The sequence below is a fragment of the Proteiniphilum sp. UBA5384 genome, assembly GCF_002410825.1.
In the GTDB taxonomy this organism is placed as follows: Bacteria; Bacteroidota; Bacteroidia; order Bacteroidales; family Dysgonomonadaceae; genus Proteiniphilum.
The window spans coordinates 1,051-58,721 of record NZ_DHOS01000001.1 but is presented as its reverse complement, the minus strand read 5'-3'; the positions used below and the strand labels follow the sequence as shown (position 1 = coordinate 58,721).

Annotated in this window: 38 protein-coding genes, 1 tRNA gene and 1 pseudogene (1 of these 40 running past the window's edge); 19 read left to right on the top strand and 21 right to left on the bottom strand. The window is 44.9% G+C overall.

Translation table 11 applies throughout. The annotated features are described in order from the left end of the window. The 8 genes from B4G81_RS00210 to B4G81_RS00175 form a co-directional block, all read right to left on the bottom strand. Window positions 1-92, bottom strand: partial view of an SDR family NAD(P)-dependent oxidoreductase gene (locus B4G81_RS00210; RefSeq protein WP_294078761.1) — the start only. It extends 688 nt beyond the left edge of the window; only the first 92 of its 780 coding nucleotides appear in the window; the start codon lies at window positions 90-92; its stop codon lies beyond the left edge, outside the window. Between the two features lie 62 nt (window positions 93-154). After that, window positions 155-1,615, bottom strand: coding sequence for a rod shape-determining protein RodA (rodA, locus tag B4G81_RS00205; RefSeq protein ID WP_294078758.1), 1,461 nt, complete (start codon window positions 1,613-1,615; stop codon window positions 155-157). A gap of 15 nt (window positions 1,616-1,630) precedes the next feature. After that, window positions 1,631-3,529 (bottom strand): penicillin-binding protein 2, encoded by a 1,899-nt coding sequence (gene mrdA, locus B4G81_RS00200; protein ID WP_294078756.1) that lies wholly within the window; start codon window positions 3,527-3,529, stop codon window positions 1,631-1,633. Further along, window positions 3,519-4,034: a rod shape-determining protein MreD gene (gene mreD, locus B4G81_RS00195; protein WP_294078753.1), complete on the bottom strand. Its 516-nt coding sequence runs from the start codon at window positions 4,032-4,034 to the stop codon at window positions 3,519-3,521. Before mreD ends, mrdA begins: the two co-directional genes overlap by 11 nt. Continuing rightward, window positions 4,031-4,879 carry a rod shape-determining protein MreC gene (gene mreC / locus B4G81_RS00190; protein ID WP_294078751.1) on the bottom strand — a complete coding sequence of 283 codons (849 nt, stop codon included), beginning with the start codon at window positions 4,877-4,879 and terminating at the stop codon, window positions 4,031-4,033. The genes mreD and mreC overlap by 4 nt, the downstream gene beginning before the upstream one ends. A 56-nt stretch (window positions 4,880-4,935) precedes the next feature. Then, window positions 4,936-5,961 (bottom strand): rod shape-determining protein, encoded by a 1,026-nt coding sequence (locus tag B4G81_RS00185; protein ID WP_294078748.1) that lies wholly within the window; start codon window positions 5,959-5,961, stop codon window positions 4,936-4,938. A gap of 25 nt (window positions 5,962-5,986) precedes the next feature. Further along, window positions 5,987-7,510 (bottom strand): bifunctional phosphoribosylaminoimidazolecarboxamide formyltransferase/IMP cyclohydrolase, encoded by a 1,524-nt coding sequence (purH, locus tag B4G81_RS00180; RefSeq protein ID WP_294078745.1) that lies wholly within the window; start codon window positions 7,508-7,510, stop codon window positions 5,987-5,989. 163 nt (window positions 7,511-7,673) lie between these two features. Continuing rightward, a complete protein-coding gene (locus B4G81_RS00175) occupies window positions 7,674-8,639 on the bottom strand; it encodes an ROK family protein (protein WP_294078743.1) in 966 nt (321 codons plus the stop codon). A 283-nt stretch (window positions 8,640-8,922) separates the two neighbouring features. Between B4G81_RS00175 and B4G81_RS00170 the strand changes: the two genes are divergently transcribed. The 3 genes from B4G81_RS00170 to hemW all read left to right on the top strand — a co-directional run bounded on the left by B4G81_RS00170 (window position 8,923) and on the right by hemW (window position 12,460). Next, entirely contained in the window at window positions 8,923-10,371 is a 1,449-nt protein-coding gene (locus tag B4G81_RS00170; RefSeq protein WP_294078740.1) for a tryptophanase, read from the top strand. Between the two features lie 157 nt (window positions 10,372-10,528). Then, on the top strand, window positions 10,529-11,305 hold the full coding sequence (locus B4G81_RS00165; protein WP_294078737.1) for a glycerophosphodiester phosphodiesterase: 777 nt from the start codon (window positions 10,529-10,531) through the stop codon (window positions 11,303-11,305). Between the two features lie 27 nt (window positions 11,306-11,332). Continuing rightward, complete coding sequence (gene hemW, locus B4G81_RS00160) at window positions 11,333-12,460, top strand: radical SAM family heme chaperone HemW (protein ID WP_294078734.1); 1,128 nt, start codon at window positions 11,333-11,335, stop codon at window positions 12,458-12,460. Window positions 12,461-12,475: 15 nt separating this feature from the next. Here the strand turns inward: hemW and B4G81_RS00155 are convergent, their stop codons facing one another. The 3 genes from B4G81_RS00155 to B4G81_RS00145 all read right to left on the bottom strand — a co-directional run bounded on the left by B4G81_RS00155 (window position 12,476) and on the right by B4G81_RS00145 (window position 17,347). Further along, complete coding sequence (locus tag B4G81_RS00155; protein ID WP_294078731.1) at window positions 12,476-14,140, bottom strand: formate--tetrahydrofolate ligase; 1,665 nt, start codon at window positions 14,138-14,140, stop codon at window positions 12,476-12,478. Window positions 14,141-14,236: 96 nt separating this feature from the next. After that, a complete protein-coding gene (uvrB, locus tag B4G81_RS00150) occupies window positions 14,237-16,246 on the bottom strand; it encodes an excinuclease ABC subunit UvrB (protein ID WP_294078728.1) in 2,010 nt (669 codons plus the stop codon). 69 nt (window positions 16,247-16,315) lie between these two features. Beyond that, window positions 16,316-17,347 (bottom strand): tetratricopeptide repeat protein, encoded by a 1,032-nt coding sequence (locus B4G81_RS00145; RefSeq protein WP_294078725.1) that lies wholly within the window; start codon window positions 17,345-17,347, stop codon window positions 16,316-16,318. A 182-nt stretch (window positions 17,348-17,529) separates the two neighbouring features. Here B4G81_RS00145 and B4G81_RS00140 point away from each other — a divergent pair, with 182 nt between their 5' ends. The 4 genes from B4G81_RS00140 to B4G81_RS00125 all read left to right on the top strand — a co-directional run bounded on the left by B4G81_RS00140 (window position 17,530) and on the right by B4G81_RS00125 (window position 21,548). Then, on the top strand, window positions 17,530-17,889 hold the full coding sequence (locus tag B4G81_RS00140) for a diacylglycerol kinase family protein (RefSeq protein ID WP_294078723.1): 360 nt from the start codon (window positions 17,530-17,532) through the stop codon (window positions 17,887-17,889). Window positions 17,890-17,895: 6 nt separating this feature from the next. Beyond that, window positions 17,896-20,895 (top strand): AAA domain-containing protein, encoded by a 3,000-nt coding sequence (locus B4G81_RS00135; protein ID WP_294078720.1) that lies wholly within the window; start codon window positions 17,896-17,898, stop codon window positions 20,893-20,895. A 113-nt stretch (window positions 20,896-21,008) separates the two neighbouring features. Further along, a tRNA-Gln gene (locus tag B4G81_RS00130) sits at window positions 21,009-21,079 on the top strand. Window positions 21,080-21,272: 193 nt separating this feature from the next. Next, window positions 21,273-21,548 (top strand): hypothetical protein, encoded by a 276-nt coding sequence (locus tag B4G81_RS00125; RefSeq protein WP_294078717.1) that lies wholly within the window; start codon window positions 21,273-21,275, stop codon window positions 21,546-21,548. Window positions 21,549-21,790: 242 nt separating this feature from the next. Here the strand turns inward: B4G81_RS00125 and B4G81_RS00120 are convergent, their stop codons facing one another. The 3 genes from B4G81_RS00120 to B4G81_RS00110 all read right to left on the bottom strand — a co-directional run bounded on the left by B4G81_RS00120 (window position 21,791) and on the right by B4G81_RS00110 (window position 29,956). Next, window positions 21,791-24,085, bottom strand: coding sequence for a BamA/TamA family outer membrane protein (locus B4G81_RS00120; protein ID WP_294078714.1), 2,295 nt, complete (start codon window positions 24,083-24,085; stop codon window positions 21,791-21,793). Between the two features lie 78 nt (window positions 24,086-24,163). Beyond that, a complete protein-coding gene (locus tag B4G81_RS00115; RefSeq protein WP_294078712.1) occupies window positions 24,164-28,606 on the bottom strand; it encodes a translocation/assembly module TamB domain-containing protein in 4,443 nt (1,480 codons plus the stop codon). 123 nt (window positions 28,607-28,729) lie between these two features. Further along, on the bottom strand, window positions 28,730-29,956 hold the full coding sequence (locus tag B4G81_RS00110) for an S-adenosylmethionine:tRNA ribosyltransferase-isomerase (RefSeq protein WP_294078709.1): 1,227 nt from the start codon (window positions 29,954-29,956) through the stop codon (window positions 28,730-28,732). A 116-nt stretch (window positions 29,957-30,072) separates the two neighbouring features. Here B4G81_RS00110 and B4G81_RS00105 point away from each other — a divergent pair, with 116 nt between their 5' ends. Together B4G81_RS00105 and B4G81_RS00100 are read left to right on the top strand one after the other, a co-directional pair. Then, on the top strand, window positions 30,073-31,158 hold the full coding sequence (locus B4G81_RS00105) for a DUF2027 domain-containing protein (protein WP_294078707.1): 1,086 nt from the start codon (window positions 30,073-30,075) through the stop codon (window positions 31,156-31,158). Between the two features lie 15 nt (window positions 31,159-31,173). After that, a complete protein-coding gene (locus tag B4G81_RS00100; protein ID WP_294078704.1) occupies window positions 31,174-31,767 on the top strand; it encodes an LEA type 2 family protein in 594 nt (197 codons plus the stop codon). Between the two features lie 23 nt (window positions 31,768-31,790). Here the strand turns inward: B4G81_RS00100 and B4G81_RS00095 are convergent, their stop codons facing one another. Further along, window positions 31,791-32,525 (bottom strand): acyl-[acyl-carrier-protein] thioesterase, encoded by a 735-nt coding sequence (locus B4G81_RS00095; RefSeq protein WP_294078702.1) that lies wholly within the window; start codon window positions 32,523-32,525, stop codon window positions 31,791-31,793. 155 nt (window positions 32,526-32,680) lie between these two features. Here B4G81_RS00095 and B4G81_RS00090 point away from each other — a divergent pair, with 155 nt between their 5' ends. From B4G81_RS00090 to B4G81_RS00045, 10 genes and pseudogenes are all read left to right on the top strand, one after another. Next, on the top strand, window positions 32,681-33,895 hold the full coding sequence (locus tag B4G81_RS00090) for an L-serine ammonia-lyase (RefSeq protein WP_294078698.1): 1,215 nt from the start codon (window positions 32,681-32,683) through the stop codon (window positions 33,893-33,895). Between the two features lie 94 nt (window positions 33,896-33,989). Next, on the top strand, window positions 33,990-34,580 hold the full coding sequence (ruvA, locus tag B4G81_RS00085) for a Holliday junction branch migration protein RuvA (protein ID WP_294078695.1): 591 nt from the start codon (window positions 33,990-33,992) through the stop codon (window positions 34,578-34,580). Between the two features lie 138 nt (window positions 34,581-34,718). Next, window positions 34,719-41,864 (top strand): cell surface protein SprA, encoded by a 7,146-nt coding sequence (gene sprA, locus B4G81_RS00080; protein WP_294078692.1) that lies wholly within the window; start codon window positions 34,719-34,721, stop codon window positions 41,862-41,864. Window positions 41,865-42,101: 237 nt separating this feature from the next. Then, a complete protein-coding gene (locus B4G81_RS00075) occupies window positions 42,102-43,661 on the top strand; it encodes a sensor histidine kinase (protein ID WP_294078689.1) in 1,560 nt (519 codons plus the stop codon). A 1-nt stretch (window position 43,662) separates the two neighbouring features. Further along, a pseudogene (locus B4G81_RS00070) lies at window positions 43,663-44,380 on the top strand (response regulator transcription factor). 142 nt (window positions 44,381-44,522) lie between these two features. Continuing rightward, window positions 44,523-45,266 (top strand): CDP-alcohol phosphatidyltransferase family protein, encoded by a 744-nt coding sequence (locus B4G81_RS00065; protein WP_294078687.1) that lies wholly within the window; start codon window positions 44,523-44,525, stop codon window positions 45,264-45,266. A gap of 15 nt (window positions 45,267-45,281) precedes the next feature. Continuing rightward, window positions 45,282-46,154 carry a YicC/YloC family endoribonuclease gene (locus tag B4G81_RS00060; protein ID WP_294078685.1) on the top strand — a complete coding sequence of 291 codons (873 nt, stop codon included), beginning with the start codon at window positions 45,282-45,284 and terminating at the stop codon, window positions 46,152-46,154. A 45-nt stretch (window positions 46,155-46,199) separates the two neighbouring features. After that, on the top strand, window positions 46,200-46,763 hold the full coding sequence (gene gmk, locus B4G81_RS00055; RefSeq protein WP_294078683.1) for a guanylate kinase: 564 nt from the start codon (window positions 46,200-46,202) through the stop codon (window positions 46,761-46,763). A 26-nt stretch (window positions 46,764-46,789) separates the two neighbouring features. Continuing rightward, window positions 46,790-47,710 carry an alpha/beta hydrolase gene (locus B4G81_RS00050; protein ID WP_294078680.1) on the top strand — a complete coding sequence of 307 codons (921 nt, stop codon included), beginning with the start codon at window positions 46,790-46,792 and terminating at the stop codon, window positions 47,708-47,710. A 61-nt stretch (window positions 47,711-47,771) separates the two neighbouring features. After that, the gene (locus B4G81_RS00045) at window positions 47,772-48,665 is read left to right on the top strand and encodes a transporter (protein WP_294078677.1); all 894 of its coding nucleotides are present in this window, start codon (window positions 47,772-47,774) and stop codon (window positions 48,663-48,665) included. 409 nt (window positions 48,666-49,074) lie between these two features. Here B4G81_RS00045 and ccsA read toward each other — a convergent pair whose 3' ends face one another. The 6 genes from ccsA to B4G81_RS00015 all read right to left on the bottom strand — a co-directional run. Beyond that, window positions 49,075-51,519, bottom strand: coding sequence for a cytochrome c biogenesis protein CcsA (ccsA, locus tag B4G81_RS00040; protein ID WP_294078675.1), 2,445 nt, complete (start codon window positions 51,517-51,519; stop codon window positions 49,075-49,077). Further along, complete coding sequence (locus B4G81_RS00035) at window positions 51,504-52,424, bottom strand: TIM barrel protein (protein WP_294078673.1); 921 nt, start codon at window positions 52,422-52,424, stop codon at window positions 51,504-51,506. Before B4G81_RS00035 ends, ccsA begins: the two co-directional genes overlap by 16 nt. Window positions 52,425-52,435: 11 nt before the next feature. Further along, entirely contained in the window at window positions 52,436-53,812 is a 1,377-nt protein-coding gene (locus B4G81_RS00030) for a Gfo/Idh/MocA family oxidoreductase (RefSeq protein ID WP_294078670.1), read from the bottom strand. A gap of 73 nt (window positions 53,813-53,885) precedes the next feature. After that, complete coding sequence (locus B4G81_RS00025; protein ID WP_294078667.1) at window positions 53,886-55,451, bottom strand: SUMF1/EgtB/PvdO family nonheme iron enzyme; 1,566 nt, start codon at window positions 55,449-55,451, stop codon at window positions 53,886-53,888. Window positions 55,452-55,585: 134 nt separating this feature from the next. Continuing rightward, window positions 55,586-56,752: a Gfo/Idh/MocA family protein gene (locus tag B4G81_RS00020; RefSeq protein ID WP_294078665.1), complete on the bottom strand. Its 1,167-nt coding sequence runs from the start codon at window positions 56,750-56,752 to the stop codon at window positions 55,586-55,588. Between the two features lie 27 nt (window positions 56,753-56,779). Continuing rightward, a partial coding sequence (locus B4G81_RS00015) for an MFS transporter (RefSeq protein ID WP_294078661.1) occupies window positions 56,780-57,671 on the bottom strand: 892 nt, incomplete at its 5' end.

Sequence of the window (57,671 nt, the reverse complement as noted above, 5' to 3'; positions counted from 1 at the left end):
AGAATCAGATCGCATTGGTTCTCTGCAAAGATGAATGCCAACTCTTTTCCTATCCCCTTAGATGCCCCCGTAATTAATGCCGTTTTTCTCATACACCTATTCTATTTACAACTCCTATTTACCACAAAATTACATTTTTTTTGCCTGACTGCCCTCAGTTCCGCTTCCTCGATTTATCAATCCGGAGAAAGATAAAAAGCAAAATGGTAAATCCCCAAAGGGAAGAACCTCCATAACTGAAGAAAGGCAAAGGGATACCAATCACCGGCATAATACCGATTACCATACCGATGTTGACCATTATATGGAACAGGAAGACACTTGCCACTCCATATCCATAAGTGCGTCCAAACATTGTTGTCTGTCGCTCTGCCAAACGGAGCAACCGGAGTACAAAAAACATCATCAGGATCAAAACCAGGGTCGCCCCGATAAATCCATGCTCTTCGCCTATCGTGCAGAAAATAAAATCGGTATCCTGTTCGGGTACATATTTGAGTTTTGTCTGGGTCCCGTTCAAAAATCCTTTTCCGGTGAGTCCTCCCGATCCGATAGCTATTTTAGACTGTCCCACATGGTAACCGGCTCCACTCAGATCCTGTTCCATCCCCAAGGTCACCTTGATACGCATCTGCTGGTGGGGTTGGAGTACGTTATAGAATACATATTCCGCCGATTCTACAAAGGCAAAAGAACCTATCAAAAACAGGAAAATATAGAGATATGTCCTTTTCCTGTATCGGATAAAATAAAAAAGCAGGTAGAGTGCCGTAAAAGCCAGCGCTATGATAGCGACTATCCCCCAATCTATCTTCACCGAAAAGAGTGAAACCACAAAAGCCACCAGGAAGAGAGCTCCTACCGAGAAGAGAAGGATGAGCGATGTATTGAGGCGTTTGATATAATTCCATATCATGGCAGCCGAAAAGATAATGATAAGGATTACCGTGACAAACTCTCCTACTGACAATGCCCCCATTTGCGTATCTGAGAACCTGATCCCCAAAATAAAATAGATAATCGCAGCTATACCCATGAAAAGGAATCCTCCCGGCAATCCTTCCCGGTAAAGTACCAGTATAAAACTCAGGTAAACCAATGCGGTACCTGTCTCGCTCTGCGCAATGACCAAAAAGACCGGCAAAAGGATGATCGCACTGATCAGCAACAGGTTTTTCCGCTCCATCAGGCGGAAAGTATAGGAATTGAACACCTTGGCCAGTGCCAGGGCAATAATAAACTTCATGAATTCGGCCGGTTGAAGCCTCACCGGACCTATAATCAACCACGAGCGGGATCCGTTGATATCCTGGGCCACTATAAGCGTAACGATGAGCAATACAATACCTACCAGATAAAAGAGAAATGCATAGGTCTCATAAAATCCCGTATCAATCTTCAACAAGGCAAAAGCCAGCAGGAACGAAGTACCAATCCATACCAATTGCATACCTGCCCGAGTGGAGAGATCAAACAATCCGGTCGCATTTTCCAGGTCGAAGCTTGCCGCATATATATTGAGCCATCCAAGTAATACAAAAAGGATATAAAAGATAAGAGTCGGCTTATCCACCTTCCCCTTTTCCGATACTTCGTTATTTCCCTGATAGATCATATATTTTATACTCTATTATCGATTAGAGGGCTTATTGACCGGTAAGTTTCTGGTATAAACATGAGGCAGTATCGCACGATTTATGATGGAAGTCTCCAGCCATTGATCGCTCTCGGGAATCTCCCCCCTGAAAAACTTCTGCAGCATCAAACGGGCGATAGGCACTGCATTGGTGGCACCAAAACGACCGTTTTCCACCAGTACGGCGATAGCCACCTGCGGATCATCTTTCGGTGCAAAACCCATAAAGACCGAATGGTCATCGCCATGCGGATTTTGTGAGGTACCAGTTTTCCCGCATACCTCCACCAAGGGCGAGAGGTTAATTCCACGGCAAGTACCCATGGTCACCGCATCGGCCATCCCCTCCACAGTCAATTCGAAATATTCCCTATTGATACCCGAATCATGTCTTGTAGTATAAGTCGATTCCAGCGCTGCTCCTTTGCGTTCTTTCACCACATGGGGTGTATAATAGTATCCCCTGTTGGCGATCATAGCACCCATATTGGCAATCTGCAGGGGCGTAGCCAGAATCTCTCCCTGCCCGATAGCTATAGAAATAATCCTATGAGCATTCCATCTATCTGTCTTGAAGAAGTTCGTGTAGAACTTACTATTGGGGATAAATCTTCCTTTCTCGGAAGGGAGATCTACTCCCAATGGGTAACCGTATCCCAACTTTACCATGTAATCACGCCACACGTCAAAAGCAGCCGTTACCGACTCATATTTACTCCTGTTGTTCAACATAGCGTTGAGACCATAACAAAAGTAAGAATTACAAGAAGTCGCCAGTGCTGCCTGAAGCGCCAGCGGCGAACCGTGGGGATGACATGCGGGACGTCCTCCCAACGGTGGATATCCCCCATAACAGGAATAGAGTGTCTGGGGAGTGATAATGCCTTCCTGCAGGAAGACAAGTCCCTGTGCAGGTTTGAATGTGGATCCCGGAGGATATGTACCGGCAATCGCCCTGTTGATAAGCGGTTTAAAAGGGTTGTTCACGAGTTGACGGTAATTGTCACTGAAATCGGAACTCTTCCCGGTAAGCAAAACGGGATCGTAGGTAGGCGCCGAAACCATGCAGAGTATCTCCCCTGTTTTGGGATCGATCATCACGATTGCACCTACTTTGTTGTGCATCAATTGCTCACCGTAAGCCTGCAAATCGATATCGATTCCCAGGGTAAGGTCTTTCCCCGATACGGGAGCCTTGTCATGCGCTCCATCTTCATATTTCCCCTGCACTCTCCCGTGTGCATCCCGCAAGAGTATTTCTACTCCTTTTTCACCGCGAAGGTCTTCTTCATGTGATAATTCAATCCCCGATTTTCCTACATAGTCACCTCTCATATAATAGGGATCGGCGGCCATCTTATTCTTATCTACTTCAGCCACGTAACCGAGGATAAGCCCCATATTGGAATAATTATATTGCCGCTCGGTACGACCTTGGATATATATGCCGGGGAATTTATACAATTTTTCCTGCAACAACCCATATTCCTCCACATTGAGTTGCGACATAAACAATTGGGGTGTATAGGATGAATAACCGGGATTTTTGCGGCGGTCCCGCATATCAGCATTCAAGGCATGGAAGCGTTCCATATCAATATCGAGTGTACGACAGAAGTCAAGCGTATCGAACTGCTTCATTTCACGCACTACCATCATCACGTCATAGGTAGGCCTGTTATACACCAATAATTTTCCGTTCCGGTCATATATAGCTCCACGTGCCGGATAAAGGGTTCTCCGGAGAAAAGCATTACTATCCGCATAGTCGCGGTATTGAGGGCTCATCAACTGTAGCTTGAATAGCTGGCCCACATATACCAATATGATAATTACTATCACAGCAGCAATTACATATCGTCTCCTGGACAACGGATTAGAATTACTGTTCACCGGCTTTTCTCTTAAACATTAAACTATCCAACGCAAGAATCAAGGGAATTGTTACTACTGAAGAGGTAACAATCCGCAGCAGCGTATTCTTCAGATTGAAGAGAGTAAAAGACTCAATAAAGAATAGCAGCGTAATGTGCAGCACCACCATAAATATGGTAAATCTCACAAAAGGCCCGGCATCCATATTCATTCCGGGTATATATTCATCATGACCTTCTTCTTCAAAAAAGAGTCCTATGATATTTTTCCTGAATGCAGCAACAATAGTAATGGCTGCAGCATTCATCCCCGGGGTATTCAGGAAAATATCAATAATCAGTCCCATCAGGAAAGCGATTAGAATTACAGAATAGGGCGTTCTCCCTACTGGCAATTTCAACAGAAAATAGACATATAAAACCGGAGTAGCTACACCGAACAGGCTGATCCTATTCAGCAGCAATGTCTGAAGCAGTACCAAAAGTACAAAAAGTACTATTTCATATATATAATTCAGTTTCATCGCTGTAGCGTCTCTTCAAGTATTTTCTGTTCTTCGTGATAAGTGTCGTTGATCACCAGTACATCCTGTAACGTATAGAAGTTGGTCGACAACCGGATGTTGAATGTGTTGAAGTTATCATCCCTCGAATGACCTTCGCTACTCACAAAGCCAATAATAAGATTCCGGGGGAAGATGCGTGAAAAACTGGTCAGTACCGTATCTCCCTGATGGAATGCCTCATGCTTGGGCAACTCCCCCAATTGAACCTCTCCAATATTTGTACCATCCCATGAGACCGAACCGTAATTTTCGGAATTCTTCAATCGGGCACTTAGCCGGAACTTGGGATTAATCACAGGAATCACCACCGATAAGTTTCGGGATACATTGGAGACAACTCCTACTACCCCCTGTGTGGAAATCACGCCCATATCGGGTTTGATTCCGTGCTTGGCACCTTTATTCAGTGTAATAAAATTGTTGGCGCCTGCGAAACTCAGGTTAACTACCTCTGCCGGTATAAAATCAAACTGAGGTAAGGAGGCGGAATCTTTTACAAAAGCATTCATCTCCAGAGAATCACTCACCGTCAGTAAATCTATCCGGTCTTTGAGTGCCAGTATTTCTTTCTCCAACTCTGCGGTCTTTTCCAGTAATAATTGATTATTTTTCTTCAGGTGGAAAAATGAACCAATATCTTTTGAGACCGAAAAAAACCACCCGCTTATATTATTGGCTGAAGAGAGATAGACACTGCGCTGATAGGAATTATGGGTAAAAACGAGATAGAAACTAAACGCCACCAACAGAGCGGCAAGCAGCCAATGACTATTCCGAATGATAAAGTTAAAAAGATTGCGCATCTAAACCTATGCTTTATCCTATTTTATACCCTGTATTCTACATTCCAAGTTAAATTTCACCTCATTAAAAAGGTGAATTTATCAATATTTCGCAATGCAATACCGGTTCCCCTTGCTACCATATGCAGCGGATCATCTACCACCCTGAAAGGAATTCCTATCTTTTCAGTCAGCCTTTTGTCGAGTCCCCTCAGTAAAGCACCACCACCGGTCAGGTAAATGCCGTTACGCACAATATCGGCATACAATTCGGGGGGCGTCTGTTCCAGTGCGCTTAACACAGCAGAATCGACCTTTGACACCGATTTCTCAATGGCATGGGCAATTTCCTGGTAAGATACGGGTACGTCCATCGGCAACGAGGTCATCCTGTTGGGACCATGTACAACAAAATCTTCCGGTGGATTCTCCAGTTCGGTGACCACCGATCCCACCTGTATCTTGATCTGCTCCGCAGTACGGTCACCTACCTTGATATTATGCTGGCGCCCCATATAATCCTGGATATCTTCGGTAAAATCATCCCCTGCAATCTTGATTGACTTATTGGAAACGATACCGCCCAATGAGATCACTGCGATCTCGGTAGTACCGCCACCTATATCTACGATCATATTTCCTTCAGGAGCTTCCACATCAAGGCCAATCCCAAGAGCCGCCGCCATCGGCTCAAAAATCATATAGACATCCCGTCCGCCGGCATGTTCTGCCGAATCGCGTACGGCACGGATCTCCACCTCGGTACTGCCCGATGGAATACAGACAACGACACGCAATGAAGGAGAAAAAAGCCCTCCCCTGTTCTTGTTAGCCATCTTGATCATACCTCGGATCATCTGTTCTGCTGCATTGAAATCAGCAATCACACCATCCCTCAACGGTCTTACCGTGCGAATATTTTCATGCGTCTTACCATGCATCTGCCTGGCTTTCTCACCCAAAGCAATCATCTTCTCGGTCTTGCGGTCAAGCGCTACAATGGACGGTTCATCCAGTAATATCTTACCCGCGTTGTTCACAATAACAGAATTGGCGGTGCCAAGGTCCATTGCCAACTCCTGTGTAAATGAAAATAAGCCCATAATTATAATAGTAACTATGTTGTTTTTAATGTTTAAAGTGTCTTATACCGGTTTTCACCATCGAAAGACCGTTTTGATTGCAGTAGTCCACCGACTCCCCGTCACGAACGGAACCTCCGGGTTGAATAACTGCCGTAATACCTGCTTTGTGCGCAATTTCCACGCAATCCGGAAAAGGAAAAAACGCATCACTAGCCATCACTGCTCCCTGTAGATTGAAATGGAATGTGTCAGCTTTTTCAATAGCCTGATTCAGTGCATCCACCCTTGAAGTCTGTCCTGTACCGCTGGCGATAAGCTGTTTATCCTTTACCAAAACAATGGCATTCGACTTAGTATGCTTTACCAGAATATTGGCAAACAGCAGGTCTTCGGTCTCCTTATCTGTGGGTACTTTGGAGGTCATCACCTGCAGATCGGCAGCACTTTCAACACTTAGATCTTTGTCCTGCACTAAAGTACCGTTCAATACAGAGCGGTATTGCAAAGGCTGTGTAGCTTTGTTTCTCGATTTCAACACCAAAATTATACGATTTTTCTTTTGAAACAAAATATCCAGCGCCTCTTTATCATATTCGGGGGCAATAATCACTTCAAAAAAGATTTCGTTAATGGCTTCGGCTGCCTCTTTATCCACTTTTCGGTTAGTCACCACAATACCGCCAAAAGCTGATACAGGATCGGCAGCAAGCGCTGCGCCCCATGCCTCTTTCACTGTCGGACGACAAGCCATACCACAGGCATTGTTATGTTTAAGAATCGCCAATGCAGTCTCATTGAAATCGGATATCAGTGAAACTGCAGCATCAATATCAAGAAGATTATTATAGGAAATCTCCTTCCCATGAAGTTGTTCGAACACTTCATCGAAATTACCATAGAATGTTCCTTTTTGGTGAGGATTCTCCCCATAACGAAGTTGTTTCCTGTTATCAACAGCGATGCGAAAAGCTGACCGGTCATCACCACAAAAATAATCGAAGATGGCAGAATCATACCCCGATGAAACCATAAAAGCATCCTTGGCAAACCGACGGCGGTCTTCCGGACCGGAGACGCCTTCTTTCTCCTTCAACAAGTCGAGCAGCGGTTTGTACTGGTCTTTTGATGCTACAATAACCACGTCTTTATAATTTTTTGCAGCACCACGTATAAGCGATATACCGCCTATGTCTATCTTCTCGATGATTTCCTCTTCTGTACCGCCGGCAGCAACCGTTTCGCGGAAAGGATACAAATCAACAATAACCAGGTCGATGGAAGGAATATCGTACGATTTTATCTGCTTCTTATCTATCTCATTATCACGTCGGTAAAGAATACCACCAAAAATTTTGGGATGAAGTGTTTTTACTCTGCCTCCTAAAATTGAAGGATAGCCGCTGATATCCTCCACCGCTTCACATTCATATCCCAAAGACTGGATAAACTCCTGCGTGCCACCGGTAGAAATAAACTTAACTCGTAAATGATGTAGTTCCCGAAGTATTTCCTCCAACCCATCCTTGTGATACACTGAAATGAGGGCTGTTTGAATTTTTTTTGACATTCTGTTTCCGTTTAAGTCGTTATTTTTAAAATGAGTACAAAGGTAATAAAATCTATCGCTCTTTTTTGTCAATCTGCTCGTTAGTTTTGTATAAATTTGAAAAAACAGCTCCGGAAAAATCCGGAGCTGTACAGTATATTATCAAAAGGCTGGATATTTCCAATCAATCCCTGACTTCCCAACCCAGTGCGCTGGCACCTAATACGGCGGCATCACTCTCTTTCAGGTCGGAGAACATCAGTTTCACTTTATTCCTGAAAATAGGGAGCATATTTCTTTCCATACTTTCGCGGATAGGATCCATGATAAGGTTGCCCGCTTTGGAAAGTCCTCCAAAAAGGATGATAGCCTCGGGACTTGAAAAAGCCACAAAATCAGCAAATGCCTCACCCAACATCTCTCCGGTGAATTTAAATATCTCTTTCGCCAGTTCATCGCCGCCCATGGCTGCATCAAATACATCTTTCGATGTGATATCTTCTACCGGTATATTACGGAGACGAGTCTGTGTATCAGGCTTCAGTTCGAGATACTCACGAGCTGTACGCGCCACACCGGTTGCCGAAGAATAAGCCTCAAGACACCCTGTCCTTCCGCACCCACAAAGGCGGCCATTATGTCTGCGCATGATTACGTGCCCGAGTTCACCGGCAAAACCATCATGACCGTATACTAACTGTCCATTCACAACAATACCGCTACCAACACCGGTTCCCAGAGTAATCACGATAAAATCTTTCATGCCGCGGGCAGCACCGTAAGTCATTTCCCCAATAGCTGCCGCATTGGCATCGTTCGTAAGTGCAACAGGGATACCTACCCGGTCTTCCAGCATCTGTGCGAAAGGAATTACACCTTTCCATGGAAGATTGGGAGCAAATTCTATACTTCCCGAGAAATAATTACCGTTGGGTGTACCGGCACCAATCCCCTTGATCTGATCCTTGGTGGTTGTTCCCGCGATAAGATCTTCAATCAGGTCAGTCAACTCATCCAGGTAATCTTCCACCCGGGAATGTTTGGCTGTTTTGATACTGCCACTCTTTAAAATCTGTCCTCTTTTGTCCACGATGCCTACAACGGTATTCGTACCGCCCACATCAATACCTATTGCATAGGGTTTATCCATAAGATTTGTTTTATTAAAAATTAGTCAATGATGATTATTAGAATTTATAGCCACAAATATAGGGCTTTTTTGTTAATCGACAATTTTTTTTCTCTCCGGAACAATTCAATCGGTTAGACTTTTTGATGCGCCTCGGAAAAACTCAAGCAAGCTTAGTTTTTCTCTCGGCTTTCACTATATTTGCAGTTTTAATTAAAATTTATCAGGAAAAATCTGATATTAACGACAATCTTTAAGAAATATCAAATAATAACTAACTATAAGATAAAGACACACAGAGCTCATGAATGACGTTAAATTTTATAATGGTGAGAATATTCCGTTAGAATTACACAAAGTACGTGTAGTGCAGAAATTACATTTGGTACCTATCGAGAGAAGATTAGAAGCGTTGAAGGAGGGTGGATTTAACACTTTCCGACTCAGCACAAAAGATGTATTCCTTGACATGCTTACTGATAGCGGCACCAATGCGATGAGTGACAACCAGATGGCTGCCATGATGCAGGCAGATGACGCCTATGCCGGATCACAGAGTTTTTTCAGGCTCCAGAAAGCGGTGGAAGAGGTGCTGGGAAAGAAGTATTATCTTCCGGTACATCAGGGGCGGGCAGCAGAAAATATCCTGTCAAACGCCTACGTGCGTAAAGGCAATCTGGTGCCTATGAACTACCACTTCACCACTGCCATGGCACATATCACCCAGTACGGGGGAAAGATCGCTGAACTGTTATACGACGAAGCTTATGTGATCAATTCCACTCACCCTTTCAAGGGAAATATGAACCTTGAAAAACTGGAAGAGGTCATCAAAATACACGGTGCTAAAAATATCCCGTTTATCCGCATGGAAGCATCCACCAACCTTATCGGTGGACAACCTTTTTCAGTGCAGAACCTGAGGGATGTAAGGACTATTGCCGACAAATACAATATCCGGTTGGTGCTCGATGCCAGTTTGCTGGGGGAGAATGCATATCTGGTAATCCAACGGGAAGAAGAATTCAAAGGAAGCGCTATGGGTGAAGTGATAAAGATCATGACAGACCTTGCCGATATCGTCTATTTCTCCGCCAGGAAGCTAAGTTCTTCCCGGGGAGGAGGTATTTGCACGAACAATATGGATATTTATCGCGAATTAGAAGCATTGGTACCGCTGTTCGAAGGATTCCTGACTTACGGAGGTATTTCCGTGCGTGAAATAGAAGCGATGGCAGTAGGTCTGTATGAAACACTCGACGAGACAATGATCAGCCAGAGTCCCGATTTTATAGCTTACCTGGTGAATGCCCTTGATGCCAATGGCGTTCCGGTAGTAAAGCCTGCCGGAGTATTGGGTGCTCATGTGGATGCGATGAAAGTATGTGACCATATCCCCCAAAAGGAATATCCCGCCGGTGCTTTGGCAGCGGCATTATTCCTTATTTCGGGAATCCGTGGCATGGAAAGAGGCTCCATCTCCAACCAGCGTGACGAGTATGGCAATGAAACTTATGCTGATATGGAATTGGTGCGACTGGCAGTCCCCCGTCGGGTATTCACCCTGTCGCAGATCAAATATGTGGAGGACCGGATGACATGGCTATACGAAAACCGCACATTAATCGGTGGCCTTCGCTTTGTATACGAACCTCCGGTGCTCCGTTTCTTTATGGGTGGACTGGAGCCTGTGAGCGATTGGCCTCAGAAGCTGATCACCAAATTTAAAGAGGATTTCGGGGAAAGCCTGTAGGTGTTTTGCAAGATGTCTCTATTATCAAATGGAGACTCTTTGGTTCCGTCTTTTCAGAAAATTCAGTTTTTTTTCACTCATATAGTAACTGTATTAGCCGGTTTATAGATATAATAATGTATTTTTGTGCTAATAAACATTATAAATAATCATTAATATGGACAAAAAAATTTACTTAAGTTTCCTGTTTCTATTATTTGTTACTGCCTATGGCTGGTCACAGACGCAAGTTATTGCGCACCGCGGATTCTGGAAAACGGAGGGCTCAGCCCAGAACTCTATTGCCTCACTGATGAAAGCCGATTCTATCGGTGTATATGGTTCTGAAATGGATATGTGGATTACTCCCGACGGGATTCCCGTGGTGCACCATGATGCCGACGCCACTCTCAACGGGGAAAAGTTAATTATCCAGGACACACCTTTCGCCACCCTCAGAAAGGTAAAACTTGCCAATGGAGAACCAATCCCCACAGTAGAGGAATATCTGGACGCCTTTTCCAATTGCAAGCATGTGAAACTGATTATGGAATTTAAAACTCACCGTTCAAAAGAGAGAGAAGACGTGCTGGTTGAAAAAGTAATCAATATGGTACGCGAACGGGGTCTGGGGGACAGGGTGGAATATATCGCTTTTGGACTCAACTTTGTACAACAGGCCAGGAAACTCGCTCCCGACGCTCCTGTTTATTACCTGAATGGCGACTTATCCCCCAAAGTACTGGATACAATGAACCTAAGCGGATTTGACTACAATCTGAAAGTAGTGTATAACAAACCCGAGTGGGTGAAAGAAGCACACGCGCTGGGACAAAAAGTAAACGTGTGGACAGTGAATAAACCCGAAGATATCCAAAAGATTATCGATCTAGGAGTTGACTTTATTACCACCGACGAGCCAGTGCGGGTAAAGGAGATGCTCCAGGCCCAATAATCCGGAAACAGGTTATAAAAGAATAACGTGGCAGGTATATATATTCATATTCCTTTCTGCAAGACACGGTGTACTTATTGTGATTTCTATACCGGTACTAATGAAAAGGAAATGGATACTTTCGTCAATGCGTTATGCGACGAAGCCCGCATGAGAAAGAAGGAGTTCCCCGAACCGGTAAAGACCATTTACTTCGGTGGGGGAACTCCTTCCCGCCTCAGGCAGGAACACTTCGAAAAGGTATTCGAGACATTACACCGCCACTTCTCTATCGAATCTATGGCGGAAATTACCGTAGAAGCTAATCCAGACGACCTATCGGAGGCATATGTGGAGATGCTTTCCCGGTTGCCGGTCAACCGGCTCAGTATCGGCATACAAAGTTTCAATGACAAAGAATTGAAATTTCTGAGCCGCCGGCACTCCGCCCAAGAGGCGATTGATGCAGTGAAAAGATGCCAACGGTATGGCTTCGGGAATATCAGTATCGACCTGATGTACGGATTACCGGGACAAAACAGGGAGATATGGGATTACAATCTGACACGGGCTATTGCACTCGATGTTCCCCATATCTCTTCCTATCACCTTATCTATGAAGAAAAGACCCGGATGTACAGACTCTTACAAACCGGAAGAATAAAACCCGTGGGGGAAGAAGTCAGCACCGATATGTTTTCCTTGTTGATAGAACGTCTCACGGCGAAGGGGTATATCCATTACGAAATATCGGCATTCGGAAAGGAAGGTTACTTTTCTCTACATAACACTTCTTACTGGAAGAATGAGAAATATCTCGGCCTGGGACCTGCCGCACATTCATATGACGGCGATCATCGTTCTTTCAATATCCCTTCACTTGTTCGTTATATCAAAAGTGTGGAATCAGGCATATTAAACCGCGAGACGGAGCTTTTGAGCCGGGCAGAAAAATACAATGAGATGGTACTTACCGGATTGCGCACGATGTGGGGACTCGATCTCACGGATCTTACAACCCGTTTCGGCGATAAATTCTACCAGTATTGTCTGGAGAATGCACGGAAATATCTTGATCGCAACCTGCTCAAAACCGAAGGAGGCAAGTTAAAACTGACCCGTGACGGTATCTTTATCTCCGACGGCATCATGAGCGACCTGATGTGGATCGAATAAATTGGCAATAAACAATCAACTTAATCCTTCCACTTCACCATCAACAATATCAATCCTCGTGGCCTGAGGATCGGCGGGCAATCCGGGCATACGCATCATTTCACCGGCAATAGCTACTATAAATTCCGAACCCCGGTTAATCACCAGATCATTGATCTTGAAGCGGAAATCTTTTGCTACACCATACCATTTGGGATCGGCAGAGAAAGAATATTGTGTTTTAGCGATGCATACCGGCATTTTTTCGAGGGGCGAACCTTCTATCATTCTCAGTTTCTTCAATGCCTTCTCACCCATCACCACATCACGTGCACCATAAATTTTTGTGGCAATTTTGGATATTTTCGTCTCTATATCATCCTCATCATCGTAGGTAAATTTCAGTTCTCCCGACGGTTTGTTCTCAATGACTTCTATCACCGCTTCGGCCAAATTCACTGCTCCTACGCCCCCATCGGTAAACGCTTCGTTCACGGCAAAAGAAACACCTCTCGCCTGACAAAAAGCACGCACAGTATCAATTTCTTCCGGAGTATCGAAATCATATTTATTAAACGCCACTACTACCGACTGACCGAAACCGACAAGGTTATCAAGATGTTTTCCCAGATTTTCCAACCCCCTTCTCAGTCCCTCCATATCGGGTTCTTTGATCATCTTTTCAGGTGTTCCCCCATGCATCTTCAACCCCTGTGCAGTGGCGACAATCACCGTCAATTTGGGTCGAAGACCACTTTTACGGCATTTGATATTAAAGAATTTCTCAGCACCCAAGTCGGCACCGAAACCGGCTTCAGTGACCACATAATCCCCATAAGACATCGCCATCTTGGTGGCCAATACCGAGTTGCAGCCATGCGCAATATTGGCAAACGGTCCTCCATGCACAAAAGCGGCCGTATTCTCGGTAGTCTGTACGAGGTTGGGGTGGATGGCATCTTTCATCAATACGGTAATTGCGCCGGCCACGCCCAGATCTTTTACCGTAAATGGTTCTCCATTTATCCTGTATCCCAACAGGATATTCTCTATTCTCCTGCGGAGATCATCTTCGTTTTCTGCCAGGCAGAGAATGGCCATCAGTTCCGATGCGGCAGTGATATCAAAACCTCCTTCCTGGGGTATGCCATTACCGGGACCCAAGCCGGTAACAATATACCGCAGGCTCCGGTCGTTCACATCCAGTACCCGTTTCCAGAGGACCTCCTTGATCTCTTCACCGGTTCCCCGCACACGGAAGATATAGTTGTCGAGCAAAGCCGAAATAGTATTATGAGCTGTGGTTACAGCATGGAAATCACCCGTGAAGTGGAGGTTGATATTCTCCATCGGAAGAACCTGCGCATATCCTCCTCCGGCTGCACCGCCTTTCATACCAAAGACAGGCCCCAGTGATGGTTCACGTAATGCTACGATTGCTTTTTTACCCATTTTGTTCAATCCCAGGGCTAGACCTATGGATACTGTAGTCTTACCGATACCCGCCTTAGTCGCAGTAATCGCCGTGACCAATATCAGATTGCTCTGATTGATCTTTTCCTGATTGATAAGATGCAAAGGGATTTTAGCCATGTGCCTGCCAAAACCGATCACTTCTTCCCGTTCAATACCTATACTCTCCGCAATATCTTTAATTTTTCTCAAGGGTGTTTCCCGTGCAATTTGAATGTCTGATTTCATTTAAACTGATTTATTGATTTACTGATTTACTGATTAAAAAATTCACTACTTCCAAAAATATCATCGAATCTTCACTACTCGTCCCGATTATCGGGATTATCGAATCTTCTCCTCCAATATTATCAACTGATCCCGCAATTGGGCAGCTTCCAGAAATTCCAATTTCTTGGCTGCCGCCATCATTGCTTTTCGGGTCTGCTCGATTTTTTTCTTCAGGTCCTCTTTCGAAGCATATTCCGATACCGGTTCAGCTGCCATTGTATAATAATCCGGCTCGACGTATGCTTTTGTTTCGGCAGTTACTTTATATTCTTTGGTCAATGCCGATGAGTGGGCTTTTTTTATCTGTTGTGGTATGATGCCATGCTCTTCATTATATTTTATCTGTTTTTCGCGTCTACGATTGGTCTCGTCAATGGTCATCCGCATGCTGTCGGTTATCTTGTCGGCATAAAAGATCACTTTTCCATTCACGTTTCGAGCCGCCCGGCCGGCCGTCTGGGTAAGGGAGCGATGAGAGCGGAGAAATCCTTCCTTATCAGCATCGAGTACTGCCACAAGCGATACTTCAGGCAAATCCAACCCTTCCCGCAACAGATTCACGCCGATCAACACGTCAAATAAGCCGTTGCGCAGTTCATCCATGATTCTCACCCTCTCTAATGTTTCTACATCAGAGTGAATATAATTACAACGTACACCATTCCTGGTCAGATAATCAGTCAACTCTTCCGCCATCCGCTTGGTAAGAGTGGTCACCAATACCCTTTCATCGACCTCCACCCGTTGCCGAATCTCTTCCATCAAGTCATCTATCTGGTTCAAACTCGGTCGCACATCGATAGGAGGATCAAGTAATCCTGTAGGGCGAATCAACTGGTCGACAACAATACCCTCCGACTTTTCCAATTCATAATCGGCAGGGGTAGCACTCACAAAAATAATCTCGGGAGTAAGCACCTCAAACTCTTCAAATTTCAATGGGCGGTTATCGATTGCAGCCGGCAAGCGGAAGCCAAACTCCACCAGATTCATCTTACGTGAATGGTCGCCGCCATACATGGCCCGGATTTGAGGAATGGTAACATGGCTTTCGTCGATAACGGTAAGATAATCCTTAGGGAAGAAATCAAGCAGACAGAAAGGGCGTGTACCCGGAGCACGGCCGTCGAAATAGCGCGAGTAATTCTCTATCCCTGAGCAGAATCCTATCTCCTTAATCATTTCAACATCATAGGTAACCCTTTCATAGAGCCGTTTGGCTTCATAAGGTTTACCAATCTCCTGAAAAAACTCCACCTGTTTCCCCAAATCAATCTGTATCTCATCCACTGCCCTGTTAATACGCTCCTGTGTGGTCACAAACAGGTTGGCCGGAAAAATACGATACGAGTCTAACCGTTCCATGGTAAGCCCCGTCAACGGGTCTATCGACTCGATGCTCTCTATCTCATCTCCCCAGAAAACAATCCGGACTATATAATCATGGTACGCCAGAAAGACGTCCACCGTATCACCTTTGACACGAAAATTTCCCCGGTTAAAATCCACTGTTTCGTTACGGGAGTATAAGCTATTCACCAACAAGCGTAACAACTGGTCGCGCTCCATTACCTGCCCCTCACGAATATCGATAGTGACCTTATTAAAATCTTCAGGATTACCAATGCCATAGAGGCAGGAAACAGAAGAAACCACGACCACATCATTCCTCCCGGAAAGCAGCGCGGAGGTGGCGGCAAGACGGAGTTTTTCGATCTCGTCATTAATAGACAGGTCTTTCTCGATATAGGTATCGGTGGTGGGGATATAAGCCTCAGGTTGATAATAATCGTAATAAGAGACATAATATTCCACCGCATTATTCGGGAAAAAATTCTTAAACTCGCTATAGAGTTGTGCTGCCAGCGTCTTATTATGACTCAGCACTAACGTGGGTTTATTTATCTGTGCGATCACGTTAGCCACCGTAAAGGTCTTACCCGATCCGGTAACCCCCAATAGCGTCTGGTAAGGGATTTTTTGTTGCAGTCCCTCAATCAGAGCCGCAATGGCTTCCGGCTGGTCGCCCGTAGGCTGATATGCTGATGTAAGTTGAAATTCCATAGATACTGTTAAACAAACAGGTGCCAAATTAGTTTTCCCGCTATCTGTCCTGCGTCTCTATTATGAATGCTAAGGCGCTTCGGGATAGGGTTTCGTCTCAAATATACTGACAATCTGCAAGAGAGGATCCAATTCCATGTGAACAATATATCCATATACCTGTTCTATAGAGCCATTTTTTTGGTAAGTCTTCTGTAGCGGTACATTTACTTTATAGTGGTTACTGTTCGTCATCTCATACCATATCGACTGTAAATCCGGTATAAATTTCAGTGTTGCACCTTCCGTCCGCGCTCCTGTAACGAGTAATTCACCCGTAATTCTTTCGCGGGAAGCAGTGCCGGAATCAAAAAAACGCTGTACCATAGGTGCCAGATAACGAATCATCCCATTATGGTCAAGAGAAGTAAGAGATATAAAAAAACCGTCGATAGTAGTGCGGATGCTGTCCAGTATAGCCGGATCCATAGATTGTGTACCGAAAAGCAATGCATATCTTTTTTGGGCTTCTGCTATATAATCGCCTCGGATTCCTCCGCTTTCACTCAGCATGATATAGTCGGAATAGGCTTCTCCCGTATTTGTCCGCAAAGTTCCTATCCATGTAAGCGAGTCGAGTCTTGTTTTCACCAGCGGAGCATACGGGCTCCCGGGATATTGGTTAAGGAAATCGCGTAATTCAGTTATGTTATCGGTTTCTTTCATCTTTTCCCACATTGAAGCCTCTACCGACTTCAATTTCCGCAATTCCTCCTGTGCCTGGTCAAAATGGATTCCACGCGGATATGCATTCATATAAGCTAAATAACCTTTCACGGTGTTCTCCTTGAGAGCTGCATCCCAACCGCTACGATCGAGATTGGTTTTGCGTATTGTCGCATTATATACAAAAAAAGCACCTACCAGTAGACCAATCATGAATACAAACAGAAGCGGAGTTGCTATACGTTTTTTTCTTCCGGGTTGTGTTGTTTTTGATGTTGATCCGGTCTCCTTCGGAATATCCACCTCATACTCTGAATGTATCTTCCTACTGCAATCATCGCAAAAAAGGACTTCTTCCGGTTTGGTTTTTCCACAAAGGGGGCAGACTTGAGACATAATTTCAAATTTATATCAAAAGTACCAAATATTGATATAAACTCAAAATAATTTGGGCTCTACTTCATTTAGCCTGATAAGGTTTACTGCTTGTCGAAAAGGAAAAAGATATTTGGGCGTAAACGACAAATTCTATACATTTGAATATAAATTTTCAATTTTGAAATCATCTCATCAACAATATGTCTTACATACGGGAACGCATTCAATCTTTCAGTCACGCATTCAGGGGTATACATACATTGTACAAAGAAACCCCCAATGCGCATATTCATCTGATTGTGGCTATCATCGCAATCTTACTGGGACTCCTATATAAAATTTCCCCCGGGGAATGGCTTGCCATTATCATTGCTATAGGAGCCGTATTCTCCATGGAAGCGATGAATACCGCATTGGAAAGATTGTCGGATTACGCCTGTAATAAAGAGATTCATCCTACTATTAAAAAAGTGAAAGACCTTTCTGCGGCCGCAGTCCTGACTGTAGTTTTGGCTGCTTTGGCAGTGGGGCTCATCATTTTTCTGCCTAAAATATTCTGATCAGATATGACTGAATTTTCGCTTTTCCCCTCAGATATCACAACGGATACCCTCCGTGTTCAACTTCTTAAAATCGATCGTGAGGGGAAATTGCTTATCTGCGTGAGGACAGAGGATCCCGGCATACCACTGATTGCCAGATACGGCATTTCACCGGAGAACAGCGCTTTTACAGCTTCAGTTGAAAGGTTCCGGGAAGGTGCCAACCTGAACCTGGTCGATTGTGTGATTGACGGGGATGGTTTTCTGCTTCCTAACTATATCATCCTTGAACCGGATTATCTGATCGATGCGTCTGCCATTGCCGAATGTTTTCAGGATTATTCAATATCGCCGCTTCATTATTTCCGTAACAAATTTGAAGAGAAGGAAAACCGCTCTTACCTGTTATTGGGAAACCTGGCCAATTTTTTCCTCGATGAACTGGTGTTTGCGGATAATCCGGAGGACGTTTCTTTCAGAGATGTATTCCTACGATCATTTAAACAGTCGCCTTTCGAATATACAAGTTGTGAAGATATTCGCTCCGAGAGTGATTTCCGGACATTCATGGAAAAAGCGCGGACTCAATTTGAAAATATCAAACGGGTGATCCGTGAGGATTTTCCCGGGAGAGGAATCAACCTGCATCATTGTACGCTGGAACCTTCGTTCTTTTGTGAACGATTTGGGTTTCAGGGGCGACTCGACCTGCTACAACCCTATTCCGAAGAAACGGATGCCCGGATCTTAGAACTGAAATCGGGCAAATTACCCTTCCCCTCCTACGATCACAACAAGATCACACTCAATCATGAAGTGCAAACGGCCGTTTATCGGCTGATGATAGAGACCGTTTTCGGGGAGCAGGCACAGGGAATAGATGCGTCTATCCTCTATTCGGCAGGATGCCGGCCGGGAGAAAACCTTCGCACTGCAGCGGTAGACGGAGAACTGGAGAAATCGATCCTGAACCTCCGGAACCTGATTGTGGCCAATGAACAGATTCTGATACAGGGAGAAAATCGGGATGCAGAAGCATTGTTTCAATCTTTATTCCATCTCATCCAAACAAGACAGAAACTACCCGCGTTCTTCATCGAAAAAATTGAACGGATACACACACTGTTGTCGGGTTGCAGCGAAACGGAACTTACCTTTTTCTATCGTTATGTCCGCTTCATTTCAAGAGAACTATATCATCAGAAGATCGGTGACATAGCCTATGAAACGCCCACGGGAACGGCATCACTTTGGAACAGCAACTTCAACGAACGGGCCGAAGCATTGGACGTCCTTTTTAATCTTTCCATCAAACACATCGATGATGCGGGACATGATATGACAATCCTTTTCGCCCGTAATCACACAGAAAACGACATCGTTAACTTCCGGGAGGGTGATATATGTATCGTCTATCCAAAGAAAGATGACAAGGATACGGTACTCAACCGGCAGATACTAAAGGGTACTATCGCCCGGATTACCTCTGAATCGGTAGAAGTGCGCTTTCGTTATAAACAGAAAAACCGCCGCTTCTTTGAGGAAAACCGACTCTGGGTAATAGAGCACGATTCGCTGGATACCACCTACAACAGCATGTACAAGAGTCTTTTTTCCTTTTTGACAGCATCCACACGGAAAAAAGAGGTACTGATGGGCGTAAAACCTCCCGGCTGTACTGAAATAAGTTATCCAAAAGCAGACTATCCGGAAAATATTATCCGCAAAGCGATGTGTGCTGAAGACTATTTTTTGATTGTGGGGCCGCCCGGCACAGGAAAGACATCGATCTTCGCCCGGCGGCTGATTGAAGAATTCCACGCACAACCAAAGATGAATATCATGGTACTTGCCTATACCAACCGTGCCGTGGACGAGTTGTGCGAAGCCATTAACGCGGCTTTCGGATGCAGGAAAGGGGAATGTGACGCTTATATCCGGGTGGGCACAGAACTCTCCTGTGCGAAAACTTACCGGCATCGATTGCTACAAAGGATTTCAGAAAAAGCCACGGATAGGGAATCACTTCGGCACGAGATAGAAGGCACACGTATCTACATTTCCACCCTCGCATCCATCAACGGTAGGATGGAACTTTTCAAACTCAAACATTTTGATGTAGCTATTATCGATGAGGCATCACAGATATTGGAGCCTCAAATTATCGGTCTCCTACCCCGTTTAGACAGGTTTATCATGATAGGAGATCACAATCAGCTATCGACTATTGTGTTGCAGGATCGTCAATTTTCAGGGATCAAAGAGCCTGTATTGCAGAAATCCGGATTTACCGATTGCCGTGACTCTCTTTTTGAACGGTTATTGCACCGCTGTCAAGCAAAAGGATGGAATCATGCATATGCGCAACTCACACAGCAAGGACGGATGCATAACGACATCGCTGCTTTTCCCGCCAAAAGCTTTTATTCCGGAAACCTTTTCCCGGCACTCGACTGGCAATCCTCAGCATGGAAGTTACAGTGCCCGTCAGACAATCACTTCGACCGGTGGATAGCCTCGGAGCGTACCGCTTTCTTTTCGACAGAAAAAATCAACGCCCCCACCCCGTCCGACAAAATCAACGAGACTGAAGCCGATTTGATTATCTCACTGCTCATTTCCCTTCGCAAAGTATATAGAGCAAATAGAAAAATATTCGATTCCAGATCGATCGGCATTATCGCCCCCTACCGGAACCAGATCGCCTTGATCAAACACAAGTTGTCATTAGCAGGAATCCCGGATTGGGAGAATATTATGGTTGATACCGTCGAGCGCTACCAGGGAAGCCAGCGTGATGTGATTCTGATTTCACTCTGTGCCAATGAACCCTACCAGATGAATTTTCTCTGCAACCCGAACCACAACGGTACGGTGGACAGGAAACTCAACGTGGCCATCACCCGCGCAAGACAACAACTCTTTCTTGTGGGCAATGCCCCCATCCTACGAAAATCACCGGTGTATGCCGCACTAATAAACTTTTACAGGGAAAAGAATCGTTATTCAGTGATTACTCGATAGCTACTTATTGAACACTCATTAGAGCCAATGGTTGGCAGGGTTTAACTTTCGGTAAATATTTTTTCGCACAACCTTTTTTGTTGTGACAATTTTTTATACCTTTGCACTCCCATTGTCTTGTGGTGTAACGGTAGCACAACAGATTCTGGTCCTGTTTGTCCAGGTTCGAATCCTGGCAAGACAACTGAAAGACAATTCCCAAACCCGCTCACAAGGCGGGTTTTCCTTTTCTACAAACGGTTTTACGAAATTTACCGTTGCTACTTATTACTACATTTACGGGCATATTTTTCGCACATTTTTACTTGCCTTTGAATCATTGATAAACAGAAAGAATTCTTCCCGACATTGTGTGGGCGGATAATTGATCGACAATCATGAACATGAACAGAATAAGGATAATCCCACTTCTGCTATTACTGACACCCCATGGGAACCTACTTTTTCCACAAGAGGCAGATAATAATGTAAAGCAACTACTAAGTAGCCGTGATTACTTTACCCTCGAGCAGCAATTTTGCTCATTGGAGGGCAAGATGCAAGACAAATCCCTCAAATGGATTGCAAAGGCAATGCTGGATATAAGATTCAATCGTCCACACGACGCATTGAATGCTCTTGAAACGCTTTTAATTTTCTATCCTTATTATTAAAGGATGAAAAGAAAAAAATTGTAAACTCATATTTGGATCTAGCGCACAACAAGATGTATCAAATACCTATACTTCAAATAAATATAGCCAATTCAACCGCTGTGATAGACGATGCACCTATTTATCCGGACACATCAAACCCTTCTAATCAAGACATCGAAGGCATATTAGGTATCGATTTTATATTATGAATAAAATGTTTATGAATATTGAGTAAGACAAATTCATCATTCACCTCTGTTTTAGAACGGATAACCAATGGCGAAGTGGAAGGCAAAATCGCGTTTGAAATTGGGTTTGAAAATAGTCCACCGGGAACCCTCGGGAAGTCCGGGATTATGAGCTTTCATACCACCATCCACCCGGATCAGCAGGAAATTAAGGTCTAAACGGAGCCCAAGTCCGTATGCCACGGCCAGTTCCTTATAAAAAGTATTCCATCCGAACTTGCCACCCGGTTGTACCGAGTAGTCCTTGATGGTCCATATATTCCCCGCATCGACAAAAGTGGCCAATTCAAACATTTTAGTCAGTTTATGACGATATTCCAGACTCATATCAAGTTTTATATCCCCTACCTTACGACCAAAATCGGATACCAAAGAGTCACGGTTATACGTACCGGGTCCCAAAGTACGAGTACTCCAACCCCTCACGCTATTGGCTCCCCCTCCAAAATAACGCCTTTCAAAGGGTAAGACAGTGGAATTGCCGAAAGGATATGCTACCCCCACTGCAAAATGGCCGGCCAGTGTGTTCTGATCATCAAAAGCATGTGACGCAGATATATCAAAATCACCTCTGACATATTCTGAATAGGGTAATCCAAATAAAGTCCTGAAGCCATCTTCATTTACACTACCTTCTCCCAGATTCGTCAAAATACGTGGTAACCATCCGGACCATTCCACTCCCGAACGAATCCGGAAAGGAATAGCCGGCATCCTTCGTCTAAAGTTACGGCCATAATTGGAATAAGTGATATTATAACCACTACGGACGATCAACAGATCATCAAAACTGAATCGTAAAATAGAATTTTCATCGCTCAGGTAAAGTTCTTCAAACAGATCGGATTTTCTGGGCATACTCACATACGTCACACCCAACGGTTCCATGCTATGTTGTAATTGCCATTCCGAGGAGGCCCATTGAAACTTGGTGCCCAGGCTAAAAAACTGACGCAAATAGTCCGGACGATTCTGGTAATTAAGTCCCACTGAAAACTCCGTGGATGCCGATGGTTGATCTCCAAGTAGTTTCAGGAGCCATGGAAGCATCAATTGCGGGATGGTCAGAGATGCTTCCCCCCCATACTCATAATAACTATTATCGACCAGGTTCAAACTATCTGAAGCAGTAATAAACTCATAAGCGGCCTTTAACTGAATACGGAAAATTTCTCCCCCTTTCAGTAAATTACGATGTTCGTACGTTATATTACCGGCAACTCCCAGGTCGCCTTGCGAATTGGTACCGTCCACTCCAAACTGAGAATAATGAAGATTGCCCGGGAAAAGGGTGATCCGTGAATCAAGAAAAGCTGTGTCATTCCGGATTACAGGTGTCAGGTTGACCTGCGTCTGGTTTACTGCTCCCATCCCATTCAGTGAGGCATAGGTCCGTTCCGAAATCCGGTCGGAATAGATCCGTCCGGGACGTAAAAAGGTATTATAATAGACCGCTCGTGGCCGTAGAAACCGATTTTTCTCAGAAATAATCTTTATTCCTTTATATTCCACCGTATCTAATGGGGCATGGCCTGTAGAATCCTGCAAATGAGCAGGATTTACCCCGCTAATTACTGTCACGTCCCCTATATAATGCCGCCGGTGCAATGTCGAGTCAGTAGGATTATTCATGGCAAGTGTCACATCGACCTCATTTGTGCCCACCGTGGTATCGGCAATAAAATAGAAATTATCTTTCTGAAAATTATAATATCCCCGGTTTCTCAGCATAGTGGTCACTCTCTCCCTTCCCTCCTCCAGGATAGACAGGTCAAAAATATCGCCTTCTTTCATAAGCTCGAGCCGCCGGCTTTGCTTCAGTATGTTGTATATAGTCGTATCGACAGAATGAATGGTGTCCTTGAATACCCGGATACGGTGGGGTTCGTTGCCCGTCACATCATAAGTTACATTCGCCTTCTTGTCCTTCTTTATCACGGTGGTATCCACAACTGCATTGAGGTATCCTTTGTTCTTCATATGTAGCCGGATTTGTTCAGCCGAGATTACAGTCAATTGGTCATTATATAATACCGGAGGTTCACCGTATTTGAGGAATTGTCTGTTTAGCCAGGTAGAATCGTTATTGGGGATATTGTACATTTGCAATTTCACTCTTCCCAGTAAAATCATCGATGAATTAGGTTTTTGCCGTAGGTAAGGCTTCAGGGTGGACGGTACAATTCCTTTCACATCTGATTTTATATCAGTCTTATTGAGAAGATAGCTTCCCTCAGGCACCTTTTTAGTCACACTACAGGCACTGAATGTACATATCGACAATATCAGGACTATATATCTTTTCATAAAAACCACTATATCAATACATCATCACTACTTTCCGAAGGTCGGGACAAGTTATCCTGATTCATTGGGATCATCACTTCAATCCTCCTCTTTCCTTCTGACAAACCTGAAATCAATCAAATCCCTTAACCTCTTTGCCTCCCGGGTGACCATTACACCAATTCCCTGCGTATATGGCGCACGGCTATAAAATCGTTCATTGGCTCGATGGAAAGCTCTTAGCATAAGCCAGTTGTTAATATAATATTTGGCTTCAAACTCACCCATAAATGCCTGGTCACCCACCATCATTGTACCATCCCCATAGCTCAGGTTGGTATTAATTTGCAATCGGTTATTCATTAAGCGGGTAGAGACATCTACGCCCACCCTCATATTATCAAGACTGCCATCCACTGATTCCAGATTCGTACTGACCGACCAGTTATCCCTTAAAGCACTGGCAAACAAAGCGTCTAACCCACGGGAGAGAGTACTTGCTGCAAAATTTGTTGCCATCGATGAACCGAAATTCGTATTGGGGGAGCCTTCGGTAGGGACAAAATTACCGGAGGTCACCAAATATACCACCTGAAGTATTTTCGACTCTTCATTCGGCATATAACTATTTACCCGCTGCTGGATATCGCTGGAACTTTCCGGTAATTCCACATCAAAGTTCAGATCCATCGCTTCAAGGTTACCCTTGATCTTAAGCAGGGCATTTACTGGCACACGCGTATTACTCAATATATTTGTAAAGGTCGAACTGAGTGTAGCCAAATCTGCCCTTACAGCCCGGTAAGCAGTGATATTGAACTGGGTGTTCATCGGATTTCCACCCATGGTAAGGTGGCTTCCTTCCTGGATATTAAACTCCATGGTACGGATATTCTGTAGATTATAATGGAACTTTCCACTATTGATGACATAATCACCATAAAGTAGTACCGATGGGGTAGATTTGGAATTAAAATTGACATTCAACTCTCCTTCTCCACTTATTTCAAGTGCGTCACCGGTAGTAGGATCAAGAACCACAGCAGCTTCGAGCAGTGGAGTCAGGTTCACGGTGACTCCCATTACAATGGGAACACCTTGTGAGATATTGGTATTCAATTGGCTCCCGGAGTCGGGATCTTTACGCAGGAAAGCCAATGAATCCGATTCTTTTTCGCGGCTATTTACATAGATAATACCGCTATATTCAGTTGCTGTAGCTGTTTGAGGGAGCACCACCGTCACATCGGACCGACTTGAACTTGTCAGGTTGCCACTACCGAAAATTCCGGATGGAGATCCTGTCACTTTCAGATCCCCGGACAGTTTAAGGTTACCATAAGCCATCATATCAGTACGGTTTGCATTGTTTAAGAGCATGAAGTCGTTAAAGCGAATACCTGCATTATAGACCATACGTCCAAAATTTGTATGTGACAGGTTCAGGTTCAGTGTAGCAGTATGGTTATTCTGGTCACGGATCACCAAATTCTTCAGCCCCACATTATCCCGACTGATATTAATCGTGTCAGATATGTAATAAGTCACATTGGTAAATGCCACCTTCATCATCCCTTCATCAATACCCAACCATCCCTCCGTCACCGGCTCGGCAAGCGTGCCGGTCACATGTATCCGGGAATTCAATCGTCCGTTCAACTCACTGAAGATAGAAGTAGCAAGTGGTTGAATGGCTATCAGCTTAAAATCCGAGATATTCAGGTTCACATCCAGGGGAAAAGGACTTTTATCGCCCGTAGGAATATGTCCTTTGACATCAAGGCTTCGCTCTCCGTCTTTTTCCAGCCATGAATTCAGGTCCAGGCCGGAAAGGAGGTTATCCCAGTTTGCCTCCACACGCAATGTACCAATGGTATCTCCCTGTACGGTAATATTTTCCACCCGTAGTTCTTCGGTGCGAATCATTGGGTTATCCAGTGCCTGCCGCACATATATATCGCCATTGATAGACCCGGCAAAATTGGTTACATTGAATGCATTGAGAATATTTCCCAGTTCTGTATTATTAAAATAAATCCGGATGTTATCGGCTTCACTTTTGGAAGCCACCCCATCTATCCCCAACAGGAGCATGTTATCCTCCTTTATCCCGAAGTTAGAAATAGCAATACGGTCTGTACTATAAGCGATGGAAGCATCGTTAAGGTCTATTTGCTTACCATTGAACAGAATCCGGGCAGGGAGAATACGGATATTCGCCGCCAGCTGTTCCTCACGATCACGCATAAATCCCATTGTAATCAGCATTTGACCGTTAGAATGGTTTGCGTTTTGTTGCATCTCAAATGACAAACGGTTAGTCAAAGAATCCAGGGTCGCATCACTATTTAATTTTATATTTATATGCCCGCTATTCTGCACAAGATAAGTATTCGCATCCAATCCCAGTCCGGATATCCGGTTATGCAGATTCACTTTAGTTTCTCGGATATCATTATTTCCCATCATTACCCGTGGAAGATAGGCATCCATCCGCACCGACTCACTACTCGTCATGTCCACACTTCCTGAAAGAGTAGCCAGCTCCACATTATAAAACGGCAGGGAAAGTGCATAAGAAAGATCTTCGGTATTATAGAGTTCGATATTGAAACGAAAATTATTCTTCCCCAAGTCCGGTTGTTGCACCTCTGCTTTCTCCATAATAACGGAAGGGAGATGTGGATGGATGACATGCATCAACTCTGCTCCGATCGTAGAGAAGTAATAGTCACCGATGATTTCACCCTCGAAAAAAGTAGACTGAAGTTTTATCTTTTTCTCCTCCCCCTCATCGGACTGTGCTTCCAGGTAAATAGGTCCCGGACTATAGAAAAAGCTACTGTCAGCCAGTGCCACGTTATCAATCAATACCGTACCCGCCAGGTCATCAATAGAACCTCCCGAGAGATCACCATCGATACTCAACCTGATATAAGGGTCATTCCATCTTTCGATTGCGACAAATGGTGTGAGGTCCAAATGCTCCACATCTCCTTTTACCTCAAATTTCATCGCATCACCAAAGGAAATATCAGCGAAAAGATCCAATTTGTTTCTCTCCATATCAGAGCGGATTTCGGCAACAACGTTGGTACCACTATATACCGCATCAAAGAAAATATTATTATAATGATAATTCCTGAACGAGGTCGATTCTATCCGTCCGTCAGCAGCTACCGTAAGCGATGAATCTTGAAGAATGGATAATTTCAAATCCGTATCGATGGTGGTACTGCCGATACCCACCTTCTCACCAATGATTTTATCCACTTTGATATTATTAGCCCTCATAGGACCTTCAAAGACAAGGCTTTTGAACTCATTTCCGATACGTCCGGTTCCATTGAGTACCACATCGCCTTGCTCCGTAACCACTTCTCCATCATATAAAAAACGGCTTAAACGACCATCAGCTTTCATCTGCAGGCGAAGGTCACCCATTGCCAACAGTTGATCGGGAGACGTGAAATCAGGCGGACCAATGCGAATCAACGCCTGTAAATCTTCTTGGGAAACAGACAAGTTCCGTAGATTCACATGTAACTCCCCATTATTGATATCGCTATAATCGGAGATGGATCCCGACACATTGAGTTCTGTATCGGAACCATAACGGAAATGCAAGTCCTTAAGTAGCACCTTTGGTAATTCACCCTCCGCACTGACTTCAAAAGAGATCGGCTTATCGAGGTGAGAAAATCGGGAAACAAAGATATTGATATCGCGCGGATCAACCACATCACTTTCCGCAGTAAGAGAAAACTTTTTTGTCTCCAAATCATAGAGGGCATCCTTTACCTGTATGTGAGAACCATTCAAAGCAATCGTCACCCCATCACTACTAATCAAAGTACCCGTCCCCTCCATATTTGCTTTCAGATTATCAAGTGATAATCCTGCATTCTTTTCCAGAAAATTAAAATGATTCACCTCGGCGCGCATATCTCCTATATTCAGAAACTCGGCATTTCCCCTAAAATTAAAATCTGCCACGTCAATATGATTGATATTGAATGCTCCCGGCGTTTCCGGTGCAGAGAGAATATCGTAGCGCAGTATGCCATTTTTCAGCATCACCTCGTTGGCAGTAATCCGCCACGGTTTTCCCTCTTTCTTTTTCACTTTCACAGTATCCTGCTTGGCAAAGGCATCGATAATAAATTGAAAATTAAAAGGGTCCTCCGGTGAAGCACGATGCACGTTGGCCGTAAAATCCTCAAGGGATAACTTATGCACCGTAACCCTGTTTTTCAAAAGATCAAGGGCATGTATACGCACACCAATCTTACCTACATATAGCAATGTATCCTGCTGTTGGTCTTCTACATAAATACCCTCAAGTTCTACGGTATTAAACAGTTTGATACGGATACCCTGCAAATCGACCCGGGTACCTATGAGAGGCCGGAATTTGTCCAATGCCAGGTTAACCACGCTCTTTTGTATTGCAGGAATACTGAAAGTGGCGAGTAGTATCACATTCAATAAAATGATACTGACAATAATGAAGGCAAATATGCGGACAATTTTACGGACCAACTCAGTTGAAATATTATAAATAAGAGACTTTTGACTTTAATGATGCAATTATACAAAAAAAGATAGCACAAAACCGTTTACGGCTGGGTTTTTAACCAAAAAACAGGCTTTTTGAATTTTATTCTATTTTTTCCATAATAGAGAACTATCTCCATAGCTAAGAAATCGATAGTCATTCTCCAGTGCATAGTCGTATATCTTGCTCCAATCCTCTCCTACAAAAGCCGAAACAAGCAGTAATAATGTACTCTGAGGTTGATGAAAATTAGTAATGATGGCGTCGGGAAAATGGAACTCATAGCCGGGTGCGATCATTAATTGCGTGGATGCGATAAGTCGTTCCTGTCCTGTCTCATCAAGGTACTCCAATATATTTTGAAGCGCCTGTTTTGGCATGATCTCTTTTGTGCCGCCATACGGTTCCCATTGTTCTACGTTGAGTGCATGTGCAGATAAATGATGGGAGGTATCTATCTTCCGGCCAATATAATAAAGGCTCTCTATTGTACGCATGGAAGTAGTTCCCACCACAACCACCTTTCCCGGATGATGAAACAGTTGCTTAATGGTTTCTTTCGGCACCGAGATGAATTCTCTGTGCATCTCATGACCGGCAATTGTTTCACTCTTCACCGGCTTGAAAGTTCCGGCACCTACGTGGAGAGTAACTTCCGCCGTCCGGATTCCTTTATCGCGAAGCCGTTCCATTACTTCTCCGGTAAAATGCAACCCTGCTGTAGGAGCTGCCACAGAACCCTCGGAACGGGAGTAAACAGTCTGATAGGTCTCATTATCTTTCTCTTCGGAAGGGCGGTGCAAATAGGGAGGAATAGGTAATTTTCCGGCTACTTCCAGAAGATCGGAAAAGGTAAATTCCTCATTATCCCAAGAAAAACAGATAATCGAATCATTTCCCATGATTCCTTTTTTTTCGGCCTTCAAACTTACAACGCCATCACCCACAGGAATTTGCATATACAAAGGTTCCTCTTTCCACCGCCTGGCATTTCCAATCATGCAATGCCATGCACATTGGCATCTCTGTTGAAAATTCATCACATAATCACCCGGATCATGTGGAGAAAGACAAAATATCTCAATCTGCGCACCCGTCCCCTTTTGAAACAATAACCGCGCATGAATCACTTTGGTGTTATTGAACAAGAGCAATGTCTCTTCAGGTAACAATACCGGCAGTTCGGAAAAATGAGAAGTGGTTATTTTCCTGCCGTTATATACCAGTAGCTTGGATGCATCTCTTTGCGGAAGAGGATATTTGGCAATCCTACCATCGGGAAGAGGGTAATTATATTGAGAGATTTGAATTTGCCGGACTTTTTCTTTGTACATATTTTTTAGAAGTTCTCTTTCATTTTTTTACTAACAGAAAAATGATTTTTCGTAATAATTAATGCATTTATTCCGCAAAATTAGTCAACTTTGCAACACCTAACAAAAAAGAATCAATGAATAAACTATCAATAGGCGATACAGTCCGTTTTCTAAATACAACAGGAGGAGGAATTGTAAAAGGATTCCAGAACAAGCAAGTAGTAATCGTAGAAGATGAATATGGCTTCGACGTACCGGTGTTGATTTCGGAATGTGTCGTGGTACAACCTGCAGGAAACGAAAAAATCACTCAACTACCCGAAAAAGAAGAGATTCCTTCCGCTATAATTTATACTGCGCAAAAAAATAATACTACTGTAAGAGCGAAAACGCCCGTAGAAGACAATCTGCTGGAAGAAACGCCGGAAGGGGAAAATATCACGGCTTGCCTTGCATGGCTTCCCATAGATATAAAAAACCTCTCATCCTCCTCCTACGAATGTTATTTCGTTAACGACAGCAATTATTATCTTTTCGTCAATTACATGAGCCGTGAAGGAGATTCACTGAGGATTCGTTATAGTGGTCTCGTGGAACCCAACACCAAAATATTTCTGGAAGAAATTGAAAAAGAAAACCTTAACGATATTGAGAAAATAAATGTACAGTTCGTAGCATTTAAACGCCACAAACCATTTATGGCAAAAAGTCCCTGTTCTGTAGACATACGTATTGATACAGTAAAGTTCTATAAGTTGCATAGTTTCCACGAAAACGACTATTTCGAAGAGGAAGCACTCACCTGTTTCATCATGCGAAACGATATTCCGGAAGATGAAATTCACCTCTCCGCATCTGAACTGGAACAGGCGATGAAAAAGAAAAAAGGGCAGGACGACCATCCCCGGAGGGCACGGATAGTAAAACAAAAAAAAGAGACGCTGACAGAAATCGACCTGCATATTAATGAATTGCTCGACACCACTGCGGGCATGAATAATGCCGATATATTGGAATATCAGCTGAACAAATTCAATGAGGTGATGAGTGAGCATATTCACCACAAGAACCATAAGATTGTATTTATCCACGGAAAAGGAGATGGCATACTGAAAAATGCTATTATCAAAGAGTTAAAGAAGAATTATCCAAAATGTTTTTACCAGGACGCCTCCTTCCGTGAGTATGGCTACGGAGCGACCATGATAACTATTAAGTAAAATAGATTAACTGTTATGAAGAAGATTGTCTTACTCCTGAGCATAGCCCTCTTATTGAACAACTGTGACATAGTCAACAAAGTTGGGGGAGCATATCAACTTTCACAAAGTGAATACCATTACAATTCATTGGAGAATATCCAGCTTTCGGGTATCAACCTGGGGAATGCTTCCGCCATTTCGGTGTCAAAGCTGGCCTCCATAGCCACTGTGCTTGCAGGAGGATCTTCAATGCAAAGCATCCCGTTTACCATGATACTCAATATGGACGTGACCAACCCGAACAAGAATGTTGCCTTTCTCGATGCGTTGGATTACGCTATCCAGATCAATGAAATGGAGTTTGTGGAGGGCAAGATGGATATACCCATCCGTATTGAGCCCGGAGAAACCAAAATGGTGGGCATTCCCATCAGTGTAGACCTGAAAAATGTGATGAACCGCTATTCACAGCAACGCGTTACCAATGAGATGAGTGCTTTCCTTGGAATCACGCCCAATGAGACTTCTGTGACGGTCAAGTTATGGCCTAAACTGACGGTAGGGAAGACAATACTCAAATCGCCGGCAGCTATTCCTATCGTATTCAAGTTCGGAGGAAAAAATTAATTGCTTCGGGCAAATAAAACCGGTTAAACTGCATCCTCAAACAATATCCGGGCGCGACAAGCGGTTCCTTTTTCGCGCGTCTCAATCTGAAAAAAATAATCTCCCGGTGACGCCATCCGGCAGTGTACGTCACCACTATCACCAAAAACCAGCTCTTTCAGGAAATTGATCTCGAACCGCCGGATATAGTGATTTTTATAGTAATCAAGTGAAAAACAATCGGACAACCACTGTATATAGTATAGGCTGTTGACATGACCATTTATGTCTATATCACTGTACTTCACGGTAAAATTATTGGCAACCGTCCCTTTTATATTGGCAATTCTGGATGGTTCGGCTACCGGTACACTTTCATCTACAACAAACTGCTGCATCGAAGGAATCGTATCCAACCGTACACTGTGCCTCGTCCGCATATCAATTACCGCCCAGGTGGATTTCGCATGGCCGAGCACTTTCTCCTCACCGTCTCTCATCCGGAAATTACGGGTAGTAAAGGCCGCTCCCACATGTTCAATCCATGTCTCAATGGAGAGACTATCTTTCTCCGTAGGCATCCGATCCATATCGACCACAAGGCGGGAAAGCACCCATGTATAATGTCCGGTTTGTAATTCCAGCAGGCCAAAACCATTTTCATCGGCATTCCTGCCGGCCGTCGTCAATATCATATTGGTAAGTGACATCAACGAGACCCTGCGCCGGAAATCAATATCCTGCGCCTCCACATTGTAATTATATTTTTTCTTTGACATCTATATGTAGATTTTGGAATTCCAAAGGTACAAAAATTTGCTGCGTTTTGAATACCACGAAATGCCCTCTCTCTATCTATTTATTATTTTTCTATTACGGAAGGAAATCCTAACTTTGTAAATACTTTACAGGAACTTAATTTTACATTTATCTTATGCAATCGATCAGAGAACTTTACCGTATCGGGAACGGACCATCAAGCAGCCATACGATGGGACCGAAAAAAGCGGCAGCCCTGTTTGCCGAAAGTCATCCAAGGGCAAAAAAATTCGTCGTCACCCTTTACGGAAGCCTTGCCGCTACCGGTAAAGGACACTTGACTGATGAAGCGATTTTAAGTATGATGGGCCCTGTGGCCCCCACTACCATCGAATGGTTGCCTAAAACATACCTTCCTTTTCATCCCAATGCGCTGAAGCTGGAAGCATATAGTGCCGACGGTAAAGTAACCGGATCGCAGACGGTCTATAGCGTAGGAGGTGGAAAAATTTCCGACGGTGAAAAGACGATCGGGGTGGTAGGAGATGAAGGAAAAGATCTCTATCCGATGACCACTATGACTAAGATCATGGAATGGTGTGAAAAAACCGGCAAGAGTTACTGGGAATATGTGGAAGAGTATGAAGGAAACGAGATATGGGACTATCTGGCAGAAGTATGGGAAGTGATGAAAGCCGCTGTAGAAAGGGGACTCGACAACGAAGGCGTCCTACCGGGACCATTGAGTCTGCATCGAAAGGCAGCCAGTTATTTCATCAAGGCAAAAGGATACAAAGAATCATTGCAATCGCGCGGGCGGGTTTTCGCTTATGCGCTGGCAGTATCTGAGGAGAACGCTTCGGGCGGAGAGATCGTGACGGCACCCACGTGCGGTTCCTGTGGGGTAATACCGGCTGTGCTGTATCATCTGGAAGAGAGCCGCAGTTTTAGTAAGAACAGGATGCTCCGCGCCCTGGCTACTGCCGGCCTGGTAGGTAATATCGTCAAGGAGAATGCCTCCATCTCGGGAGCCGAAGTGGGATGCCAGGGTGAAGTGGGTGTAGCCTGTGCAATGGCAGCCGCAGCCGCCAGCCAGCTCTTCGGAGGAAGCCCCTCCCAGATCGAATATGCCGCAGAGATGGGATTGGAACATCATCTGGGGATGACTTGCGATCCGGTATGCGGATTGGTACAGATTCCCTGTATCGAACGAAATGCTTACGCTGCAGCAAGAGCATTGGATGCCAATCTCTATTCTTCTCTCACCGACGGTATCCACCGAGTTTCATTCGACCGCGTAGTAAATGTGATGAAAGAGACCGGACATGACTTGCCTTCGCTCTACAAAGAGACGGGAGAAGGGGGACTGGCCAAAGGACACGTGTTTTAGAGGAAAGAGAGACTTTTTCTTTCCGGATATAATTTTCTTTCAATTTCACCGTTATAACAACGGTATTACGTAATCAACCTATTCTTATAAACAAATGATAGACTATATCAAAGGAGAGGTAGCGGAACTTACGCCGACGAATGTAACGTTGGAAAGCAATGGTATCGGCTACCAATTGAATATCTCGCTGAACACCTACGGGGCTATCAGCCGGGAAGCTACTGCAAAACTCTACGTATATGAATCCATCCGGGAAGATGCCCATGTGCTGTTCGGGTTCAGGGACAAGCATGAGCGGGAACTGTTCCTTCTCCTTATCTCGGTATCAGGTGTAGGCCCCAGCACGGCAAGGATCATCCTCTCCTCCCTCAACTCAAGGGAACTGGAAAATGTGATCGTGACGGAAAATGCGGCGGTGCTCCAATCGGTAAAGGGAATCGGGGCCAAATCTGCGCAAAGAATCATTGTAGATCTGAAAGACAAGATCAAGCTGACCGACGAAAACGGGAGCGTCCAACTACCCGCTAAGAACGATCTCTCCGAAACCGGCCACCAGGCTGTATCAGCACTGGTAATGCTCGGATTTGTACAGGCCGCATCACAGAAAGTGGTAACAAAAATATTGAAAGAGTCTCCTTCTTTGGCGGTGGAAGGTGTAATCAAAGAAGCATTAAAGAGATTATAACAGGCTGATTGCGTAATACGGATTTGAATAGATAAATCCTATTAAGCTGTTATTTCTCTGAAAAAGATCCTGCACATATTTACCTTTCTTCTCGCGGTCGTCGCTCACCTTTTTACCCGAAAGCCGCAAAGAACCTACATGCTCATTTTATTATGCGCGTGCGGTTCCATGTGCGCCGCCTCCCAGCTTCCTCCCGACAGTTCCCGAGCCGGTAATATAATACCGCCTCATTTACAAGACCCTCCAACGGTACAGACGGTGGTACGGTATGACCATCAGACCAATCTCTACATCTTTGAACGACTGATCGGTGCCACAGTGATTGGCACCTCTATCAGCATGACACCTGAAGAATACATGGTATATCGCCTGAAGCAAATGCAAACAAATCATTTCAGGGAGCGTAACGCTTCAGGCGGTAATGCTGTCTTTCCTGTCCGCCCCACACCACTTTCGCGGCAACGCAAAAAAAATAACCAGGGGACTTCCATTTTTGGTCCGGGAGGGATTAAACTCACCACACAAGGCTCATTAGAAGTCTCGGCGGGAATGAAAAGGGATGTCACCGATAATCCTACCCTGCCGCAACGGGCACGCATACGCAATCGGTTTGATTTTGACCAGCAGATACAACTCAATATGAATGCGAAAGTGGGGGATAAAGTCAATTTCAATATCAACTACGACAGTGATGCCACCTTCGATATGGAGGCCCGGCAGATCAAACTGGCCTACCGGGGTGATGAAGATGAAATCATCCGGAATATCGAGGCGGGGAATGTGAGCATGACTACCACCAATTCTTTGATCAACGGCGGGACAGCACTCTTCGGGATAAAAGCAGACCTGCAGTTCGGCAAACTACAGGTAAACACACTCTTTTCCCAACAACAATCGGAAACACAAACGGTAAACAGCCGTGGAGGTGTACAGACCACACCATTCGAATTCAATGCCGACCAATATGATGAAAATCGCCACTTCTTCCTGGGATACTATTTTCGTGAATCATACGACCATGCTGTCAGTAAACTCCCTTATGTGCAATCACCCGGATCCATCACCCGGATGGAGGTATGGGTCACCAACAAACAGGGCAATTATGACCAGGTGAGAAATCTGGTGGCATTCGCCGATATGGGAGAACACAATACTATCCACAATCCTTTCTGGGTAACGCAAGGAAGTGAGGAACATCCCGATAACCGTGCCAATTCGATGTATGAACAACTTGTCACTGCTTATGCCGGCGCCAGGAATATCACCGCTACCGACAATATTCTGCCGGACAATATCATCCGGGGTGTAGATTATGAAAAACTCGAAAACGCACGTTTACTCAATCCGTCAGAGTATAAATTCCAGCCACAGTTAGGATATATATCACTTCAAATGCCGCTTCAGGCCGATGAAGTACTGGCTGTCGCCTTTGAATATACTGCAAATGGCAACGTATATCAAGTGGGAGAATTTTCAGATAATGTGGGAGGAGGTGCGCTCTTCTTAAAAATGCTGAAACCCGTTTCACTCTCTCCCCGCGCCTACACATGGGATCTGATGATGAAAAACATCTACTCCGTGGGTTACAGCGCTTATGATTTGCAGCGTGACCATTTCAAACTTCAAATCACCTATCAAAGTGACACAACGGGGGTTTACCTGAACTATCTTCCTAATAGTGGTATTGAAAATAAATTGTTATTGCAGATAATGAATCTCGACAGGCTCAACGGACGCAATGACCCCTACCCTGACGGTATCTTCGATTTCCTCGACGGTTATACTATAGACCGGGAAAATGGACGAATCATTTTCCCGGTGACAGAACCATTCGGTTCTCACCTAAGGGAAAAGATCGGCAATGATGCCCTGGCAGACAGGTTCGTCTATCAGGAACTGTATGACTCCACACTAACCGTAGCACGGCAGGTGGCGGAAAAAAACAAATTCAGGATGAATGGGGAATACAGGGGTACATCGGGTAATGAGATCAACCTAAATGCGATGAATGTCCCCCGCGGTTCGGTGAGGGTGACAGCCGGTGGTGTCACCCTCACCGAGGGAGTGGATTATACCGTGGACTACCTCTCCGGTACGGTACGTATCATCAATCGGTCGATCCTCGACGCTGCCACTCCGGTGAGTGTCACTCTCGAAAACCGCCTGGTATCACAAATGCAGCGAAAGACATTGATGGGTGTGAATCTCCTCTACAACTTCTCAAAAGATTTTTCTATCGGTACCACATTGATGCACTACTACGAAAAACCGCTCATTACTAAAACGGTTTTCGGTGAAGAGTCAGCAAAGAATACTTTATGGGGAATCAACCTGGATTATAAGAAAGAGTCCATTACACTGACTAATCTCATCGACATGCTACCGTTCGTGGAAGCTACGGTCCCTTCACATCTCTCGGCAAGGATAGAATTCGCCCATATGGTCGCAGGACATTATAAAAATAAATATACCGGAGGATATTCTTATCTCGACGACTTCGAATCATCTGCCTCAGGGATTGATCTTCGCTCGCCTTACGGATGGTCGCTTGCCGCCACACCTTATAGCAGCTATGCCACGGCAATGTTTCCCGAAGCCGCCCTTTCTAATAACATCGAATATGGTAAAAATCGCGCACAACTGGCGTGGTTCCATATCGACGGTATGTTCACCCACCGAAATTCAAATCTCACTCCCGCCCATATCAAGAACGACCGGGAACAACTCTCCGACCATCGTGTACGGGAGATTTATGAGCGGGAAATCTTTCCCGGCAGAAAGGCCCAATTTGCCCAACCAGCCACCATCCCCGTGCTCAATATCTCCTATTATCCTGATGAACGGGGTCCTTACAACCTTGACACCAATATAGACAGCCAAGGAAAGCTGCTGAATCCTCGGGATCGTTGGGGCGGTATCACCCGCAAAATGGATGTCCGCGATTTTGAAGCGGCTAATATCGAATACATTGAATTCTGGTTGATGGATCCTTTCGTGAATGACACGCTGGGGACTTCTCGTGGCGGAGACCTCTATTTTAACCTCGGCGAAATATCAGAAGATGTGCTGAAAGACGGCAAAAAGTTCTTCGAGAACGGACTACCTGTCGATGGAGACACTACTGCCATCGGCTATTCGGTATGGGGAAAATATCCCAAGCGCCAGTCCACCGTCTATGCTTTCGACAACTCCCGAGGTGATGAATCGCGCAGACTGCAGGATGTAGGTCTGAACGGATTGAGCAGCGAAGAAGAGAAAGTATATCCCGCCTATAAGAATTATCTGGATGAATTACAAAACCGACTGCCGGGTGAGACCCTTTCGCAGATGCAGCAAGATAACCATTCACCATTGAATGACCCAGCGGGAGACAGTTTCCGGCATTACCGGGGAATAGAGCAGGACAGGCGGCAAATGAGTATCCTTGACCGGTATAAATACTTTAATGGCACAGAGGGCAATTCACTCTCGCCGGAGGATGCCAAATCTTATTCAACCGCATCACGGGCTACACCTGATATCGAAGATATCGACAACGACAATACGCTCAATGAAAATGAGTCTTATTACCAATATAAGATATCACTCCGTCCCAAAGCAATGGAAGTAGGCTCCAATTTCATTGTAGACAAACGTGAATCGAGTGTTCGCTTACGCAATGGCAATGACGGAAAAGTCACCTGGTACCAGTTTAAGGTCCCTATCCGGGAGTATCAGGAGAAAACAGGCAATATAGAAGGATTTAATAATATTCGTTTTATGCGGATGTTCCTCACCGGCTTCGAAGAACCCCAATTCCTGCGTTTTGCCACACTGGAACTGAAACGTAGCGAATGGCGGACCTACCGCAACGACCTTGCCGCAGGTGGGGCGATTTCCGGATCGGGGAGCCTCGACATTTCGACGGTCAATATTGAAGAAAATGGACGTCGCACACCGGTAAATTATATCCTTCCACCGGGCGTCACACGTATCATGGATCCCGGTCAGCCCCAATTGCGTCAGGAAAATGAACAGTCGCTCTCACTGAAAGTGGCCGATCTGGATCCGGACGACAGCCGTGCGGTATATAAAAACGGTATGTACGACATGCGTCGCTATAAACGTCTGCAAATGTTCGTTCATGCGGAACGGTTGCCGGAAGATCCGGGCACGCTACAGGATGGTGACCTCTCTATCTTCCTGCGGATAGGATCAGACTACAGGAATAACTTCTACGAATATGAAATTCCGTTACATCTTACCCCCGAGGGACAATACAGCGTCCACAACCCAACCGATCAGGAAAAGGTATGGCCGGGAAATAATATGTTCGATTTTCCGCTTTCACTGCTCACTAACCTGAAATTAGAACGTAATGCCAGAAAACAACAGAGTGAGGATGTCTCCTACTTCCTTCCTTACACGCGCCCCGATCCGGAAAAGCAGGAGAACCGGATTACTATTACCGGAAATCCGTCCCTTGCCGAAGTGAAAGTATTGATAATCGGCATCAAGAATAATTCCAACCATCTCCAATCGGCAGAAATATGGGTCAATGAATTGCGTCTCAGTGAATTCAATGAGAAAGGAGGCTGGGCGACCCAGGGAAATGTGCAACTGGCACTTTCCGACCTCGGTACGGTTAGCTTTTCCGGCCGGAAAGAGACAGCCGGATTCGGCGCACTCAACCAAAGCCTACAACAGCGCCGCGACGACGATTACACATCAGTGCAACTGTCATTAAACATGGAGATAGGTCGTTTCATTCCCAAGCAGATCAAATTATCGGCTCCATTCTATTTTTCCTATTCCAATCAACTCTCTACACCAATGTACGATCCTTTCAATCAGGACCTCCTCCTGTCGGAATCCTTGGAGCACGCAGCAAATCCACTCCTGCACGACTCCATACGGCGAATCGCCACCACCCGTATCAAAGATGTGAGCCTCAGTTTTAGCAATGTAAAAATGGATATCAAGAGTAAGAATCCGATGCCCTATGATCCCGCCAATTTCAGCTTCACCTATGCCAGGAGTGAGAGCCAACACCGTAGTCCCGATACCGAATATGCAACAACGAAAGATTTCAAGTTGCAGGCGAACTACGATTATTCACCACAAATAAAAAGTTGGGAGCCATTTAAAAAATCCGGCAGTACCTCCCGAAAGCCAAACCCTCCCCAGATATTGAGTTTTAACTATTTACCCAATAATATCCGGCTCAGTTCCGATCTGATGCGTAATTATGAAGAAGTACAGTTGCGAGACCTGAATGCCCACTCCGAAGGAACTACCCAGGCGGAACAAAAATATCTGTCGTTCAGCCGTAATTTCTTCTGGAACCGCGACTTTTCCATCACCTGGGATCTGACACGCAACCTCAAAACGGCTTTTCACTCAGGTACTGTCGCTGAAATCGAGGAACCTTACCTCCAAGTGAACAAAAAACTCAACAGAAGCGATTACGAGATATGGAAAGATTCAGTGATGCAAAGTATCCGTGAACTGGGAAAACCATTGAACTATACCCAAACAGCGGATGTGACCTATACCCTCCCATTCGCCTATATTGCGCAACTGGATTGGATTGGATCCAATGCGGCATATCATTCCCGCTACCGATGGGAACGAGGAGCAGTGATAGCAGATGAAAAGATAGGGAATTACCTACAGAACGACCTCTCATTCACGCTGAACAACCGGCTCAATCTTATATTACTTTATAATAAATTTCCATTTCTGCGGGAGATAAATAACAGACAAACCGATAGGCCATCCCGGGAAAAGGACGCCGGTCCGGATATCGCCCGGTATGCAGCCCAAACGCTGATGATGCTGAAGAGTATCAATATCAACTGGTCATATAAATCGCGTAATGACATCCCCGGTTTCGAAGGAATGATCGGCGACTTTTTCGGGCAGTATCATTCACCCGGGGGGCTACAACCCGGCTGGAAATTCGCTTTCGGTCTCAATGGTGGTGAAAAGTTCATTGAAAAACTTAAAGCCGACAACCAATTGGTGTTGAACGAGAATAACATCACTCCGGCCATTTATAACGAAACCCGGAACCTGCGACTCGATGCCTCCTTAGAACCACTGCCCGGACTTAAAATAGACCTCAATGCATTGTATGAAAAAAATCACCGCACCGAAATTCAATATATATATGACGATATGCCCAAAAAACAGGGGGGCAGCTTTGCCATGACCGTGCAATCCCTCTCCTCTGCATTTGAGACCTCTAATGCTGGCAATAACTACCATTCACGTACCTTTGAAAAGTTTCTCAAAAATAGGGAGATCATTGCATCACGCACAAGGGACCGATATAGCAATAGCAAGTATCCGGATCAGGGATTTCTGGCAGGGAGCGGCTTTGAGGGAAAACCTTTCGACAGCAATAACGGTGATATAGCACTTAACTCGGCCGATGTCCTTATCCCCGCCTTTTTGGCTGCATATACAGGTAAAGATCCCAATTCAATAAAACTTACCCCATTTCCGGATATCTCTTCACTATTACCTAATTGGCTTATATCCTATAACCTGATGAAATTGTTCCCCCCACTGGGTGACTATATGCAGTCGTTCACCCTTACGCATCAATACCTATCCCAGTACAGGGTTGGCTCGTTCGAGTCTTATATGAGCTGGGTATCTCTTGGTGACGGGAGCGATCTGGGATATGTACGCGATGCGGTTTCCGGCGCCCCCATCCCCTCTACAGTGTTCAATATATCCTCTGCAAGTATCCAAGAGAGTTTCAATCCATTGATAGAAGCACGGGGAGTATGGGACAACAACCTCGGCATCCATCTGAGGATCAATAAAAGCAGGGCGTTGAACCTGAATATCGCTTCCTTCCAGATTGTGGAAACCAATGACCTCGATATTGTGACCGGATTGGGATATCGTATCACTAACTTTAACCGTATTATCGGCTTTGGATCAAATTCAGCACAGAAAAAACGCCGACCTCCTTCCGAGAACAGAATCGAAGGTGATATGCAACCGGAAAAAACGTCTATATTCAGCAATGACCTGAACCTCCGCCTTGATATCTCCCGAAAAACTACCCATGCACTGATCAGAAAAATCGAAGAGGAATTCACACAGGCCACAAGCGGAATAAGAACTACGACCATCAGTTTTTCGGCCGATTATTCCGTAAGCAGGGCTATCACCTTACGCGCCTTCTTCGATAAAATGGTGAATCGCCCACTTGTATCGTCAGGGTCCTATGCCACCTCTACCACAAGTGCGGGAATAAGCCTGCGCTTCAATATGGAGGAATATTGATTTGGGGATTCAATGATTTCGGAGTTCCGGGCACAAAGAAGTTAAATAAATCCTAAAAAGAAAAGATAATCATCCTTATTTTATTAATTTATGTTGTAAATAAGAGTGCCTTACGTTTTTTTTTAATTTTAAGGACAAGTGTTAAACAAAAAAGAGGTTAATTTGTTAAATTAATAATCGAAGAAGACGATCTTTGAAATAAGATTATCACTAAAACGGAGGTAAGTAAAGAAGTGTATGAAAAAATCAACTATCTGGCTGCTTGCTATCGTGATGGTTACTGCGTTTTTTGCATTACTGTTCCTGCAGGTAAGATATATGAGGACCACCCTGGATATCCGTACCCAACAATTCGATGAACAGGTAAACAGGAGTCTGTATAATGTAATGAGAGAACTGGAACAGGTTCAGACAAGAAGATATCTGGAACAGGATATGATTGAATCTGAAAACAGGTATTCACAGTACAACAGATCGCAAATTTCACAGAGCATCACCAGCGAACAAAGTAGCACGACTATTACTCATCCCGATGGAAGTGAAACAATAATTAAACTGGACAGAACGGAGCAATCACTGCGTCCTCAACACCAGAGAGAGAGCGTGTTTTTATCCCCTAATCCGGGTTCCAGCACCATCTCTCGCACCCAGTACGATATGCAACAGTCGTTGTCAAAACGCTATCTGCATGAACGTTATCTACTCGACGAGGTTATTTTTAAGATAATGAGTCGAGCCAGTGACGAACCGATTGAAAAAAGGGTAGATTTCAACAAGATAGAACAGTCTATCCGCTACCAATTGGCATACAATGGGTTGAATGTGCCGTTCAGTTTTCAGGTTGTAGATTACAACAATAAAGTGGTTTATTCATCACCGGGGTTTTCCACTAAACAGAAAGATGCAATCTACACTCAGATTTTGTTTCCGATGGATCCACCGGCAAAATTAAACAAATTGAAAGTATATTTCCCCACAAGGAGGGATTACGTGTATGGAGAACTTTCTTTCTTTATCCCGTCGCTTATATTTACTGTTATCCTGTTGATAACGTTTATATTCACGGTGGTATCACTCTTCAGGCAAAAGCGTTTGTCTGAAATGAAAAACGATTTTATTAATAACATGACGCATGAGCTGAAAACTCCGGTCTCTACCATTTCGTTGGCATCACAGATGCTGAAGGATGAGTCGATATTAAAATCACCCGAAGTATTCAGGCATGTCACAGGGGTAATACACGACGAGACCAAAAGGCTCAGTTTTCAGGTAGAGAAAGTATTGCAGATGTCGCTTTTCGATAAACAGCGGGCTACGCTCAAGATGAAAGAGATAGATGCAAACGACCTGGTGGTAAGTGTAGCCAATACCCATGCGTTGAAAGTAGAAAAGTTAGGAGGTACCCTCGATATTGATCTTCAGGCGGAGGAATCGACCATCAATGTGGACGAGATGCATTTCACCAATGTAATTTTCAATATTCTCGACAATGCACTGAAATACAAAAAAAATGACGTTCCTCCTGAACTGATGATCCGTACACGGAACGAAGGTAATAAAATCATCATCAGTATTGAGGATAATGGAATTGGAATGAGAAAGGAGGATGCAAAAAAGGTATTTGAACGATTTTACCGTGTGCCCACCGGCAACCGCCACGATGTAAAGGGCTTTGGGTTGGGACTGGCATATGTGAAGAAAATTGTGACTGATATGAACGGCACAATCCGTGCCGATAGTGAATTAGGAAAAGGAACCAAATTTATAATAAGTTTACCCGTAATAACACAAAAATGATATGGAAGAGAAGTTAAAAATTTTTTTATGCGAAGATGATGAGAATCTTGGCATGTTGCTGAGAGAATATCTCCAGGCAAAAGGGTTTGACACCGATCTTGTTCCCTGATGGGGAAGCCGGATTCAAAGGATTCGTAAAGACAAAGTATGATCTTTGCATTGTGGATGTAATGATGCCAAAGAAAGACGGGGTAACACTCGTGAAAGAAATAAGGACCATCAATACGGAAATACCGGTCATATTCCTGACAGCAAAGAACATGAAAGAAGATGTGCTGGAAGGGTTTAAAGCCGGTGCCGACGACTACATCACCAAACCATTCAGTATGGAGGAACTGGTGCTTCGTATCGAAGCCATCATCCGCCGTGTGAAAGGCAAAAAAAGTAAAGAGCAACAGGTTTATAGCTTCGGTACAATGACATTCGACACCCAAAAGCAAATCCTTACCATTGGTGATACCCAGACAAAACTGACCACCAAAGAATCAGAATTGCTTTCACTGCTTTGTGCCCATGCCAACGATATCCTGGAACGTAATCATGCCCTTAAACAGATTTGGGAAGAAGACACCTACTTCAATGCTCGTAGTATGGATGTCTATATCACCAAATTGCGTAAGTTACTGAAACCCGAACCCAATATTGAAATTATCAATATCCACGGCAAAGGGTATAAATTGATCGTTCCTACCGATGAAACGGAAGGTAACGAACAATAACAGTTTGACCGTCTGAATAAAAAAGACCGTCCCAAAAAGGAACGGTCTTTTTTATCCATTAAAAAATCACATCACAAATTCGTAACATTAAATTTATTGACTACATTTGCATGAAGTACGGAAGAGATTAAAATTAAAAGTCATGAACGAGAATAAAAAAGAGATGGCAAAGTCACTCCGGTTAATTGCTACCGGTCGCCAGCGAACAAATATACTTCGTGAGTCAGAACAGAAAACGATAGCCTATCTGGTACAAAAAGTCCCTTCGTGGATATCTTCCGACGGACTCACCCTTATTGGCTTTTTAGGAAATATTATGGTTGCTTCCAGTTTTATACTGGCCGCTTTCGTGAACCGTTACTGGTTACTGCTCTGCCTTTTGGGTTTTATCGTCAATTGGGTAGGAGACTCTCTTGACGGCCGGTTGGCCTATTACCGGAATAAGCCCCGCAAATGGTATGGCTTCTCCCTGGATATAACGGTAGACTGGATCGGCACAATCCTTATCGGGCTGGGCTTCATGATTTATATAAATCATGTGGACTATATCAATAGCGCATGGTTATATGCAGGTTTCTTCTTCGTCGTAATGTACGGATGGGAGATGGTCACTGCCCAGTTACGCTATAAGATTACCGGGCAATACTCCATTGATTCCGGCATTTTTGGACCAACAGAAGTGCGGCTGATATTGGCAACCATTCTCACAATAGAAACATTTGCCCCCGGTACCATTCAATATCTGGCGACTGTAGCCTGTATTATACTTCTTATTTCGAATCTGGTGGAAATGCGCAAACTCCTCAAACTGGCTGATGCACAAGACAAGATCGATCGTCGTCTGAAAGAAGAAGAGTTCAAAAAGAAAAAAATAGAAAATGCGTAAAAGATAACCAACAAGATGATATATTCAATGACGGGATACGGCAAAGCCGTTGCAGAACTTCCCAATAAAAAAATAACAATCGAAATAAAATCTTTAAACAGCAAACAATTCGACCTGTTTACCCGCCTCCCTTCTGCATACCGCGAAAGGGAGATTTTGTTACGAAATTCGCTTGCCCGCCGTCTGGTACGCGGCAAGATAGATCTCTCCATGAATGTGGAGGTGATTGCCAAAGATGTGACATCGAAGATCGACCATAACGTATTATGCCAATATCATCAGGAAATCGGAGATCTGGCCGCTGAATTGAATATCCCTGCTCCACAGGAGTGGTTTTCAGTGCTGCTACGGCTTCCGGATGTGATGAGACAGGAACAGGAAGAACTGAGTGACGAAGAGTGGAACATTATTCAAGAAGCAGTAAATCGCGCTGTAGACGATACCGTCGCTTTCCGCAGACAGGAAGGCGAAATGCTGGCACAGGTATTATCTACCAAGATTGCCAATATCCACTCCTTGTTAGTAGCTGTGGAACCTTTTGAGGAAGAGAGAATAGAAAAGGTGAAGACCCGTATCCGTGAAGGATTGAATACCCTGGAAGGGATCGATTACGATAAAAACCGCTTTGAGCAGGAGATAATCTATTATATTGAGAAGTTGGATGTGAATGAAGAAAAAAACCGTCTGGCTCATCATCTCGATTATTTTACCGCCACGCTAAAAGAAAATGAACCCCAAGGGAAAAAACTCGGCTTCATCGCACAGGAGATCGGCCGTGAAATCAATACCCTGGGATCAAAATCCAACCAATCGGGTATGCAACGGATCGTGGTACAAATGAAAGATGAACTCGAACAAATGAAAGAACAAATTTTAAATGTTTTATAACTACCGGTAAGGCTATGACTGACGCTACCGGAAAACGGAATGATAATGGCCAAACTGATTATATTTTCAGCGCCCTCAGGTGCGGGCAAATCCACATTAATAAGGTATTTACTATCACAGGAACTGAATATCCGCTTCTCTATCTCGGCTACCAGCCGTAAACCCCGGGGGGAAGAGAAAGACGGAATTGAATACTACTTCCTCACACCGGAAGAATTCCGCCGCCGTATTGCCAATAACGAGTTTCTGGAATATGAAGAGGTCTATAAAGACAAATTCTATGGCACATTAAAACGTGAAGTAGACCGTATTCTTGCCGAAGGGATAAACGTGGTCTTTGATGTGGACTGTATTGGAGGGTTAAACATAAAGAAAGTATATGGCAACCGCGCCCTGACTGTTTTCGTAATGCCCCCGTCGGTAGAGGCACTTCGCAAACGGCTCGAAAAGAGAGCCACAGACGCACCTGCGGTAATCGAAAACCGACTGGCAAAAGCGGAATACGAAATGAGCTTCGCCCCACAGTTCGACGTTATCATCCACAATGATGACTATGACCAGGCAAAAGCAGAAGTACTGAAGCTGGTCACGGATTTCATTGATAATTGACAATAGACAGTTCAATAAAAAATACTATGACTAAAAAAATACTGATTCCCATAACCCTGTTTTTTTTGTCTGTGACCCTCTTCGGTCAGACGGTACAGAAAGAAACGCACCTCTTTGTGGAAAAAGATGAGCAGGAACTGAAATTGGATATTTATAAAAGCGATTCGGTGTCGCTGCAACCACAACCCTGCTTGGTGTTTGTTTTTGGTGGCGGATTCAAGAACGGCACCCGGGATGCGGAACTCTACCATCGTTTCTTCAGCTACTTCGCTGAAAGAGGGTTCACCGTAGTTTCTATCGATTATCGTCTGGGAATGAAAGACCAGAAAGCACCCGGCATACTCAATACAAAACCGATACGGAACGCTATTAGCTTAGCAGTGGAAGATCTTTATTCAGCTACCAATTGGTTATTGCAAAATGCGGAGGAGTTACATATCGACCCAACGAAGATCATTATCAGCGGATCGAGTGCAGGCGCTATTACCGTATTACAGGCCGACTATGAGAGCAGAGATAACCGTCCTTCTGCAGACGTGTTACCGAGAGATTTCCGTTACGCAGGAGTTATCTCCTTCGCAGGTGCCATTTTCAGCACCGAGGGACTCCCTTCTTATGATCAACCACCTGCCCCCACCCTCTTCTTCCACGGCAGTGCAGACAAGTTGGTTCCCTACAACAAAACCCGATTCTTCAAACTGGGGATGTTCGGCTCAAAGCCGTTGGTGAAGAGATTCAGGGAAAATCAATACCCCTATCTGTTCTATAGTATGGAAGATATAGGTCACGACGTGTCGGAATATCCCATGCAGGAATTCCTCCCGGAAATCGAACGGTTCATCTCCGATTGGGTATTCAACGGAAAACAGTGGATGACCGATATCTACTTCAAGGATATGCTTCGGAAATCAGACACCTCCACCAATCCCGGGAACTATTACAATTGACCGCCAATCAGCCAGTTGATACGATTGATTGTGCGAGGAGAAAAGTAAAAATTAAAAATATATGCGTCAATACATAGAGAAATACCTGCTCCTCATCGCGATGGTTTTGGGTATTTCGTTTCACAGGCAATTATCGGTACTTTCTCCTGCCATCCCCTACCTGCTCGCGGCGATGCTCTTTATCACCTATTGCCGGGTAAGATGGAGTGACATTCGCCCTACCAAATTTCATTATATCCTGCTTTCCATCCAATATGGAGGGAGTGCATTGATTTATCTGGCACTCCGCCCATTCAACGAGACCCTCGCACAAGCGGCGATGGTCTGCATGCTGACGGCCACCGCTACTTCTGCTCCCGTGGTGACGGGAATATTGGGAGGTAGCATCGCAGTAACGGCTGCTTATGCCCTGATCAGTAACCTCTCCGTAGCGCTTCTCGCTCCGGTTTTCCTTTCCCTTATCGGGAAAAGTGCAGAGACTGTTTCCATGACCACATCCTTCTGGCATATCTTCCGTAGTGTCATGCCCATACTCATTCTGCCGTTTCTGTTAGCATTACTGTTGAGAAAAACAGCTCCGACAGTACACAGGAAAGTACAATCGGCACAAATCATCTCATTCTATCTTTGGGCGATTGCCCTGACCATCGTAATCGGCAATGTCACTAACTATGTACAACTGCAAGGGAACGGTCATTACCGGTTAGAAATCATCTTAGCTGCCGTTTCACTGGTAATCTGCCTGTTGCAGTTTTACTTCGGCAGAAAGATCGGAAGCCGTTTCGGACAAACCATTGCCGGGGGACAAAGCCTGGGACAGAAAAATACAATCCTCGCTATCTGGCTCACACAAACCTACCTGAATCCACTCGCCGCAGTAGGTCCCGGCATGTATGTAATCTGGCAGAACCTGGTAAACTCATGGCAGATTTGGCGGGAGAAACGGAGGAATTGATGTGATAATTTGGTGATGTGAATAATATGCCAATAAGACAAGACAGGTAAACAAAGTGATACGGTGGCCTTCCTCTCTAATAGCATGCGGTGGGGGAGCTGAATGCACGAAAGGATGCATGGTTGAAATTCACTTGAGAGAACAGGCTTTTACTTTGGCGGACTCGCTCTCTCAAAAAGGGTTCAATGAACAATCTGTCGTTTATTCGCGCCGGCTGAGGCGAAAAAATGAACAGCTCTTCCTCCAGATACAAACATTTGTGCAAAAAGATACAACTCTGGAATACAGGATTATCCATACCCTTGCACCGTCTGCGGATAGAGGCCGTGCGGAACGGGAATGTCAAAATAGAGAAAAATAGGTTTTTAATACTCATTGTCTCATCCATAGCACTTTTCCTCTTAACAGGTCAATCACTTAACCACTTGTCCACTTTCTCAAACCTTGCAAGGATTCCCAATACGGCAAGAAGTATAAAACCAATTCCGATATAAAAGAAAACGGAAGAGATACCTTCAGTCTGTCCATAGGAGTGCATACCGCTGAGGAAATAGTTCACACCCAGGAAAGTCATCAGTACCGATGCAAAAGCGAATACCGAGAGTAGGTTAAAAAGCCACGGATTACTCCATTTTTTCACTAAATGCAGATGTGTCACGATGGTATACACCACGATGGAAATCAGCGCCCACGTTTCTTTGGGATCCCATCCCCAATACCGTCCCCATGACTCGTTCGCCCAAATGGCTCCCAAGAACGTGCCAACGGTCATCAATACTAATCCCACCAGCAACGACATATTATTGATGATACTCAATTCTTTTATTCGATACACTAACTGTGAACTCCCTTTCCCTGAAGCCATGGAGAGATTGTTTTTGGAGACCTCGGGATTATTTCCCGCAAAAGCCATGATCGAAAGATTGGTGATTCCCAGTAAAAAACTGATACCAAAAAATCCATAAGCGCCCACAATCACAGCTACGTGAAACATCAACCAGGGTGATTTCAATACCGGCACGAGTGTATTGATCTGGGGATCCATCCAATTGAGGGTAGCCACAAAAAGGATAACTCCTCCGAAAAGGGAAGCAAGCGCACGTATAAGGGTATTTTTCCGCCCGAAGATCAATCCGGCCAATACTGTAGCCCACGATACATAGACCATGGTTTCATAGGAATTGCTCCAGGGTGCATAACCGGATATATACCATCGCATTCCCATCCCGGCTATATGGCAGAGGAACAACAACAAGATGCAAACGGTAAACACGATTGCCGTATAACGCTTCCATCGCTTTTCACGGAATGATTGTGTCAAAGCAACAACAAGCAACAACCCGCCACAGATAAAATAACCGACCTTCACCCGGTTAAACAGATCCAGCCGGTTATAACAGCACTCTGCCTGCAATTTTTTGGGATGGATCAAAGAAGCTTTATCATTATCCAACTGATATTTCTCAATCCGGCTCAAAGCTTTATCTGCATTGCTCCAATCTCCGCTACCCAATGCTTGTCTCACTTCGGTGAGATAGTAATCGAACAACTTTGTAATAAAAATAGAATCGGCTTCAGAAAAGAGGGAAAGATCATCACCGGGCGCATACCATGTATGAGTAGGATCACTTGGATCGGGATAAATTCCAGGCATGGTATGGTTAAACAACTGATAAAGAATATTTACCCGTTCATCAAGTTTAATCAGGTTTTTCTCTGAAGAAGTCCTCTTGTCTGCCGGACGATGGTAGATTTCCTGTAATTGTGACAGCAATCTGTAATTACCCTGCTCATCGAAAAAATAATAGTAAGGTACATACTCTTCGGGCAAATGATGTCGTGCTGCTATCTCCTTATCGGGCTGAGCAATAAAAGGCACCTGCATCCACATCCGGGGTATGGCAAGAAGAGCTAGCAGGAACTGGTCGGAAGTAAGATCTTCAAATGTCTGTTCTTTGTGTACTTTGCGAAGAATTTCAGAGGAAAAGGTATTCATGGGCATCACCCGCCCACGAAATTGCACGGGCAGTGCTCCAAACTTGGCCGCATGTTCCTGCGGTATCTTGTTTTGCTGTACAACTTGCGAATAACCCAACGTGGCGATCATCAGAAAGACAAACACCAACGTACCTTTTCTGGCTTCCTTTAATTGTTGTTGGAGTTTACGGAAGCGGGAATCGGGCATAAAAAACATCAGCATAAAACCTGCCAACAGCATAAGATATCCCATATAGGTAATAGTACGCCCGGCCACGTCCCTGTTTACCGAGAGGAGAGTGCCCATCTCATCATGGTCGTAGGATGCCTGAAAAAATCGATATCCTTTTACATCCAGCACATTATTCATAAACACTTTAGCCTCGTTCACCTCCCCATCGACATACACCAACAGATTGCTTTCATACGAAGAGGGGCTTTGTGAGCCGGGGTAGCGGATCAATCTGAACTCTTTGAGTTCCAGCATAAAAGGCAAAGTCTCCGTCTTGATACCTTTGGAAGTATGCATCACCATCCGATTTGTCTTTTCACCTTCACGGATATGCACCTGTCCCTCTTTACCGAAGAGGTGAGTGGTCATCGCACCCAGGAGGATAACTACCAGCGCGCAATGGATGATCACCATGGGCCACTTTTTTCTTTGGATAAAATGGCGGCGGAAAAGGATTAAAAGAAAATTCACCACCATCAGGAACTGCAGGAAAAGAAATAAGGGTGAATAATAGATGAGCATCTTGGCCGCCTGCGTACCCATCCATTTCTCGACAAAAGTAGCTGTTGCCAATCCAATAGCATAGATCAGCAACAGCACAATTGTAGCATTGTATGACGAGAGGAATTTCACGCTTCCTCCCACTGCTTACGCAGCAAATCGAGCGCTGCGGGCACCACTATGTTACGATCACCCTGCGCCCCGCATTCAAAACTGACATACTTGTCATAGCCCATCATCTTGAGCCCCTTGAAACCGTTTCTGTAGTTGTCTGCCTCTCCATCTTCGCCGGGCATGCTACGCCGCTTGCGGCTAGCTATATGCACGTGCTGCAGATGCTCCCCCGCGGATAGGAAAGCTCCCATATCACAGTTCTCTTCCCAAGTCATGTGCCAGAAGTCGCCCATACATTTCACACCGGAATTATTGATGTCACGGCAGATGGAAGCGGCATCGGCCACCTGGCGGAGATAGAATGCCTCCTTACGGTTCAATGGTTCAAAGATAACGGTCGTCCCGTGTTGATGGGCAAAAGTACCCATTTCATCGAACTGCTCACAGAGGAAATCACGCGTCTCCTGGGTATGAGGCATTACAGGAACCTGATTATTGAATGCAGGCACAATGATCACCCCCACCGATTGGAGTTCACCGGCACCAATGATCAATGCTTCCATCGTGTCGCGGCATTGCTTGCGGATCTCCGGGTCGGTAGAGAGGATAAAACCGTCAAAGCCGGCACAGATGGCACTCACTTTGATATCCCGTCCTTTCAGGGCATCTTTCATCTCCTGTAACCGCTCGAGCATCGGTTTGCCGTGAGGTTCAAACCCCACTACGCCGTGCTCTTCCATGAAATCGAACTTTTCATTCAGGGTATCTCCGGGAGGAATCCCTTCCTGAAAAGAGAGATTCAGTTTCGCCTTACTCTTGCGGCCGGAGTTATCATCCTTACTGTCTGCCTTGGCCGAAGAGGTACACCCACCTAAGACCATAGCAGCAGAGCCGACGAGAGTTGTTTGTATAAATCTTCTCCTGTCGAGTGTCATAATTGTAATTTTTATTTTCCACTTCCCGGTACAGGCACTGTAAATCCGGACATATCCATTTTACCGATATTCAGGTCGGCAGGAGTATAATCGAGCTGGGAAGCAGTCATGGCATCCCATGTTACTTCCTGTCCCGTATAGGCGGCTTCACGTCCCATGATACCTGCCATATTCGAAACGGCTGTTTCAGATGCCTGCTCTATGGGTTTATTGCTGCGGATACAATTGATCAGGTTCACATGCTCCAATGTATAGGGGTCGGTTTGTTGGAAATTAGCCTTTTCAGCCTCTCCATCAAATTGCCAGATCACGTTACCGGCAAGATCTTTGATTACATGACCACCATTGGTCGTCCATGAACCTTTTGTTCCCTGGATAAACTCACTCACATTGTTGGCACAACCGTCGATCTGGCGGCACATGCTGTGCATGTGAATACCGTTCTCCATAGTGAAGTCGATACTGAAATTATCATACTGGTCACCCGTAACACGACGCTGACGGGATCCGAATCCCACGGCACTTACAGGTTTCAATCCTGTAAACCAGGTAAACACGTCAATATTATGCACATGCTGTTCCACGATATGGTCGCCCGACAGCCATTTCCAGTTCACCCAGTCACGTACCATATATTCGAAATCATTCCATTGCGGTTGACGGTCGCGATACCACAGCATGCTTTGGTTCCAGTAGACGGTTCCTCCGGTAATTTCACCAATAGCACCATTCATGATCTGCTTATAGGATTCCACATAAGCACGCTGATGGTGACGTTGCGTACCGGTCACAACAGACAGTTTTTTGGCCTGTGCCTGTCTGGCGGCAGCTACAACGGTACGGTAACCGGCAGCATCCACGCAGATTGGTTTTTCCAGAAAGCTATGTTTATTTTTTTCTACGGCATATTTGAAATGTTCCGCACGGAAGAAAGGAGGCGTACAATCAATCAGTACATCGATATCACTATCAATCACCTGCTTATAGGCATCCAGCCCAATGAATCGCTTATCTGTCGGGATATCGATATTTTTTTCATTCTTCAACTTCCCCGCCAGTTCGTCTACCCTGTCCTGAAAAACATCACCCAAAGCGACGATAGTTACGCCATTGGCTGCATTCAGGAAGTTGAAGGCTGCACCCGAGCCACGTCCACCACAACCAACGACACCGGCTTTAATCTCTTTCCCGTCGGCAGCCAGATCAGGAAGTTCGGGAATATAATAATTACCGGCTTCTTTTAAGGGTGCAGTGCCATTTTTTTTCTCTGCTCCACCACCACAAGATGTTAGAAATCCTGCGGAACCGGTACCGATCACTCCCACGGCTCCTGCCACAGCAGAGGTTTTCAGAAATGATCTTCTGGTTAGATTGTTCTCTTTCTTCATTACTTTGATTTGTTTTAATTTATATATAGTTTATTTGTTCAAATCACTGAGCCACTTAAGCTTAACTTAACCATTAAGAACCGGGCTCACATACCACCCGGAATCCGATTCCTTTTATATCGGAATACCACCAGATACTTTTCGGCTGTTGGGGGTCCGTTTTCAACCACGCATCATGCCGGGTATGGCTACGGCTCGCACTGCGCACATCGGACGCATCAGACGAATAGAGTCCTCCACGTACCACCCAGTCGTCACCTTCGGTTACACGTGGGTTGTGGGTAACTCCCGACCGCTTGGCGTAAGCTTCCGGATCATATTTATCGGATGTATATTCCAACACATTTCCCAACATATTCTTTAATCCAAACGGATTGGACATCACTTCCGAGGGTGGTTGCGTACGACCGTCACTATTTTTAGTATAGATTACATACGGGACAATTCCTTCGGTCTTCGGCTTAAAGACATTCCGCATAAATCCCTGTTCTGAAAAATCTTTGGGGCTTCCGGGGAAGAAATAAGGTGTATCGGTGCCTCCACGCGCGGCATATTCCCATTCAGCCTCGGTGGGCAGGCGGTATTTCTTGCCTGTCTTCTCCGAGAGCCACTGGCAGAATATTTCGGCAGCATAATGGGTCATTGTAATGGCCGGGCGGTCACCCTGCCCCCACCCCTGGTCGGGATATCCAAACGGCGGTGTGGGACCCGATATGGCATCTACCCCCATTGCGTTCAAATTGTTTGAATACACCGTTTCAGGCGGGGTACGGCCCTCACTCATCGTCTCGGCATAGAATGCCCAGTACATATCCCATGTGGTCTCCACTTCAGCCATAAAGAAAGGATCCAACGAAACTTCATGTTGGGGCGATTCATCGGGGTTACGGAAAGGCTCTTTCTCAGGACTTCCCATCTTGAAAGTTCCTCCCGGAATGGCGATCATCCCGAACGAAACGGCCGTACCGGGCACCTGTTCCGTATAATTGGTGAAACCGACAACTTCCGCCGGCGCTTTGTAGAACAAACTTGTATCTACTGCCGCAGCACCTCCCTGTCCGGGAATACCCGCCATCTGTCCATGTGAGTAATTCGGATTATAATGGCCTGCATCCAGGTGGCAACTGATACATTGCAGATCGAGTTTCTCCGCATTCTCTTCATAATAAAGGTGCGCCGTGATAGCCTCATCGCTGACCCCCTGCGGAAAAAGGTTCTGGTGACATTTCACACACGATTCGTTGGGAATATATTTTACGGCATGTTCCAACTCCGATTTTCTTTCCCAGTCGATCTCTTCGGGATCCTTGGTAAGGTGTCCCCACACGTCGCGTACACCCAATGATAGTTTGGCGGTATAATGCGCCCATGTGTCGTCTTTGGGCGGAAGATGGCAATCCACACAGTTCACCATCACCCCGCTTGAATTGTTCACATGCACCGACAGCATCCAACTCTCTTCAGCATGGGGATGCACATGGCACATCATACATGATTCATTCGTGGAAAAATAGACCGATGTCTGATACAGGGCAGCCACAAAAACAATTCCAATGAATATACCGATGGTGAGGAAAAATCCTTTGCGCTGATGCAGTTTTTTTGCTGTTCTCCGTTCCCTTCTAACACGCTTCGACATTGTAGTTTATGATAAAAAGTTTCAAGCTATAGCTTTTATCTATATATTATCTCTAATAGCCTATAAAAGTACGAAATTTTATTCTACTAAAAAAAATGAGTCTGTAAAATGTGTTTTTTTGACAAAAATTACATTTAATCAATCCATTTAAACCATTTTGTATCATTCTTCTTGCCGGCCTCTACCATGGTCTCCACGAATTGCATTCCCCTCACCCCGTCATACACGGAAGGAAAATCGGTAATGAGTCCGTCGGGTGTTTCCCCGTTCCTTTTGGCCATCACGGTAAGGGCAAAATTCCTGTAGATATTGGCAAAGGCCTCTATAAAACCTTCCGGGTGCCCAGCAGGTACCCTTGTATTCCATTTGGCGAGATCGCTCAGGAATTCGTTATTCCCCATATACAATTCCTGTGCAGGCTTATCACTCCATCTCAGAATCAACCGGTTCGGATCCATCTGCCTCCATTCCAGTCCGCCTTTATCGCCATACACACGGATACGGATATTATTCGCCTCTCCCGTTGCGATCTGGGTGGCCATTAACACGCCGGTCACACCGTTTTCCAGGCGCAATAACGAAGCACCGTCATCATCCACGGGCCGCCCCTCCACATAAGTCTGAAGATCTGCGCACACTTCCGTGACTTTGAGTCCCGTCACATATTCCGCCAGGTGCCAGGCATGCGTGCCGATATCGCCCATGCATCCCGCTTTCCCCGTAGTCTTGGGATTAGTCCTCCATCCGGCATTGTTGCCACCCTGCAGTTCAATACGTTGCGACAGCCATCCCTGGGTATATTCCACGTACACCTTGCGAAGTTTACCCAGCTCACCGTTGGCAATCCGGGCTTTCGCCTCTTTCACGGCGGGATATCCCGAATAGACATGTGTGAGTGCCAGCACCAGGCCGGTTTCTTCCACTTTCCGCCGAAGTTCTTTCGCCTCATCAAGAGAGAAAGTGATCGGTTTGTCGAGTACCACATGAATCCCCCTCTCCAGCGCCATCATGGCCGGCTCAAAATGCCATTTGTTGGGAGTTACGATGGTCACAAAATCCATCCGTTCCTCTTCAGGCAACGCCATCTCGCGTGCAAACATTTCATGGTAGTTGTCATAAATCCGCTCATCGGAAACAAAATATTCCCTACCGGAACTTCTTGATATTTCAGGATCCACACTAAAACAACCGCAGACCAGTTCAATCCGGTTGTCCATGAAAGCCGCGCGACGGTGGATGGCCCCTATAAAGGCATCGCTCCCACCACCGACCATACCCATTTTAAGTTTTCTTTTTCGCATAATATCTGATATATGTATGAAGTTTGTTCAAATTGTTTCTTTTTTCAGGTTCTCCCGGAAAAGTAGCAGAAAGCCAATCAGTAAAACAACTGCCATGATAAAGGGAATCATCCATATCAATTCCCAATTGTAGAGTTCCTCCATCGTATAATGGTGCACTACATTTCCTGCAATCAATGTTCCGAAATATTTCCCTACGCCATAAGTAGCAAAGGCGATCAGTCCCTGGGCAGAATTCCGTAATGAAAGGGGCGCTTTTTCGTCTACAAACAACTGGCCTGCCACGAAGAAGAATGTAAAGCAAAATCCATGGAGTGGCAGCACGGCATAAATGAAACCGGTTTCGCCCGTCCGTGCTCCCAACGCAAAAAAACCGTACATCAGTACCCATGCCACAATAGCTGCGGTGATACTTCCCTTGTATTTCAACTTCAGGAAAAAGAACGGGAACGAAAACAGAAAGATCACTTCCGCGATCTGCCCCATGCTCATGGCAGCAGCGGCATTCTTAATTCCTATATCGGTAATGAAAAGATTGGTAAACGAATCATAGAATGCCAGCGGAATGCAAATTAACGCTGAAAAGACGAGTAAAACAAGAAATGAACGGTCTTTTGTCAGTTTAAACGCATCAAATCCGAGTATCCGACCGACAGTCATCTTTCCTTCCGTTTTCACAGGGGCACTATAAGGTAACACGAGGGCGTACAGGCCGGCCATCAGTGAAACTCCCGCACCGATGAGGAATGGCGTTGAATAAGCTTCAATACCCAGGGCGCTGATCAGGAAACCCGACCCGATCCATCCGAAGGAACCGAACAGGCGTATCCTTGAAAACTCCTTCGCCGGATTCTCCAGATTTGCCATGGAGATTGAAGTAGTTAATGACATGGTAGGCATAAAGCAGATGCTGTAGAAC

Coding starts and splice junctions, on each gene's coding strand:
- rodA (WP_294078758.1), bottom strand. CDS start 1,615: ATGATCTATCAGGGAAATAACGAAGTATCGGAAAAGGGGAAGGTGGAT.
- mreD (WP_294078753.1), bottom strand. CDS start 4,034: ATGAAACTGAATTATATATATGAAATAGTACTTTTTGTACTTTTGGTA.
- mreC (WP_294078751.1), bottom strand. CDS start 4,879: ATGCGCAATCTTTTTAACTTTATCATTCGGAATAGTCATTGGCTGCTT.
- B4G81_RS00185 (WP_294078748.1), bottom strand. CDS start 5,961: ATGGGCTTATTTTCATTTACACAGGAGTTGGCAATGGACCTTGGCACC.
- purH (WP_294078745.1), bottom strand. CDS start 7,510: ATGTCAAAAAAAATTCAAACAGCCCTCATTTCAGTGTATCACAAGGAT.
- B4G81_RS00175 (WP_294078743.1), bottom strand. CDS start 8,639: ATGGATAAACCCTATGCAATAGGTATTGATGTGGGCGGTACGAATACC.
- B4G81_RS00170 (WP_294078740.1), top strand. CDS start 8,923: ATGAATGACGTTAAATTTTATAATGGTGAGAATATTCCGTTAGAATTA.
- B4G81_RS00165 (WP_294078737.1), top strand. CDS start 10,529: ATGGACAAAAAAATTTACTTAAGTTTCCTGTTTCTATTATTTGTTACT.
- B4G81_RS00155 (WP_294078731.1), bottom strand. CDS start 14,140: ATGAAATCAGACATTCAAATTGCACGGGAAACACCCTTGAGAAAAATT.
- uvrB (WP_294078728.1), bottom strand. CDS start 16,246: ATGGAATTTCAACTTACATCAGCATATCAGCCTACGGGCGACCAGCCG.
- B4G81_RS00145 (WP_294078725.1), bottom strand. CDS start 17,347: ATGTCTCAAGTCTGCCCCCTTTGTGGAAAAACCAAACCGGAAGAAGTC.
- B4G81_RS00140 (WP_294078723.1), top strand. CDS start 17,530: ATGTCTTACATACGGGAACGCATTCAATCTTTCAGTCACGCATTCAGG.
- B4G81_RS00135 (WP_294078720.1), top strand. CDS start 17,896: ATGACTGAATTTTCGCTTTTCCCCTCAGATATCACAACGGATACCCTC.
- B4G81_RS00125 (WP_294078717.1), top strand. CDS start 21,273: ATGAACATGAACAGAATAAGGATAATCCCACTTCTGCTATTACTGACA.
- B4G81_RS00120 (WP_294078714.1), bottom strand. CDS start 24,085: ATGAAAAGATATATAGTCCTGATATTGTCGATATGTACATTCAGTGCC.
- B4G81_RS00110 (WP_294078709.1), bottom strand. CDS start 29,956: ATGTACAAAGAAAAAGTCCGGCAAATTCAAATCTCTCAATATAATTAC.
- B4G81_RS00105 (WP_294078707.1), top strand. CDS start 30,073: ATGAATAAACTATCAATAGGCGATACAGTCCGTTTTCTAAATACAACA.
- B4G81_RS00100 (WP_294078704.1), top strand. CDS start 31,174: ATGAAGAAGATTGTCTTACTCCTGAGCATAGCCCTCTTATTGAACAAC.
- B4G81_RS00095 (WP_294078702.1), bottom strand. CDS start 32,525: ATGTCAAAGAAAAAATATAATTACAATGTGGAGGCGCAGGATATTGAT.
- B4G81_RS00090 (WP_294078698.1), top strand. CDS start 32,681: ATGCAATCGATCAGAGAACTTTACCGTATCGGGAACGGACCATCAAGC.
- ruvA (WP_294078695.1), top strand. CDS start 33,990: ATGATAGACTATATCAAAGGAGAGGTAGCGGAACTTACGCCGACGAAT.
- sprA (WP_294078692.1), top strand. CDS start 34,719: ATGCTCATTTTATTATGCGCGTGCGGTTCCATGTGCGCCGCCTCCCAG.
- B4G81_RS00075 (WP_294078689.1), top strand. CDS start 42,102: ATGAAAAAATCAACTATCTGGCTGCTTGCTATCGTGATGGTTACTGCG.
- B4G81_RS00065 (WP_294078687.1), top strand. CDS start 44,523: ATGAACGAGAATAAAAAAGAGATGGCAAAGTCACTCCGGTTAATTGCT.
- B4G81_RS00060 (WP_294078685.1), top strand. CDS start 45,282: ATGATATATTCAATGACGGGATACGGCAAAGCCGTTGCAGAACTTCCC.
- gmk (WP_294078683.1), top strand. CDS start 46,200: ATGGCCAAACTGATTATATTTTCAGCGCCCTCAGGTGCGGGCAAATCC.
- B4G81_RS00050 (WP_294078680.1), top strand. CDS start 46,790: ATGACTAAAAAAATACTGATTCCCATAACCCTGTTTTTTTTGTCTGTG.
- B4G81_RS00045 (WP_294078677.1), top strand. CDS start 47,772: ATGCGTCAATACATAGAGAAATACCTGCTCCTCATCGCGATGGTTTTG.
- B4G81_RS00035 (WP_294078673.1), bottom strand. CDS start 52,424: ATGACACTCGACAGGAGAAGATTTATACAAACAACTCTCGTCGGCTCT.
- B4G81_RS00030 (WP_294078670.1), bottom strand. CDS start 53,812: ATGAAGAAAGAGAACAATCTAACCAGAAGATCATTTCTGAAAACCTCT.
- B4G81_RS00025 (WP_294078667.1), bottom strand. CDS start 55,451: ATGTCGAAGCGTGTTAGAAGGGAACGGAGAACAGCAAAAAAACTGCAT.
- B4G81_RS00020 (WP_294078665.1), bottom strand. CDS start 56,752: ATGCGAAAAAGAAAACTTAAAATGGGTATGGTCGGTGGTGGGAGCGAT.